Genomic DNA, 57,671 nt, shown 5'->3' on the forward strand with positions numbered 1-57,671 from the left:
GTGACGACCACCCAGCAGGGCAACCCGAACCAGCCGGGACAGATCATCTACACCTACTCGGCCACGGATCCGTCGGGCAACACCGTCGCCTCACCCGTCACCCGCACAGTGACAGTGAACGACAATACGCCGCCCACGCTGGCACTGCTGGGTCCCGCCACCCAATCGCTGGAGTGCGGCACGCCGTACACCGACCCCGGCGCTACGGCCAACGACGCCTGCTTCGGGGATGTCACCAGCCGCATCGTCCGCACCGGCTCCGTCAACAGCTCCTCGCCGGCCAGCTACCAGCTCACCTACAACGTGACGGATCCAGCCGGCCAGAGAGCGTCGGCGGTCCACCGCACGGTGAACGTGAGCGACACCCTGGCCCCGGCCATCACGGTGCTTGGTGCGCTCACCCAGTCGGTGCAGTGCGGCAGCGGCCCGTACGCCGACCCCGGCGCCACGGCCACCGACTCGTGCTACGGCAACCTGACGGCGGCCATCGTGGCCTCCGGCAGCGTGAACTCGGGCGCGGCCGGTAACTACACCATCAGCTACAGCGTGACTGACCCGTCGGGCAACTCGGCGACTTCCGCCGATGTGCGCACCGTGACGGTGGTGGATGACCAGGCTCCGAGCATCACCCTGCTCGGCCAAGCCAACTCGGGGCTGGAGTGCGGCACTCCGTTCACAGATCCGGGTGCCACGGCCAACGACGCGTGCGCCGGGGACCTGACGAGCCAGATCTCCAAGTCGGGCTCGGTGGACCACAAGGTCCCTGCGGCCTACACCCTGCAGTACACCGTGAAGGATCCGTCCAACCTCACCGCGACGGTGAACCGCATGGTGACGGTGAGCGACACGCTCCCGCCGACGCTGATACTCAATGGCTCGGCGACGCAGGCAGTGGAGTGCGGTGGTCCGTACACCGATCCGGGGGCCACGGCCACCGACGTGTGCGCGGGCAACCTGGACGCAGCGGTGCAGGTGGCCGGCGCGGTCAACCCAGCCGTGGTGGGCAACTACAACGTCTCCTACACGGTGTCCGACACGGCGGGTCTCACCGCTGGGCCAGTCAACCGCGCGGTGACCGTGAGCGACACGCTAGCTCCCACCATCGCCGTCAACGGCCCGGTGGACCAGACGTTCGAGTGCGGATCCACCTATGTCGATCCGGGCGCCACGGCCAGCGACCAGTGCGCCGGCAACCTGACGTCCGCCATCGTGGCCACTCGCACGAATGACCCGGCGAACCCGGGCACCTTCACCATCACCTACAGCGTGACGGATCCGTCCGGCAACAGCTTCACCTCGCCGGTGGTGCGCACGGTGCACGTGGACGACGACGACCCGCCGACCCTGATCCTCAATGGCCCGGCGCACCAGAGCCTGGAGTGCGGCACGCCGTACGTGGATCCGGGCGCCACGGCGAGCGACGCGTGCGACGGCGACTTGACGGACGATATCACCCGCAGCGGCTCGGTCGATTCGGGCATGCCGGCCGACTACACGCTCATCTACAACGTGGCGGACTCGTCTGGGAACAGCGCCCCGTCTGTCAGCCGCACGGTGCAGGTGGCGGACACGCTGGCCCCGAGCATCACTGTCAACGGCCCGCTCAATGACACGTACGAGTGCGGCACCACCTACGTGGATCCGGGCGCCACGGCGACCGACGCATGCGACCCGTCGGTGACGGTTGTCGCCACGCAGACGACCAACCCGAACCAGCCGACCAACTTCATCATCACCTACAGCGCGACGGACACCTCCGGTAACACGACGGTCTCGCCGGTCACTCGTACAGTGACGATGAACGACACCACGTCGCCGTCCATCGCGCTCAACGGCCCGGCCAACCAAACGGTGGAGTGCAGCCCGGACGCTTACCAGGATCCGGGCGCTACGGCGACGGACCTGTGCGTGGACCCGGTGCCGGTGACGGTCACCGGCTCGGTGAATATGCGCGTGACCGGCAACTACACGCTGAGCTACACGGCGCAGGACACGGTGGGTAACATCTCGCCCACGGTGACCCGCAGCGTGCAGGTCGTCGACTCGACGGGTCCGATCATCACTCTCAACGGTGAGGGCGCCGTCTACGTCGAGTGCAAGAGCGAGTATGTGGATCCGGGCGCCATGGCTGCGGACTTCTGCTCACCGACGACCAGCCTCACGTCGACGTCCAACGTGAACACGAATGTGCCGAATGAATACCTGGTGACCTACACCGCCGGGGACGAGAGCGGGAACACGAGCAAGGCCGAGCGTCACGTGAACGTGATGGACACGCTCAGGCCGGTGATCTCGGTGGTGGGGCCGCCCGAGGTGGAAATCGAGTGCGGCATGCAGCCGGACCTGGGCGTGAGGGCGCAGGACGTCTGCTACGGCGACCTGACCGCCAACATCGTGGCCACCCCGGCCACATTGCCAAATGAACCGGGCAACTACACGGTGACGTACTCGGTCACGGATCCAGCCGGCAACAGCACCATCGACGGCGCCTCGCGCACCTTCAGGGTGGTGGACACGACGGCGCCGGTCCTAGCTCTCGATGGCCCGAGCAAGGTGTTAATCGAGTGTGGTTCGGACTACTTGGACCGCGGGGCCCTGGCCAGCGACATCTGTGCTGGCGATCTGTCGAAGGCCATCGTGACGACAGGCACCGTCAACCCTCAGGTGCCTCGCGTCTACACGATCACCTATAGCGTGGCGGATCCGGCAAGGAACCCTGCGCCTCCAGTGTCCCGTACCGTCGAGGTGGTTGACCAACAGCCCCCCAAGATCTCGTGCCCCGACCCCATCGTGGTCGAAATCGTCGAGGGCGACGGAGCCACCGTCACACCCCAGCTCGCCCTGGCCACGGATGTGTGTGACCAGGAAGTAAGGGTCAGCGACCCCACGGAGGCGCACTTCCCACTGGGCACCACGACCGTGACGTACACGGCAATGGATGAATCAGGGAACACCGCGTCCTGCACCTCGAGCATCACCGTGCTGAACGGTGCTCCCCCGGACACGTTCATCGTCTCCGGTCCTCCCGAGGAGACCGAGTACACGGATGCTTCCTTCGACTTCAATGCCTCCAAGTCCGATGTGACCTACGAGTGCAGTCTGGACGGCGCCGACTTCCGAGAATGCTTGGAGAGCACCCTCTTCACCGAACTCGCAGAGGGCGAGCACACCCTGCAGGTGCGTGCGAGAGACAGCGCGGGCCGCGTGGACCCCACCCCCGCTTCTGCCTCCTGGATCGTCCGGCCTCCTTTAGTAGAGGAAGTGGACCGAGCCTTTCTCGGTGGCGGACGTGGCTGTTCCTCCACGGGGAGCAATCCGTCGTCGCTGGCCATGATGGGGCTGGGCGTGTTCGCGGCCCTGTGGGTGCGGAGGCGCTCGGGCGCGCGCCTGCTCGTCCTGGCCGCGCTGCTCCTCCATTCCCCGGCCCACGCGCAGTCCCTGGGCATCCCCACGTTCGAGCTGGAGCTCCTGAAGCTCAATCCCAGCGGCACGGGCTCCCTGGTGGTGGGCACCGGCGAACTGCTGCCGGAGGGGGCATACCGTTTCTCCCTCACCACCCACTATGAGAAGGATCCCCTCGTTCTCTTCCAGAACGGCGAGCGGCTGGGCATCGTGGTCCGCCACCGTGCCACGGCTCACCTGTCCGCGGCTTATGGCCTCTGGGGCCGAGTCGAGCTAGGAGCGCAGGTGCCTCTGCTCCTCCTCCAGCGGGGAGAGGACCTGACGGAGCATGGAGTCGGCAGGCCCGAAGGAGGTGTTGCCCCCGGTACGCCTCTGTTCACCTTGCGCCTGAAGCTCCTCGCCGAGAGAGAGGAGGATCCAGTGGACCTCGCGCTCGGGGTTCATGCTGGTCCTGCCCTGGGACGTGGCCTCGCGCTGGCCCGTGAGCTCCGTGCCACACCCACCGTCATGGTGGGCCGCCGCTTCGGCTTCCTTCACGCCGCCATCGATGCCGGCGTCCGGCTGCGCTCGCGCACCATCCTGAGCCCGGATGCGAACATCCAGGATGAGATCGGCCACGCGCTGAGCCTGGGCGCGGCCCTGTCCACCGTGGGCGAAGGTCTCCGCGGAGAGATGGCCGTCATCGCCTCGGTGCCCTTCGGTCGCGAGGGCTCCTCGGTCGAGACCCTGGCCGGCGCGCGACTGCCAATAGGAGAGTCGCTCGAGGCATACAGTCTGGCGGGCCTGGGCTATGGCAATGCCGCCGGCACTCCAGACATCCGCGTGCTGCTGGGCGTGGCCTACGGCCGTACGAGTCCCGCCTGTGTCATGGGTGGCAAGCACGAGCCTCAGTCCTGCCCGGATCTCGATGATGACGGAGATGGAGTGGCGAACCGGGACGACCGGTGCCCACTCGAAGCAGGCCCCATGGACAACCAGGGCTGTCCCCCGCAGGACATGGATACGGATGCGGACGGCATCGATGATGTGGCGGACGTGTGCCCGGCCGAGCCAGGACTCGCGGTCCTGAGAGGCTGTCCCGCGCGGGATGCTGACTTTGACGGAGTCATGGATGGGGAAGACGCATGCCCCTCCGAGAGCGGCACCCCCGAGATGCTGGGCTGCCCCGGCATGGACATGGACCAGGACACGGTGCAGGACTACGTGGACAACTGCCCGGATGTGCCAGGACCCGTGGACAACCAGGGCTGTCCGATCGACGAGAAACAGCTCGTCGCCATCCAGCGTGGCCGCATCGAGATCAAGGAGACGGTCCACTTCGACTACAACAAGGCCACCATCCAGCCCCGCTCCTATCCGCTCCTGAACCAGGTGGCCCAGGTCCTCGTCGAGCACCCGGAGATCCTCTCCGTGACCATCGAGGGCCATACGGACAACAGGGGCACGGACAGCTACAACCAGAGCCTGTCCCAGCGGCGCGCCGAGTCCGTGCGCGAATACCTCGCCAAGAGAGGCGTGGCGCGCGAGCGCATGGTCGCCAGGGGGTTTGGGGAGTCCCGTCCCGTCCAGCCCAACACCTCGGAGGAGGGCCGCGCGGCCAACCGCCGCGTCGACTTCATCACCCGCTACACACAGTAGCGGGCAGTGACGTCTCCGCTCAGGCGGCCACGAACTGCCGCTCCACGAGCCGGCGGTAGAGGCCGTCCTGGCCCATCAGCGTGGAGTGGCTGCCGCTCTGCACGACGCGGCCGCCCTCCAGCACCATCACCCGGTCCGCGTCCATCACCGTCGACAGGCGGTGGGCGATGATCAGCGTGGTGCGGCCCTTCATCAGCCGATCCAGCGCGTCCTTCACCAGGTGCTCGCTCTCGGCGTCCAGCGCGCTGGTGGCCTCGTCCAGGATGAGCAGGCGCGGATCCTTCAGCACCGCCCGGGCGATGGCCACCCGCTGCTTCTGCCCTCCCGACAGCTGCACGCCGCGCTCGCCCACCAGCGTCTTGTAGCCCTCCGGGAAGCGAGAGATGAAGTCGTGCGCGTTGGCCGCCCTCGCCGCCGCCTCCACCTCCGCGTCGCTGGCGCCCACCTTGCCGTAGCGGATGTTGTCCGCGATGGAGGAGGAGAACAGCAGCGGCTCCTGCGCCACCACGCCGATCTGCTGCCGCAGCCACTCCGGATCCAGCGTCTTCAGGTCCTTGCCGTCCAGCAGGATGCGCCCGCCCTGCGGGTCATACAGGCGCCCCAGCAGACCCGCGATGGTGGACTTGCCCGCACCCGAGGGGCCCACGATGGCCACCACCTCGCCCGGCTCGATGCTCAGGTCGATGCCCTGGAGCACCGCCACGTCCGAGCGCGCCGGATAGCTGAAGTGCACGTCCTGGAGCTGCACGCTGCCCTGGGTGCTCGCCAGCCGCTCGCCGCCCGAGATGGGGATGGCGGGCTTGCGGTCCAGCAGCTCGAAGACGCGCTCGGCGGCGCCCGAGGCGCGCATGAAGTCCGCCCACAGCTCCGTCAGCGCGCCCAGCGCGAACGCCACGAACATCGAGTAGACGAGGAACGACGTCAGCCCGCCCACGGTGAGCTTGTCGTCCAGCACCAGCCGGCCGCCGTACCAGAGCACCGCCGTCGCCGCCGCGAACCCGCCGAAGGAGGCCACCGCCATGAAGGTGGAGGACTGCCGGATGCGGCCTCGGGCCAGCGCCAGGGCCCGCTCCATCGCGCCGCGGTAGCGCTCCACTTCGCTCTTCTCCGCCGCGAAGGAGCGCACGGTCCGCACGCCGGACAGGCTCTCCTCGGCCACCTCGTTGGAGGCGGCCAGCGCGTCCTGCACCTCCTTGGACAGCTTGCGCACCCGCCGCCCGTAGGCCACCGCGCCCACCGCCACCGGCGGCACCACCGCCAGCATCACCAGCGTGAGCACCGGCGAGGTGTAGAAGAGCATCCCGATGCCGCCCAGCGCCTGCGCCGCGTTGCGCAGCACCATGGAGATGTTGGAGCTCACCGTGTTCTGCAGCACCGTCGTGTCCGAGGCGAGCCGGTTGGTGAGCTCTCCCGTCTTGCGCTCGTCGAAGAAGGCCACCTCCTGGGACATGAGGCTGGCGAACAGGTTCTGCCGCAGCCGCGTCACCACGCGCTCGCCCGCGGTACTGAACAGGTAGTAGCGCAGCGCGACCGCCAGCGACTGGATGGCCAGGATGCACGTCATCCCCAGCGCGGCGCGATCGATGAGCGCGCGATCCCTCGCGCCGAGCGCCTCGTCGATGATGAGGCGCATCGCCTGCGGGTAGAGCAGGCTCATGCCGCTGCCGATGGCGAGGAAGAAGGTGCCGGCCAGCAGGGTGCGCACCTCGGGGCGTGCCAGGCTGAGCAGTCGGCCCAGCGTCACCTTGGGCGGAACACGGGAATTGGGGGCTTTCTCCACGGCGCCCAGACTAACGCGGGTATGTCGGGTGCGCAGCGCTTCTGTCGGAGAGCCGGCTGCCGTCCGAGCGGTGGAGTGCTAAGCCTGCGAATCGCTTCATATGAAGAAGGTGGAGGTCCATGGAGAAGCACGTCTTCGGCATCACCTCGGTGGAAGTCCCCGTCATCGGCCAGGGCACCTGGCAGATGGAGAATGATGATCGCGCCGGTGCCATCCGGGCCTTGCAGGTGGGGCTCGAGCTGGGAATGACGCACGTGGACACGGCGGAGCTCTACGGCCGTGGCCGCGTCGAGGAGTCCATCGTCGCCGAGGTCATCGCCGGGCGGCGCGACGAGGTGTTCCTCGTCTCCAAGGTGATGCCCTCCCACGCCACCTATGAGGGGACGCTGAAGGCCTGTGAGAGCAGCCTGCGGCGCCTGAGGACCGACCGGCTGGACTGCTACCTGCTGCACTGGCCGGGCTCGCACCCGCTGGAGGACACCATCCGCGCCTTCGAGAAGCTGGTGAAGGACGGGAAGGTGCGCTCCTGGGGCGTGAGCAACTTCGGCGTGCCGGAGCTGGAGGAGGCGGTGCAGCTCGCCGGGCCGGGCCGCATCGCCTGCAACCAGGTGCTCTACCACCTGGAGGAGCGCACCATCGAGCGCAACGTCCTGCCCTGGTGCGAGCGCGCCAACATCGCCGTGGTGGGCTACAGCCCCTTCGGCAACGGCAGCTTCCCCACCCCCGAGAGTCCCGGAGGCCGCGTGCTGGCCTCCATCGCCAAGGCGCACGGCGTGTCTCCCTACCAGGTGGCGCTGCGCTTCCTCATCCGCCGCCCCTCGCTGTTCGCCATCCCCAAGGCCAGCCGGGAGGTGCACGCGCGAGACAACGCGGCGGCGGCCTCGCTCCACCTGTCCGCGGAGGAGCTGGCCCGCATCGACGCCGCCTTCCCCGTGGGGCCGGACACCGGCGATCTGGCGATCATCTGACGCGCGGCGGCCTGCCTCGAAGCGGCGCCGCCACGAGCCTCACGAGGGCTCGGTGGCCCGGCTCCGCCACTCCTGCGCGTCCTGCTGCGTGGCGTTCACTCGCACGGAGCCGTCCTCGGTCGAGCGCGAGAGCAGCCGCACCTCCTCCGGCTGCACGTACTCGAGCAGCTCGTAGGAGTGCGTCGCGATGAGGACCTGCACCGGCGGCGTGTCCTGGGTGCCGATGGTGAGCCGCCGCAGCACGCTGGCCACCTCTCCCAGCATGCGCGGGGGCAGTCCCCGCTCGGGCTCGTCCACGGTGAGCACGTCCGGCATCGGCGACTGATACGGCAGGAGCAGGAACGCCAGCAGGATCAGCACGCTGTCAGCCACCTGCCAGGGCGTGAACCACAGGCCCGGCTGCCAGCGATCCCGGAACCGCAGCTGCTGCGAGCGCGGCCCCGTCTGCTGCAGGCCCACGTCTCCCACGTGCGGCACCAGCCGGCAGAGCTGTCCCACCACCCCCTCGCGCTGCGCGGGCCCCAGCGAGGCGAAGACGCTCGCCAGGTTGTCTCCGTTGGGGCTCAGCGCCGTGGCGCGCCCCAGCGGGCTGTCTCCTCGCAGCGCGCTCAGCTCCAGCGTCAGCCCCTGCACCGAGTGGCCATGCATCGACCACGAGTCGAGCTCCGTGATGGGAAACCGCAGGCTCACGTGGTTGCCGTCCGCGAACTTCCACTGCAGCGAGATCGGCTGCGTCGTATCCAGCCGCCAGTAGTCCGAGTGCTCGCACGACATCCGGTACTGCATCCCCTCGAGCACCGACGTCTTCCCCGAGCCGCTGGGGCCCACCAGCACCGTGAGCGGCGTCAGCGACAGATCCACCTCCTTGAGGCATCGGAAGTTCTCGAAGCGGACGGCGCGGATCATGGAAGAACCCCCTCCAGGTGTCGGACACGGTGCAAGCTCGGGGAATAGCTTACAGGTACATTCGATATTTTACACTGGGTTGGAATTCTCGTCCAATAGGGAAATCCGCTGGTTCGGTGGGGTGGTGAAGACCCAGCTGTCCTGAATGCCAAGAATCCAGAACTCGACAGTTCTGTTGGGCGCGGAGTTCAATGGAGCGGGCTGTACTCACTCTGTTCCCCGAAGGAAGTCGCATTGGATCCCATCATCCCGGGCACAGTTTTCCAGGGGCGCTACGAAGTCCTCTCCAAGCTGGGAGAGGGAGGCTTCGGTCAGGTGTACCGGGCCAGGCAGCTGGTCACCCAGCATGAGGTGGCGATCAAGGTCCTGCGGGCCCTGCACACCACGAATGACACCCACATCGCGCGCTTCCACCGCGAGATGCAGCTGTGCGCCCAGCTCTACCACCCCAACATCGTCCGGCTGATCGACTCGGGGAAGGCGGATCCGGACGTGCTGTACACCGTCTTCGAGTACGTGCCGGGACGGACGCTGACGGATGTGCTGGCGGCCGAGGGGGCCCTGCCAACCTGGGACGCCGCCCACCTGATGCTCCAGGTGCTGGACGCGCTGGCGTGCGCGCACAACAAGGGCGTCATCCACCGCGACCTCAAGCCGCAGAACATCATGGTCACCACCACGGGCGTGCGGCGCAATGCCCTGGTGCTGGACTTCGGGCTGGGCACGCTGCCCACGGAGAACCAGGAGGAGCTGGCGAAGATTACCCAGACGCGCGAGGTGCTGGGCACGCCCACCTACGCCGCGCCGGAGCAGCTCCGGGGAGACCCGGTGTCGGCGCGCTCGGACCTCTACTCCTGGGGGCTCATCTTCCTGGAGTGTCTCACCGGGCAGCGCGCCGTGGACGGGGCCACGCTGCAGCAGGTGCTCTTCAAGCAGATGGGGCCCGAGCCTGTCGCCATCCCCGCCTGGCTGGAGAACCACCGGCTGGGCCGGCTCCTGCGCAAGGTGACCAACAAGAACCTCGAGCAGCGGGACGTCTCCGACGAGAGCGTGATGCGGGAGCTGGAGGCCTGCACCTCCGAGGGCTGGCCGGTGAACGAGGCCGGCCCCCGCTCGCCCGCGCCCGCGCAGTTCCCCGTGCCGGACACGCTGCCCTCCTCCCTCGAGGGCGAGCGCCGACAGCTCACCGCCGTCTGCTGCAGCCTGCGCCTCTTCACGGGCGAGGCCGCGATGGACGAGGAGGATCTCGACCGGCTGCTGCGCACGCTGCACTCGAGCTGCGCCGACGTCGCCCGGACGTATGACGCCCACGTGGGCAGCATCCTGGGCGAGTGGATGCTGTTCTACTTCGGCTACCCCCGAGCCCAGGAGGATGACGCCCGGCGCGCGGCCCGGGCGGCGCTGGAGATGAGCGCGCGCATGGAGCAGCGGGCCACGGAGCTGGCGCGCGAGCACAAGGGACGCCTGGACTTCAAGGCGGGCATCCACACCGGACTGGTGATCAGCCAGGAGGGGCGCTCCGGCGGCTACCGCGGCCTGCCTTCGCTGATGGGCACCACGCCCAACCACGCGGTGCGGCTGGAGTCGCGGGCCGAGCCGGGCTCCATCCTCGTGAGCGAGGAGACCTCGAAGCTGCTCCGGGGCCACTTCGCCCTCGAGTCCGTGGCCGCCAGCGGGGGCGGCGCCGCTCAGCCCACGTTCCGGCTGCTCCACGAGTACAAGGGGCCGGCCACGCCGCAGCCCCAGGAGGGCCGGCTGTACGGCCGTGACCAGGAGCTGGACTACCTCCAGCAGCGCTGGTGGCAGGTGACCGCGGGCACCGGGCAGAGCATCCTGCTCACCGGCGAGCCGGGCATCGGCAAGTCGCGGCTGGTGCAGGAGCTCATCCGCCACGCCCGGGGCACGCCGCACACGGTGCTCGAGTCGCGCTGCGTCCCGGAAGGTCGCAACAGCGCCCTGTACCCCATCGTCGACCTGCTGGAGCGGCTGCTGGGCGTCAGCCGTGACTGGAAGCCGGAGCAGATGATCTCCGCGCTCGAGGCGCTGCTGTCCCAGCACGGCTTCGAGCTCAAGGAGGTCATGCCGCTGTTCCTCGGGCTGCTCTCCGTGAAGGGCGGCGCGGACCGCTACCCGCCGCTGGATGTCGCTCCGGCGAGGGTCAAGGAGCTGACGCTCGATGCGCTGGTGGGCCTCTTCTTCGAGATGGCCCAGCAGCAGCCGCTGCTGCTGCTCGTGGAGGATCTGCACTGGTCGGACCCGACGACGCTGGAGCTGCTCTCCCACTTCGTGAAGGAGGTCTCCACCGCGCGCATCTGCCTGGTGCTCACCGCGCGCCAGGAGTTCACCGCGCCGTGGGCGACGTCGCACCACCTGCAGCTGAGCCGACTGGACCGCAAGCGCATCGAGGAGATGGTGGGCGGGCTCATCCAGAACCGGTCCGTGCCGCGCGAGGTGATGGACCAGCTGGTCAACCGCACCGACGGCGTGCCGCTCTTCGTGGAGGAGCTGACCCGCATCGTGGCGGAGGTGCTGCCGCAGCGCGGGGAGACGCCCTCCAGGTCGTGGACGCCGTCCCACATCGCCATCCCCACCACGCTGCGCGACTCGCTGATGTCGCGCCTGGATCGGCTCGGGCCCGCCAAGGAACTGGCGCAGCTCGCCTCGGCGCTGGGCCGTGAGTTCGGCTACGACGTGCTCAAGGCCATCTCCATGCGCGAGGAGCCCACGCTGCAGCAGGAGCTCAAGGCGCTGGTGGACGCGGACCTGGTGCACCGCCGGCGCGGCGTGCGCAACCCCACCTACGTCTTCAAGCACGCCCTCATCCGCGACACCGCCTACGAGTCCATGCTGCGGCCCGTGCGCCGCCAGGTGCATGCCGGCATCGCGGCCACGCTGGAGGCGCACTTCCCGGAGCTGGTGGAGACGCGGCCGGACCTGCTCGCGCTGCACCACTCCAGCGCGGGCCAGAAGCGCCAGGCCATCGCCTACGCGCAGAAGGCCGGTATGGCGGCGCTGATGCGCTCGGCCAACCAGGAGGCCATCGCCTACATCACCGAGGCGCTGACCTGGCTGGATGTGGCGGAGGACCCGCGCGAGCGCGCGCAGCTCGAGCTGGGGCTCAACGGCGTGCTCACCCCGGCGCTGATGGCCACCCGGGGCTGGTCCGACGCGCGCATCGGCGAGCTGGTGGAGCACTCCCAGGAACTCATCGACCTGCTGGGAGACAGCCCCCAGACGATCCCCACGATGTGGGGGCTCGCGCTCTTCCACCTCACCCGAGGCAACCAGCTGCGCGCCCAGCCCCTGGCCGAGCGTCTCATGGCCATCGCCCGGCAGGCGCAGAGCGCCGACCTGGAGATGATGGCGCGCAACCTGATGGGCAACAGCGCCTACACGCAGGGCCGGTTGCAGGAGGCGATCGGGTACTTCGAGCGGACGCTGTCCGAGTACGAGCCCGCGAAGCACCAGGCCCTGGCCAGCCTCTACGGGCAGGATGCCCGGAGCTGGGGCGAGGGCTTCATGGGCTGGCTGAAGTGCCTGACGGGCTACGCGGATCAGGCGGATGCCCACTCCAGGCGCTCCGTCGAGTGGGCGCAGGAGATGAAGCACACCAGCAGCATGGGGCTCACCTACCTCTATCGCCTCAACGTCCTGCAGTGGCGCGGCGAGCGTGACAAGCTCATCGCGGAGGCCAACGCCGGCGAGGAGCTGCTGAAGCGGCACGGCCTGCCGGTGCACGCCCTGTACTGCCTGGCGTTCCGCGGCTGGGCGACGCGGGAGGCGGAGCCGCTGCGCCAGGGGCTCGCCATCCTCCAGGGGGGCGGTCTGGACCTGGGGATGACGTACTACAAGAGCATGCTGGCGGAGGTGGAGCTGGAGGCAGGCAGGCCGGACGTCGCGCTCCAGATCGTCGAGGAGCTCGCCACCTGGGGCCGCTCCGTCGGCGAGCTCTACGCGCTGGCGGAGCTGATGCGCATCAAGGGCCTGTGCCTGCGCGCTCGCGGAGAGAAGGACGCGGCGGAGGCCATGCTGAAGGAGGCCATCGGCATCGCCCGGGAGCAGCACTCACGGCTGCTGGAGCTGCGCGCCGCGAGCTCGCTGTCCGAGCTGCTGCGGGAGCGCGGCCGGGCCCCCGAGGCCCGCGAGCTGCTCGCGCCCCTGGTGAAGAGCTTCACCGAGGGCTTCGAGACGGCGGACTACGTCCGGGCGAAGGCGTTGCTCGGAGAGCTCACCGCCTGAGCAGCAGGGGGCTCCAGGAGACGGGAGCCCCCACACGCCCCGGGGCCGGCCTGCTCAGCCGGTCAGGCCGTAGTAGCGGGCCGGGTTCTCCCAGAGGATCTTCCGCATCGCCTCCTCGGGGACGGATGCGCGCAGGGCCATCAGGTGGTCCACGATGTCGTCCCCGTGGTCCGCGTGGGGATAGTCCGTGCCGAACAGGAGGTTGTCTGGGCCCAGGTGCCGGATGACGTCGGCGATGCCGGGCTCCTCGGGCTCGACGCCGATGAAGCACTGACGGCGGAAGTACTCCGAGGGCTTCATGCGGACGTTCTCCGCCACCTCGCCGGGCAGGAACTTGTAGCTGTTGTCCAGGCGCCACAGCCAGAAGGGCAGCCAGCCGCAGCCGGCCTCGAAGAAGCCCACGCGCAGGCGCGGGTGGCGCTCCAGCACGCCCCCCTCGATGAGGGTGAGGATGGCCAGCATCTGCTCCAGCGGGTGTGACGAGGCGTTGTGCGCGAAGCGCGTGGTGAAGCGGTCCGCGCCCGCCGTGGGCAGCCGCGCGTGCGTGCCCTCGTGGAGCGAGACGGCGATGGAGAGCCGCTCGCACGTCGTCCAGAAGGGCTCGTAGGCGGGGTGGGACAGCGTCCGTCCGCACACCGGGTTGGGAGGGATGACGACGGCCTTCCACCCGAAGCTGGCGATGCGCTCCACCTCTCCGGGCAGCGCCTCGGGCTCGTGCAGGCACAGGGCGCCCACGCCTCTGAGGCGCTCGGGAGCGGCGCGGCAGAAGTCCCTCAGCCAGTCGTTGTAGGCGCGCGCGAAGGCCGTGGCCCGCGCTGGCTCCATGCCGTCGATGCGCAGCAGGAACAGGCCGAACGAGGGATAGAGGAAGGCGACATCCAGGCCCGTCTGCTCCATGGACTGGAGGTGGTGCCTGGGGGTGACGCCGGGAGAGTAGGCCCCGGTCCGCTGGGCCAGGCCCCAGGCCACCTCCACCAATGCGCGCTCCGTCACCCCGTTCCACGCCGGCTTCCCGTCGAGCATCAGCGTGGGCGTGGCGGGCAGCATCCCCTTGGGACCCAGCCGCGCCACGCGCTGCTCCACCGTCTCGTCCGGAACGATGACCTGCTCGTACGGCGCACCGTCCCGGTACTGAGGGGGCAGGTACTCGCGCCACATCTCGATGGGCTCGAGGACATGGCGATCCGCATCCAGGATCCGAAGACCTTCACGCATGGGAGCAGCTCCTAGAGGAGGAAGGGGACAGGGTTGAGCTGCGCCTCGGTCAGCGGGCTGGAGCGCCAGCCCAGCTTCACCGGTACGTCATAGAGACGCCCGGGCGCGAAGCGCGGCCAGAAGTGGCGCAGCCCGGGCACGGAGACCTTCACCACGTGCAGGCCCACGTCCGGCCTCGTCATGTCCAGCACCAGCGTCTCCATCCCCAGGCGCTCCACCCGCGCCACGCACCCGCGCACGTCGTCGCGGATGTCCACCATGGGGGGCTTGGGGTAGTCGGCGGCCGTCCGCGGGGGCAGCGTCTCGTCCGGGTGGAGGAAGGATGCATCCTCCAGCTTGAAGTCCTGCCACGGGGACTTGTGGTTCTCGCTCGGATCGAAGATCTGGTTGAACTCGGTGATGGCGCGCTGGAGCGCGATGTGCGCGTCCAGGTGGGCGCCGAAGCCGATGCAGTACTGGCCGGTGCGGCTCGACATTCCCAGGGCGACGAAGGCGGGGATCTCCACGTCGTTGGTGAGATCCAACGCCCAGATGCGCCAGTGGTGGGCGCGGTAGTGCTCCTGCAGCGCCTGGAAGTAGGGATCGTTGAAGCTGTGGATGTCCACCCCGGGCCGGCGCAGGCGGTTGTACCACCAGATGCCCGCCGCATCCCGCTCGGCCAGCTCCAGGAAGCCCTGGAGGATGGCCTCCTCCAGGCAGTTGCCCGCCGCCGCGCCGTTGGAGTCCGCCGGGCTGAAGTTCTCCGAGGGAGCGGCCGGGTAGCGGTTGTAACAATAGGAGGTGGGCATGTACCGGCGGCGCTCGTGGGTGAGGGACCACACCGGCGTCCACTCCACCTCCAGGCGCTCGTCGAAGGGCACCGGGACGGTCATCCGCTCGCGCAGGTTCTTCGCGTTGTTGGCCTCGCGGTCCCGGTACTGTGCATCACTGAACAACAGCAGGTCTCGTGGATGATATGCGTCCGCGCCCAGCTCCGAGAGGCGGGCGCGGATGCGAGGCTCATCTCCTTGATAGAGCGAGCTCCAGCGCTCGATGCCCTCGCCGAGCGCGCTGGCGCGAGACTGGGCCGGGGTGCGGCCCTTGCCCAGGCTGATGGAGTGGAACTCGGAGAAGTAGGGCGTCTTCGAGGAGACGGGGCAGAAGAAGGTGGTGCCGAAGACGGGCCGCAGCGCGTGGCTGCGCGACTCGAGCGGCGCCAGCGTGGCGAGCACGCCGGTGATGGGGCTGATCTGCGGCTGGAGGCGCGCGAAGGTCTGCTCCGGCGTGACGGTGCGGAAGCCATTGTCCTCGGTGAAGCCCCGGGGGCGGGCCTCCAGCACCACGGGCTTGTCCGCGCGCTTCTTCAAGAGGTCCGGGTCGCCGCAGGCGGGGCACTGGGGCCGCCGCACCACGGCGTGCTCGGTGAGCTGGAAGCGCGGCAGTTCCAGCGCGAGCAGGGTGTGGCCCAGCGAGCCCTGCTGGTCCGCCGCGACCCACCGCGCCAGCGCCAGCGCGGCCAGGTGGAGCCCGGTCTGGCGGCTCGCGGGCAGCTCCGCGCGAGGCAGGGTCAGGGGTGTCACGAGTGACTTGTTCTCACGCAGGAACGTCTCCACGGGGCGATTGGCCCGCAGGCGCTGCGAGAGACAGGCCCAGCAAGGCCCTTCGCCGGGACGGAACACCGGGCCCATCCACGGCATGGCCCCCGAGGGCTTCACGAGGAACCAGGGCTCACGCCGCTCCAGCGCCCGGCGGTTGAGCTCCTCCAGCTCCGGCGCGAGGTAGTCGTCGACGAGGACCACCTGGAGCGATGCATTGTCTTTGACGGTGAGGCCTGCCCCGCGCAGGGCCTCGACGAGCGGCGCCGGGTCCAGTCCGCCCTGGGTCCGCACCGCCACAGGAGAGGCCTCGAGCCGCGCGGCCGCTTGAGCAGGATTCACTCCGAGTGCCTGCCAGAACGTCGCAATCTCGGAGGGCAGCGCCGAAGAGGCCTCGATGATGTGTCCCCTCTTCTCCAGGTTCGCCAGGGCGTAGAGCACCTCGGGCGCGGAGACCTGTCCTTCGAGGTCGGTGATGACCTGCTGGACGGAGCGGCGACCATCGAGCTTGCTGGCCACCAGCACCTGGCTGCGGCCCGTCAGCATGAACTGCTCGCGCTCTCCCAGGAGGAAGGCCCGCTCCGCGTCGAGCGCCTCCAGGCGGAGGTGGGCCTTGAACTGCATGACTCGGTTGAAGGGATCACTCATGGCTCATTCCGAAGGCTACCGCCTGCAAGCTTTTGACTCAGTTGGGTCGCCGTCGACCCCTGTATGTTGCATATGCAATGACTATTCATTCCGCTCGGAGAGGATTGATGCGAGAGATTGAATCCTCCACGTAGAGTGAAATCGAATATTCGAGAAAGGAATTAAGCAAACAGAGAGACTGCATGATAAACTAAATGCGCAGCCGTGAGCAGTTCAACCCCTCGGCTGCGCAGAAAAGTGAGGAAACCATGATCACTACCAACAATGCCGCGAGCTCCATCCATCAGTTCGGAAAGATCTGGCCTCAGTGTATCGCGCGTGCCTGGCAGGACGCGGAGTTCCGTGAGGCGCTGAAGCGCGACCCCTCGGGGACGATCCGTGAGTCCTTCCAGTTCAGCTTCCCGGAAGGCGTCCAGGTGGAGGTGCTCGAGGGCAGCGAGACGGTGCAGGCCGCTCCGGCGAACACCCTGCGCATGGTCATCCCGCCCGCTCCGGCCATGGACCTGAATGAGGTGGCGCTCACGGACGTGGAGAAGGGCATGATGAACGCCTGTCCGTTCTCCCAGTTCTCGCACTTCTCCTTCACCAGCTGAGAGCGCGGTCCGGCATCCTCAGGATGTAGACGAGACCATCTGGCCTGGCGCTGTCCTCCCCTCAGCCCCCTCCCGCAGCGCCTCTCTCGCCTCGGTCCGTCGAAACTCCTGGCCCCCGCTTCGTCGCAGCCTCGAAGGCAGTCATGGCCATTCGCGAGACGCTGTCCCTTGCGCCTGGGCTTTCCCTGGCGCACACCGCCGACGGCCGGCGGGCGGTAACCGGGCGCCTCAGCCTGATACTTCCTCCTGTATCACCAGGTGTGACAGCGGTACTGGACGCCCTGGCGGCGGGCGGACAAACCCTGGACGAGCTGGCGGAGCTCGCGGGACATGGCGGATTGACTGACGCCGCCCACTTTCATTCCTTGTTGGCAGCCTTGCGCGCGCACGGCGCCGTGGCTCGCAGCCTCCACCTCGATGGAGTGCTCATCGCCCGGCTGTCACCGGAGGGCACTGTGTCCAACCGGGGCTCGCCCCGCGCGGATGCGCGCTACCAGCTCTCTCGCTTCGCCTTCAGTCGCAGGGTGGATGAGGGCTCCATGCTGGAGACGCCCCTGTCCCTGTCGAGGGTGTGGATGCCCACCTGGCACGGGCCGGCGCTGCTGGGTGCCCTGAGCACCTCCCGAAACTCCGTGGAATTCGCGAAAGTGATTCCAGGTATTCCTGGCGAGCTGACGTCTGTCTTCCTGCGCATGCTGCTGGAGGCCGGCGTCCTGGTGGAGGTGGGGGCGGAGGGCGCTCCCATTGAGCCCGAAGCGCTCGTTCCCTGGGAGTTTCATGATTTGCTGTTTCACGGCTGGACGCGCTGGGGCCGGCACGAGACAGGCTACGGCGGCGCCACGTTCCGATTTCGCGGAAAGCGGCCACAGCCGGGAAGGAAGCCGCCACCCTCCGGTGAGCCGCTCCGGCTGGAGCGGCCGGACCTGAGCGCCGTCGTGCAACGAGACGCTCCATTTACCGAGGTGCTGGAGCGCCGCCGGACGGTTCGCAATCAAGGTGAGCGTCCGGTGACGCGCGCCGCGCTGGGGGAGCTGCTCTACCGCGCCGTGGGCCTGAGACATGCGGACCTGGCGGACCGGGACCAGAAGGAGGCACGTCCCTATCCCTCCGGCGGCGCCATCTATGAGACCGAGGTGTATGTCCTTGTCCATCGGTGTGAGGGATTGGAACCCGGGCTGTACGCCTATCGGCTCGAGGAGCACGCCCTCTACCGCGTGCAGGCGCGGCCGGAGCAGCTGGAGCGGATGCTGAAGCTCGCCGCCGCGGGGATGATTCGCACCGTCTACCCGCAGGTGGTGGTGGTGCTGACCGCCTGCTTCGAGCGCATGACGTGGAAGTACGAGACCATGGCCTACGCGGCGATGCTCAAGCACGTGGGGGTGATCTTCCAGACGCTGTACCTGGTGGCCACCGCCATGGGGCTGGCGCCCTGCGCGCTGGGCAGCGGTGCCGCGGACCTGTTCGCTCGCGCCACGGGGATCGATCCGCTCGTGGAGGGCTCCGTGGGCGAGTTCGCGCTGGGGACGCGGGCCGACGCGGTCAGCCCTTGAGCCGGCTGCGCAGCACGGCCTCCACGCGGGCCACGTCCTCGGGCACGTCCACCGCGACTGTGCTCCAGTGAACCTGTCCGCAGCGGATGCGCAGGCCGTGCTCCAGCGCGCGGAGCTGCTCCAGCTTCTCGGCCTCCTCCAGCGGCGTGGGCGGCAGCGAGGCCAGCTTCAGCAGCGTCTCATGCCGGTAGCCATACAGGCCGATGTGGGCCCAGCGCCGCACACTGCCTTCATGGCCCGCCTCTCGGATGAAGGGCAGGGCGGCCCGGCTGAAGTAGAGCGCGTCCCCGTTCACCGCGAGCACCGCCTTCACCACATTGGGGTTGGGCACCTCCACCGCCTCCAGGGGGCGCACCAGGGTCCCCATGCCCACGTCGGGGTCCGTGAAGAGGTCCGCCAGCACCTTCAGGGCCGCGGGATCCAGCAGGGGCTCGTCGCCCTGGACGTTCACCCACACGTCCACGCCCGGGCGGCTGCGCGCTACCTCCGCCACGCGGTCGGTTCCCGTGGCGCACGAGGGGCTCGTCATCACCGCCGTGCCTCCGAAGAGGGCCACCGCGTCGCGGATGCGCTCGTCATCGGTGGCCACCAGCACCTCGTCGAAGGCCTCGGCCTCCTGGCAGCGGCGCCAGACGTGCTCCACCATGGGAGTGCCGGCGATGAGGGCGAGCGGCTTGCCAGGGAAGCGGGTGCTGGCATGGCGGGCGGGGATGACGGCGACGGTCCGGGGAGAGGCCATGGCCCGCCCGTCTATCAGATTCAGGACGTCCCGCCCGCGCTGTAGTGGCCCGGACACTGGCCACCGGACAGACCGTGCCTAGCTTCCCCAGGCCATGAAGAAGGTCCTCCACATCGTCGGCGCGCGCCCCAACTTCATGAAGGCCGCGCCCATCCACAAGGCCATCGCCGAGCGCGGCCGGCTCGCCCAGGTCCTCGTCCACACCGGCCAGCACTATGACGTGAAGATGAGTGACGTCTTCTTCACGGATCTCGGCATGGCGGCGCCGGACGTGTACCTGGGCATCGGCTCGGGCAGCCACGCCGAGCAGACCGCACGCACCATGATCGAGCTCGAGAAGGTCTTCCTGCGCGAGAAGCCGGACCTCGTCTCGGTGGTGGGCGACGTCAACAGCACCCTTGCCGGCGCCCTGGTGGCCTCGAAGATGGGCATCCGCATCTCCCACGTGGAGGCGGGCCTGCGCAGCTTCGATCCGCGCATGCCGGAGGAGATCAACCGCGTCGTCACCGACCGGCTGGCGGACCTGCTGCTCACGCCGTCGCAGGACGGCGACGCCAACCTCCTCAAGGAGGGCGTGGACCCGTCGCGCATCCACTTCGTGGGCAACGTGATGATCGACTCGCTGCTGGCCTCCAAGGCCCGGGCCGAGAAGCTGTCCACGCTGTCCGAGCTGGGGCTCACGCCCGGCGGCTACGCGGTGTGCACGCTGCACCGCGCCTCCAACGTGGATGACCCGAAGGTGCTCGGCGGGCTGCTGTCCGCGCTCGCCCACGTCTCCAACCGCGTGCCCGTCATCTTCCCGGTGCACCCGCGCACGCGGAAGATGCTGGCGGACCACGGGCTGAGCGGCATGCTCGAGCGCTCGCCGGGGCTGCGCCTGGTGGAGCCCATGGGCTACCTGGAGTTCCTCGCGCTCACCTCGCAGGCCCGGCTCATCCTCACCGACTCGGGCGGGCTGCAGGAGGAGTCCACCGCGCTGGGCGTGCCGTGCCTCACGCTGCGCGAGAACACCGAGCGTCCCATCACCGTGGAGCAGGGCACCAACCTCATCGTCGGCACCGACCCGGTGCGCATCAGCCAGGAGGCGGATCGCGCGCTCGACGGACAGGGCAAGAAGGGCCGCGTGCCCGCCCTGTGGGATGGCCGCACCGCCCAGCGCATCGCCGAGCTGTACGAGCGCGTGCTGGGTGAGGGCAGCGGGGACCTGCGCGCCTCCGCCTGAGCGGGCGCCAGGCCGCGCCCGCGTCACTCCGAGGGCTTGGGGAGCTTCCCGCCCTCGAAGGGCAGATAGACGGTGAAGGTGCTGCCCTGGCCGGGCTCGCTGCGGACCTCGATGCGCCCGCCGTGGCGGGTGATGATGTCACGGCTGATGGACAGCCCCAGCCCCGTGCCCTGGCCTCGGGGCTTGGTGGTGAAGAACGGCGTGAAGAGCCGGGCGAGCGTCTCCGGCGTCATCCCCTTGCCCGTGTCGGAGATCTCCACCACCGCCTCGTGCTCCCGCCGCCAGGTGCGGACGCGGATCTCTCCCTGCGTCTCGATGGCCTGGGCCGCGTTGACGAGCAGGTTGGTGAAGACCTGGGTGATCTGCGTGGGGTAGCAGGTGACGGGCGGCAGCGTCCCGAAGTCGCGCTTCACCTCGCACTTGTACTTCAGCTCGTTCCACACCATGCGCAGCGTGGACTCCAGCTCTCCGTTCAGGTCCACCTCTTGAGGGCGGTCCTCGTCCTCTCGCGCGAACGAGCGCAGGCTCTGGACGATCTCCTTGATGCGCCGCGTGCCCGTGAGGGACTCGTGGAGGACCTCGGGCAGCTCCGCGAGCAGGTACTCCACGTCCGCGCGCTCCCACAGCGCCCGCAGGCGCGAGAGCTGGTCCGCCGACAGCACCCGGTCCTCGGCGCCAGCCCCCTCGAGCAGCTCGCGCTGCAGCTCCAGCAGGGGGCGCAGCTCGGCGAGCTGCTGCTCGAGCAGCCGGAGGTTGCTCGTCACATAGCTCACGGGGTTGTTGATCTCGTGGGCGATGCCCGCCGCGAGCTGCCCCAGCGAGGCCAGCTTCTCGGCTCGGACGAGCTGGACCTGGCGCTCCTCCACCAGCTTGCGCTCGGAGATGTTTCGCACGATGCAGACGGCCTCGTCCGGGCCGCCGCGGACCACCCGCGCCTCGTACCGCCGCACCTGCTTGTCCATGGCCTCCAGGTCGTACTCGTAGACGGCCAGGGTCCCTTCGCGGATGACGCGCTGGACCTTCTCGAGCGTCAGCTCGATGAAGGACCGGGGCAGCGGCAGGTCCTGGATCTTCTTGCCCAGGAAGGCCTCCGGCGGCAGCGCCGTCGGCTCCGGCGTTCCTTCGTTCCAGTCGACGAGGGTGCCGTCGAGGCGGATGCGGAAGAGCAGGTCCGGGATGGTGCGGATAAGCGCGCTCAGCCGCGCCTCGCTGTTCTTCCGGGCGGTGATGTCCACGTCGGTGCCCATGATGCGCACCGGCTTGCCCTGCTCGTCGCGCGCCACGATTCGGGCCCGGCTCAGGATCCAGGCCCACTCGCCACTCTTGTGCCGCGCCCGATAGGCGAACTCGAAGTAGGGAGAGATGCCCTCCAGGTGCGCGAGGACGTGCTGGCGGACCTCGGGCAGATCCTCCGGATGGCACAGCCGCTGCCACTGCGAGACCCTGGGCTTCAGCTCCTCCTCGGAGTACCCCAGCAGCGCCCGCCAGCGGCGGCTGAAGCGCAGCTCCCCGGTGGGGAGCTTCCAGTCCCACAGGGCATCCTCCACGCTCGTGAGCGCCTGCTTCAGCTCCTCCAGCTTCGCCTGCTCGAGGCGGTGCGCCTCGTCCCGGGCCCGGCGTTGCTGCTCGCGACGCCAGGAGAGCAGGAGGTTGGCCCCCGCCGTCAGCGCGGCCGGGAGGAGGGGAAATCGCTCGGCATCCGGAGCACCCTGGAGGTGGGTGAGGCCCAGCAGGCCCAGGGGCTCACCCTGGCTGACGAGCGGCAGGAGCCAGAGGCTGTCGGGCGCCGGCGCGCCTGGAACGGGTGGAGCGTCGAGGAGGGCCGCGAGCCCGCTGGAGGAGACGGGCTGTCCCCTCGAGATGGCGTCGTCCAGGAGGGAGCGCAGGCTGGGGTGTGAGGACAGCTCGCCCAGGCGCTCCCTCCAGGTCGGCGGGCTGCTGACGAGGAGCGGGAAGCGGAGGCCCGTCTCCCGTGCCGGCCGCACCTCCGCGAGAAAGCCGTGCGCGCCGCCTGTGTGCTCGAGGAGCAGCCCGAGAAACCTGTCGAGCAGGGGCAGCGTGGCGCCGCCTCGAATGAGCTCCGACTGAATCTCGAGGAGTGCGTGCAACACGCCAGGGCTTTCCCGATGCGGACGTCGGGTTCGCTGGCAGGATAACAGAGCGCTGGATCCGGCCTGAATGCTAAATGGATCATGTCTCGCACGGGGAGGTGCTGATCCTTCGGGAAGCTCCGCCAGGGGGCCAGGCCGTCCCTCCGTTGGTTGGAGGGGAGGTGGGCGCATGTACCAGCGCGGACCGTGCTCCTCATGCTAGGAGACATGCGGCTGGCATGAGCGAGACGAGAGCCGACAGTCCCCCAGCGCCTCCTTCCTCCCGCGAGGCGTCCGAGGGCTACATCGACATCGAGTATGTCGTGGAGCCCAACTACGCGGGGTGGCGCCTGGAGCGCTATCTCGGCGAGAAGATCCGCCGGCTGCCGCGCAACCGCATCCTGGGCATCATCCAGCGCGGCCTCATCTGCGAGCACCGGCTCAAGCCGTCCACGCTCGTCTACCCGGGCCTCACCTTCGTCATCCGCCGCCGCGTCACCGACGAGCCGGACTTCCCCACGGAGGTGCCCGTCGTGTTCCAGGATGACTGGCTCCTGGTGCTCGACAAGCCCGCGGGCCTGCCCATCCACCCCACCGCGCGCTACCAGAATGGCACCCTGGTCTCGCTGCTGCGAGAGCGCTTCGGGGAGCGCTTCGCGGAGCCCGCCCACCGGCTGGATCGCGAGACCAGTGGCCTGGTCGTCTGCGGGCGAAGCACCGAGTCCTGTCGCGTGCTGGGCCGCCTCTTCCTCTCGCGCGACGTCCACAAGGAGTACCTCGCCATCTGCGAGGGCCAACCTGCCGAGGACACCTTCGTCGTGGACGCGCCCATCGCCGAGGGCACCGAGCTGATCCGGATCGCCGTCCGCATCGATGCCGTGGAGGGCAAGCAGAGCCGCACCCGCTTCCAGGTGGTCCAGCGCTTCACCCGTGACGGCGAGCCGTTCGCCCTGCTGCGCTGCTACCCGGAGACGGGGCGCCAGCATCAGATTCGCATCCACCTGCAGGCGGCGGGCTTCCCCCTGGTGGGGGACAAGATGTACGGCCCGGACCCCGGCTACTTCGACCGCTTCAGCAAGCACTGCCTGGAGCCCGAGGCCTGGGTGCGTCTGCGCCTGCCCCGCCACGCCCTTCACGCCGCGCACATCTCCTTTACCCACCCTGGGTCACGGCAGACCGTCCGCTTCGATGCTCCGCTGCCGGCGGATCTCGTCGACTTCATCGACGGAAGGCCCGTGGCGATGGGGCCGGGCACCGCCGTCAGCGCGGCGTGATTTCGACTAGACTCGGCCACCTCGGGATGGAAGGGCGCGTCCCCGGAAGGCTGCCGCATGAGTACTCGCTTCAGGACTGGGATGGTGGTGCTGGCCGCGCTGGTGGCCGTCGGGGCAGGGCTGGGAGTGACGCTGATGAAGCGGGGGGACTCCCCGTCGGGCTCCCGGGCCTCGGCCTCCGAGGAGGAGAAGCGCCCCTGGCTGGTCGGCCTGTCGCTCCACATGACGACGGACGACTACGGCGTCTACATGAGCAGGGCCTTCCAGGAGACGCTCGAGGCCGCCAGGGTCGACTCCGTCATCACCGACGCCCGGCACGATGGCCAGAGGCAGCGGGAGGACATCGAGCGGCACATCGCCCGGCGCGTCGATGCGCTGGTGATCGTCCCCACCGATGACCAGCTCATCACCCAGGAGACCAACAAGGCGGCGGACCTGCGCATCCCCATCGTCGCCGTCACCGCGATGCCCGGCTCGCGCGTCACCACCACCATCCTGGGGCGCGACCGCGACAATGGCTTCGATGCCGGGACGATCCTGGCGCGCAAGCTCGGCGGCCAGGGGAAGATCATGGTGCTCAACACGCCGACGGACCTCACCCGGCTCACCTTGCGTCATGAGGGCTTCCAGGACGCCATCCGGGGCACCGGGCTTCAGATCGTCGCCACCAGGCGGGATGTCTCCAAGGAGGGGTGCATGGCGGCGGTGGAGGAGGTACTGCGCGAGCACCCCGACCTGAAGGGCATCTACGCCCCCTTCGGCACCGCGCTCATCGGGGCCGCCTCGGCCGTCCGCGCCCGCGACCGCAAGGACATCGTCATCACCGGCATCGATGCGGACTTCGAGGTGCTGAGGCTCATCCAGGAGGGATGGGTGGAGGCCACGCTCGCGCAGTACCCGAGCGAGCACGGCCGCCTGGCCGCCCAGGCCGCCCTGCGCATCCTCCGGGGCGAGCCGCCCCTGCCCTCCGTGGATGCGCCGTTCAAGGTCGTCACGCGCGAGAACGCCGCGGCCATGGCTCGGGAGCTCTGGGAGCGCGAGCTTCCCTGAGGCCCCGCTCGCGCCATGAGGATCTCGCGCAAGACCGCCCTGCTGTCCTCGCTCGCCCTGCTGCTCGTCCTGGGCGGGGTGGCGCTCTATTCGTTCCTCCGCCTGCGCGAGGCCATGAACCGGCTGGATGTCATCGTCCGCGAGGTGCTCGTGGCCAGCGAGGCGAGCGATGAGGCCGATCAGCTGCTGCGGCACGTCACCGACTCCATCGTGGCGCGGGATGACGCGAGCCGGGCCCGGGTGAACCGCACCCTGTCGACCATCCATGGGCTGCTCGAGACCTTCGGCAAGGATGCCCAGGCCCAGGAGGCCAACCGACGCCTGGAGCCCCTGCGGCGCATGGCGCTCACCTGCAACGAGCACAGCGAGCGCATCTTCCGGCTCGCCCGGGATGGCCGCATCCCCGAGGCCGTCGTCGAGAAGGCCGCGCTGGAGCGGACCGCCCGGTTCATGAAGGAGGACATCAACCACCTGGTCGCCGGAGAGCTCATCCACTATCGCGGCATCCGCGCCGAGCTCAGCCAGCAGGCGGCGCGGATGGCGCTGCTCATCGTCGGGGCCACCGGCGCCATCCTGCTGGCGAGCATCCTGCTCGTGGGCTTCGCCTACACGGACGAGCTGCGCAAGCGCGAGCAGCTCAACGCCGAGCTGGAGGAGCGCGTCCGCGCGCGCAGCCGGGAGCTGGAGCTGACCCAGCGTCAGCTCGTGGAGGCGGCCCACCTGGCGGGCCGGGCCGAGGTGGCCGCCAGCGTGCTGCACAACGTGGGCAACGTCCTCAACAGCCTGAACATCAACACCCACCAGAGCGCGGAGGACTTGAGGCGCCTGGCGCTCGGCAGGGTGTCCCGCACCGGCGAGCTCCTGGCCCAGCACCGCGAGGAGCCCCAGTGGCTGCGAGAGGATCCGCGCGGGAAGATGGTCCCCGACTTCCTCCAGCGCCTGGGGCAGGAGCTGGAGAAGGAGCGCGATCGCCTCGTCGCCCAGCAGCTGGAGACGCTCGAGCACGTCGAGCACATCAAGCAGATCATCGCCATGCAGAACGCCTACGCCGGCCGGCAGCGGCTGGTGGAGCAGCTGCCCCTCACCGAGCTCGTCGAGCTGGCGCTGCGCATCAACCAGGCCGCGCTGAAGAAGTACGCCGTGGAGGTGGTGAGGCGCTTCGACACGCTGCCCGAGGTGCTGGTGGAGAAGCACAAGGTGCTGCAGATCCTCGTGAACCTCATCTCCAACGCCCAGCGGGCGCTGGTGGAGGGGCGCGAGACGGAGCGGCGGCTCGTCCTGCACCTGGGCCGGGGCAAGCCGGACCACTGGCGCATCGAGGTGGAGGACAACGGGATGGGCATCACCCCGGAGAACCTCGAGAAGCTCTTCCACTTCGGCTTCACGACGCGCAAGGACGGGCACGGCATCGGGCTGCACTCGTGCGCCCTGGCCGCGCAGGAGATGGGCGGCACGCTCGTGGCTCGCTCCGCGGGCGCGGGGCAGGGGGCGAGCTTCATCCTCGAGGTGCCGCTGGAGCACCCCTCCGGCTGACTAGGCGCTCAAGGGCCGCGTGGGCACCACCGGGCCCGTGGCCACCGCGGACTCGGCGACCGCCGCCTCGGACGTGTGCTGCTCCCTGGCGCTCTGGGCCGTCGCCTCCGGGCTCAGCTCGCCGGCCAGGTACTTCCCCGAGAAGCACGCCGTGCAGAAGGTGCCGCGCTCCGGGTCGCCCAGCGCCTTGCCAAGGCCCTCCAGCGACAGGTAGCCCAGCGTGTCCGCCGTCACGTAGCGGGCGATCTCGTCCGTCGTGTGGCTGGAGGCGATGAGCTCCTGCCGGCTCGGCGTGTCGATGCCGTAGTAGCAGGGCCAGCTCGTCGGCGGAGACGAGATGCGCAGGTGCACCTCCACCGCGCCGGCCGCCTTCAGCATCTTGACGATCTTCCGGCTCGTCGTGCCCCGGACGATGGAGTCATCCACCACCACCACCCGCTTGCCCTTGAGCACCTGCCGCACCGCCGACAGCTTCAGCTTCACCCCGAAGTGACGGATGGACTGCTGCGGCTCGATGAACGTGCGCCCCACGTAGTGGCTGCGGATGAGCCCCACGTCATACGGGATGCCGCTCACCTGCGAGAAGCCGATGGCCGCCGGCACGCCCGAGTCCGGCACGGCGATGACCAGGTCCGCCGCCGGCGCGGGCTGCTCGCGCGCAAGCTGGCGCCCCAGCTCCTTGCGCGACTCGTACACGCTGGTGCCGAACAGCACCGAGTCCGGCTTGGCGAAGTACACGTGCTCGAAGATGCAGCGGCCCAGCCGCGTCGGCGCGAAGGGCTGCAGCGTCCGCATGCCCTGCGCGTCGATGACCACCATCTCGCCGGCCTCGAGCTCGCGGATGTACTCCGCTTCAATCAAGTCCAGCGCCGTCGTCTCGCTGGCCAGCACGTAGCTGTTGCGCAGCCGCCCCAGCACCAGCGGCCGGAAGCCGTAGGGGTCCCTCACCGCCACCAGCTGCTGCTGGGTGAGGAAGAGCAGGCTGTAGGCCCCCTTCACCTTGCCCAGCGCCTCGATGACCTTCTTCTCGAAGGTGGGCTGCCGCGAGCGGGCGATGAGGTGGATGACGACCTCGGTGTCCGAGTCCGACTGGAAGATGGCCCCGTCCGCCTCGAGCGAGGAGCGCAGCTCGCGGGCGTTCACCAGGTTGCCGTTGTGCGCGACGGCCAGCTGCCCGCCGGCATACTCCACCGACAGCGGCTGTGCGTTCTTCAGCTGGCTGACGCCCGCCGTGGAGTAGCGCACGTGGCCAATCGCGGAGCTGCCCGGCAGCTTCTCCAGCACGGGCTCGGTGAAGATGTCCGCCACCAGCCCCATGGACCGGAAGGCCCGCAGGTGGTTGCCGTCCGTGGCGACGATGCCCGCGGACTCCTGCCCGCGGTGCTGCAGGGCGTGCAGCCCCAGGTAGGTCAGGTTGGAAGCCTCAGGATGGCCTGTGATTCCGAAGATGCCGCACATGGTGGCGCCTTATCCCCTTTTGCTTCGCTTAGAGGAACAGGAACCCGTGCTCCTCTGCCTGGTATTCCACCCGCCGCCAGGGTCGGGACGTGTGGGCAGGGGCTCGGCTCCCAAGGGCAGGCGGGCAGGAGAGGGCCCGCGAGTCCACTCCATGACAGCAATACCCCCGGCCCCGAGCATGAACAGCTAGGCTGGTCCTCTTATGGCGACGCGACGCCGCTCCCTGCGCTCCCTGCTCCCCTTCGCGCTCCTGACGGCGGGCGCGGCGTATGCCCTGGCCTCGTGGAACTGGTGCGGCCGCTGGGAGGAGAGCGCCCCGGTGCTGCGCGGCCAGGTGAAGGCCGAGGGCCCGCTGCGGGCCGGCGCCGCGAAGGTGGCGATGGTGCCTCCCTTCCCCATCGTCGTCGCCGGCTACCCGCCGCCGCGCCCCGAGGCCTCCCAGGCCAACCCGCCGCTCCATGCCCGCGCCATCGTCCTTCAGGCGGGAGAGGCGCGCGTGGGGCTCGTCTCCCTGGAGCTGCTGCTCGTCACGGCGCCCATGGTGGAGCAGATCCGCGCGGCGGCCTCGGACCTGGGGCTCCACGGTGTGCTCGTGTTCGCCTCGCACACGCACTCGTCCTTCGGCGGGTATGACGCGCGCGTGGTGTCCCAGCTCGTGGGCACCGGCCGCTACCGCGAGGACTCCGTGGGCGTCATCGTCTCCGCGGCCAGCCAGGCGCTCCACCAGGCCGCCGCCGCGCTCGGGGAGGTCTCCCTGGAGGTGGGCGAGGCCTCCGACGCCGGCTTCGTCTACTCGCGCACCGGCGGCGAGGCCCCCGACGGTGCGCTCACCCGCGCCGTCTTCCGAGGCGCCGCGGGCCCCGTCGCCGAGCTGCTCTTCTTCTCCGCGCACCCCACGCTGGTGCCCCGGCAGCGCGAGTACGTGGACCCCGACTACCCCGGCCGCCTCAGCGAGCTGCGCGAGGCCCAGGGCGGCGTGGTGCTCGTGCTCCAGGGCGCGGTGGGCAATGCCTCCGTGGCCTTCAATGAAGGGCAGGGCGTGGAGCGCGCCGCCGGCTTCGCGCAGGCGCTGTCGGGGCTCGTGGACAAGGCCGCGCCGACGGCCACGCCTGGACCGACACGGCTGGCGCTGGCTCGCGCGGAGGTGGCGCTGCCCCGGCCGGATGCCTCGCGGCTGGTGCCCTCGCTCACTCGCGCCGCGGGTGACAACTTCCTGTGCTACTCCGCCGCGCGCACGGCGGAGGTGAGCGCGCTCGCGCTTGGGCCCCTGGAGCTGCTCACCGTCCCAGGCGAGCCCACCATGGGCGCGGGGCTGGTGCTGGCCCGGCGCTCCGGCGCCACGCGCGTGCTCGGGCTCGCCTCCGATTATCTGGGGTACGTGGAGACGCCGGAGCTGGTGGCCCAGGCCGCGGGGGAGTCCAAGCGCCAGTACTACGGGCCCGCGCTGCTGGAGCGCCTGAGTGGCGCGGCCCAGGTCGCCTCCGCGGCCGCCGGGTTCACCCCTCAGCCGTGAGTCGTACCTGCGTCTTTCACGGACTGACCTCGTAAAAGAGCAGCCACACCGCAACCCGAACACTGTCGCCACCGCGCTGCGGAGAGGCGTCCCCATCCCACCTGTTCGAGGAAGCATCGAGGTGCTGCAATAGAGGGAAAGAACGGAAAGCAGTCGCCGATGCATCGACGCCTTCAGGGGGGGCATCCATGCGCATGAGCGTTCCAGGTCATTCGGGGATCGAGGTCACGGGGAGGGTCATCCCCGCTGCGCTCGAGGCTTTTGGAGAGTTCACCATCCTGGCCGGGCAGATGTTGATGGCCAACGGGGTCGGCCGGCCCGACAAGAGTGGCTTCATCCGAGTGGATACCGAGGCCTGGTATCCGCTCGATGGCTATTTGAAGACGTACAAGGAGATCGAGCAGCAGCTGGGCACGCGCATGGTGCGCAAGCTGGGCGTGGCCAAGGCGCGCTATGCGCTGTTCCCGCCCACGCTGGTGGACATAACCACGGCCATGCAGGCCATGGACGTGAGCTTCCACATGAACCACCGCCAGCACGGGCGCCTCATGTTCGACGCGGTGACGGGCGTCATGCTGGAGGGCATCGGGCACTACCACTGCCACCAGACCTCGGGACAGCGGCGCATCGTCATGCGCTGCGACAGCGCGTACCCCTGCGCCTTCGACGAGGGCATCCTCGAGGCGACGGCCCGGCGCTTCGTGCCGACCGCGATGCTGGAGCACGACACCCCCAGCACCTGTCGGAACAAGGGCTCCACGGCGTGCACCTACGCCATCACCTGGTAGTCGCCCGGCGCCCGGAGGGCCTGCTCAGAGGTCGTCGAACTCCGAGTCCTTCTTGCGCTTCTTGAAGAGCAGCGCCGTGCGGCCTAGCAGCTGGACCAGCTCCGAGCCGGTGCCCTCCGCCATCTTCGCGGCGGCCTCCTGGCGCGTCTCGGGGCCCTCGTTGATCTTCACCTTGATGAGCTCGTGGTCCTCGAGCGCCTGGTTCAGGGCGCCCAGGATGCCCTCGGTGACGCCGGACTGTCCGACGATGACCACGGGCTCCTTGTGATGGCCCAGCGCGCGCAGGGCGCGGCGTTGCTTCCCGGTAAGCGGCACGTCTCCTCCTCGAAAAGTGGCGGGGGCGCCTCCCGGCGGCCCCGTGGAGGGCGCACCCTACTTCTTCTGGGCCGCCATGCGGATCTCTCGCTGCGCGTCGATGTGGTCTGGCTGAATCTCCACCGTCCGCTTGAAGTGCTTGAGCGACCCCGAGGCGTCCCCCAGCGTCTTGGCGATGACACCCAGGAAGTAGTGCCCGGCGGCGCAGCGCTCGTTCTTCTTGAGGGCGGCCATGATGTCCCGGAACGCCTCGGCCTGGGCGGCCTTCTTGTCCGGGGCGGCACAGAAGCGGGCGTAGGCGCGCCAGACGTGGAACTCGGCCTCCTCGGCGTTGAGCTGGATGGCCTCGTCGAAGATCGTCACGGCCTCGGCGTACTTGCGCGCCTTCATGAAGACGATGCCCCGCTTGAAGCGCTCCTCCGCCTGGAGGATGGCCACCACGTCCACCTCTTCCTTGCCGGTGTCTCCCGACTTGAGCAGCTCGATGTAGTCCTTGCGGGTCTTCTCGTCCGTGAGCGTCCGGTAGGCGTCGCCGATGTAGCCGAAGATCTCGGCCTTCAGCCGCTCCAGCTCCGGCGGCGCGCCGGGCGGCAGCGTGTCCGGGTGGTACAGCCTGGCCAGCTTGAAGTAGGCGATCTTCACCGCGCCGGCCTCCGTCTGCTCCGTGAGGCCCAGCCGCTCGAAGTGGTTCTGCCCCTTGAGCGTCGCGGCGGTCTGCCGGAGCGCTGGCATTTCCTCCGCGCCAGGGCCCGTGGCGGGTGCGGCGGACGCGGGGGCGCTCGAGGCCGGGGCCGCGGGCTTGGGGGCGGCGGCAGCAGGAACCGCGGCCGCGGCGGATGCCGAGGGATTCACCGTCGGAACGGCGGTCCGAGAGGCCGCGGCAGGGGGCGCGGCCGGATTGGGGGCGGCGGGACGGGCGGCAGCGGCGGCAGGGGCCGGGTTGGGAGCGGCGGGCCTGGGGGCGGCGGCGGCGGGTGCCGGGGGATTCACCGTCGGAATGGCGGTCCGGGAAGCCGCGGCGGGGGGCGCGGCCGGGTTGGGAGCGGCGGGCCTGGGCGCGGCGGCGGCGGGTGCCGAGGGATTCACCGTCGGAATGGCGGTCCGGGAGGCCGCGGCGGGGGGCGCGGCCGGGTTGGGGGCGGCGGGCCTGGGCGCGGCGGCGGGAGGCGGCTGAGGCGCTGCCGCCTTCGGCTCGGGGGCGCGCTGGGCGACGGCGGCGAAGGAGACGGCCTCGAGCTCCTTCAGGAGGAACGCGAGCCGCAGGATGTAGTCAGTGTCCTGCGGGAAGTCCGCGAGCAGCTGCGAGAGGGAGCGCACGCCGTCGATGACGGTGAGCACGCGCACCTCGTGCGGCGTGAGGCGCAGGTCGCTCGTGGCGACGATGCCCTCGGACTTCATGATGGGCAGGTTCAGCACGGGCTGCAGGCGCCGCCGCAGGTCCACCGAGGGGATGCGGCGGATCTGATCGCTCAGCACCGCCCACTTGTTGCCCAGCGGCATCGCCTTCGCCGCCGGGAGATCCCGAGCCTCGTAGGTGAAGGTGCCGGACTCGGCGCGCAGGCCCTTGAGGAGGATGGAGAGCGCGCGCTGGGAGAGGTGGTTGAAGGCGGTGGACGGCTGCAGCAGCCCCAGGCCGAACAGGGCCGCGAGGATCTCCCCGCCGAAGCGCGGGCGAGCGGCCTCGGCCTGCTGGAACTGCTCGGCGGTGAGCAGCCGCGCCTGGGTCAGCAGCGCGCCCAGTCCATCCTCGGGGTGCGACGAGTCGATGAACTCGGGGCTGCCCTTGCGGAAGTGGAGCTGGATGGCGCGGTCCGCCAGCGTCAGGGTGAGCAGGCCCGTGAGGGTGCCCGCGGCGATGCGGCCATAGAGGGCGACGGGAGAGTGCTGCTCGAGCGAGCCCTGCGCGGGAGGCGCCAGGGGCGCGCTCACCGAGGCGAAGGTGCCCGAGGGCGACACCACCGGCGGAGGCTTCGGCGCGTCGCTCCCGGGCGCGGCCACGGAGGCGAAGGTGCCAGAGGGGTTGGCGCCTGGAGGAGCTCTTGGGGCGCTCGCCGCGGGTGCGGCTCCGGGAGCCGACGGCACGGCCGGAACGGTCCCGGACGCCGGAGCAACGGGACGGGCCCCGGCCGCCGCGGGCGCGACGGCGCGGAAGGAGCCCGAAGGGTTGACGGGCATGGCGCCGGGGGGGCCCGCGGCGGGGCGAGCTCCGGGACCGGCCACGGGCGCGCCGGGAGGAGCCACTGCTCCCGGGCCCGGCCTGGGCACTCCGGCCGGGGCGCCGGCACCCGCCATGGGGGCCTGGCCTCGCGGCATCGCGCCGGGAGCCGCCGCCACGGCGGCCTGGACTCCTGGGCCCGGTCTGGGCGCGGCGGCCTGGGCGACGGCACCGGGGCCTGGCCTGGGCGCGGCGGCCTGGGCGATGGCACCCGGGCCCGCCATGGGGCTGGCGCCGGGGGCGTGCGGAGCCGGGGCACCAGGTGGGACAGGAGCGCCGGGACCCATCATCTCCGGGGGCAGCTCCGCCCGAGCCACCTGAACCGTCTCGCCCGGGGCAATCACGTCTCCCCACAGCTCGCGAGGGAAGGCATCGCGCAGGTGTGGGAAGCGGCCCGGGAAGGCGAAGTGGAGCCCGTCCTCGGACACCTGGACCCGACCCTGGATGACGCCGTTATCGAGGAGCAGCTCGATGGTCGTCAGGGTCAGCGGGCCCCAGATGGTGCCCTTGTCGTTGCGGACGAAGTACTGCCGGACCTCACCCTCCGCCATGCGCCGTCTCGCTCCTTATAGGGGTGGAACCCTACCGCCCCCGCCCGGCCGAACCAAGCAAGCCGAAGGGTACTCCGGCTCAGGGCCGGCCGCCCTCCAGCGTCGCCAGTCCGAGCAGGGCCAGGCACGAGGCCTCCGCCTGGAGCGTAGTCGGCGGGTCGAAGCAGCGCACCTCGCTGTCGAACACCTTGCAGATGCCCTTGGGCGTCGAGGCGCAGAGCACCCGGCCGTACGAGGAGGCGCACCCATAGCCGCAGACGGCCTGGCCCTCGCTGGTCTTGCACTGGGGGGGAGGGAGCGAGCGGCCGAAGGCGCAGATGGCCTCGGGCTTGGGATCGAAGCAGGTGACGCGGCCGCTCTCCGTCTTGCACACACCGAAGGGGGTGGCGGCGCACTTCACGCCCTCCGAGCCGGCCGCGCACTTGTAGCCGCACGCGAAGTCCATGCCCTGGGTGCGGCACTCCATCTTGGGCGTCTCGCGGCCGTAGATGGCGAACACCGAGGCGGGAGGATCGAAACACTCCACTTCGTCCCCTCGGCCCCGACACACCCCGGCCGGAGAGCGTGCGCACTTCATCTTCCCGAAGTACGTGGTGCAGGAGTAGCCGCACGCCACCTCTCCCTCGGCGGCCTTGCACTCGGGCTCCGGCAGCGAGCCGCCATAGGCCCGGATGACGTAGGCGGGGGGTCGAAGCACACCACCTGCCCATCCTTCACCTGACAGATGCCCTGGGGCGTCTGGGCGCAGCGCACGCGCAGTCCATCCGACTTGCACGCGTAGCCGCAGGCGATCTGCCCGTCGATGGAGCGACAGCCGGGCTCGGAGGGGTTCTGCGACGGCGCCTGCGCGAGCAGCACGAGCACCAGGGGAAGGAGGGGGGCGGACACGGGAGGGGACCTCGGAGGGAAGCGTTGTCGGGATTGACGCTCAGGTTGGCCCGGTGCGCAAGCAAGCCGCCGGTGGGCGTGTTAGGGGGAGCGCCGCCCGCCCGGAGGAGGGTCCTGCCTTGGACGTTACCGGCCTCGAACTCGCCCTGTTGTGCCTGGCTGCCTTGTGTGCCGGCTGCGTGGACGCCATCGCGGGAGGAGGGGGGCTCATCACCCTGCCCATGCTGCTGGCCACCGGGCTGCCCCCGCACGTAGCGCTGGGCACCAACAAGGGCCAGTCCGTCTTCGGGGCCTGCGCGGCGCTGGTGCGCTTCACTCGCGCGGGGCTGGTGAGCGGGAAGCTGGCGGCGGTGAGCTTCCCGCTGGGGCTGCTCGGCGCGTTCGCCGGAGCGCGGTTGGTGCTGTGGGTGAAGCCGGAGGTGCTCAAGCCGCTGGTGCTCGTGCTGCTCGTCGCCGTGGCCGCCTTCCTGGCCTTCCGCAGGGGGCCTCCGCCGGGAGAGCGGCCCGAGCCACCCCTGGCGAAGCTGCGACTGCTCGGGGGCGCGGCGGCGTTCCTCATCGGCGCCTATGACGGCTTCTTCGGCCCGGGCACTGGCACCTTCCTCATCGTGGCCTTCTCCTCCCTGCTGGGCCACGGGCTGATGCGCGCGTCCGCGGACGCCAAGGTGGTCAACTTCGCCTCCAACATCGCCTCGGTGGTGCTCTTCGCCTGGAAGGGCGTGGTGCTGTGGCACGTGGCCCTGCCCATGGCCGTGGCCCAGTTCACCGGCGCGTGGATCGGCGCCCACCTCACCGTGAAGGGCGGGGACAAGCTGGTGCGCAAGGTGGTGCTCGTCGTGGTGACGGCGCTCGTGCTGAAGCTGGGGCGCGACGTGCTGATGGGGTGAGCGGCCCGCCTCAGCCGATGTGCACCAGCAGCGCGTGCCCGCGCTGCGCCACCTGGCTGACGAACTTCCGCAGCTCCGCGAAGTAGCTGATCAGCTCCTCCAGGGGATCCACGTCGTCGGCCGGCTCCTCCTCCCAGAGCCCCGGGTAGATGTCCTGCTCCTGCAGCTTCGCCGGATCGAAGCGGCGCCGCAGCGTGTCCTGCGAGAGGCCATGGAGCGCCTCGGAGAGCTTCTTCACCTCGGCGGGCTTGAAGACGCGCGCGGTGCCTTCATCCGAGGGGATGTCACCCACGTCCTCGCCGCCGCGCACGAGGAAGTCCAGCGGCGCGGCGCCCTCCCAGGCCGTCCCCGTCAGCAGGTACTGGAGCCCGTGCCACGTCTCTCCGATGTCGAGCTCGAGGAACCTCGCGCCCTCCGGGTCCCCGAAGTCCTCCTCGTCATCCAGGAAGTCCTGCAGTCGCTCCGGCGCCTTCAGTAGCGTCTGGCGCTGGGACTCCGTCGCGCTGCGCAGCGTGCAGAGCATCTCCATCGTTGGCTCCTGGCTCCCGTGAGACTGCCGGCCACCGCCGCATCCTCCAATCCGCTCCCGGCAGGTCAAGCCTTTTTCAGCGCGGCGAGCGGCGGGAGTCCTCCAGCACGCGGGTCAACGTGGCGAGCAGGGTGCTCAGGTCCACCGGCTTGACCAGGTGGGCGTCGAACCTCGCCTCGCGTGAGCGGGCGTGGTCGTGCTCCTGTCCATAGCCCGTCAGTGCGATGAGGCCGAGCGGCTGGCCCGAGCGCTGCGCCCGGAGCTGGCGCCCCAGCTCGTAGCCGTCCATCACCGGCAGGCCGAGATCGCAGATGGCGACCTCCGGGAGGAACGACTTCGCCTCGCGCAGCGCCTCCGCGGGATCGAAGGTGGCGCGAGCCTCATAGCCCAGCAGGCCCAGCGCCTCGGTGAGCGCCTCGGCGGCCTCCCGGTTGTCGTCGACGACCAGGAGCCGGGCGCGGTACTTGCTGGCCTCGAGCGGCGGGCGCTCCTCGGGCTGCGCGGGGGGCTGCGCGGCCTCCTGGAGCGGGAGCCGGACCGTGAACTCGCTGCCCTTGCCCATGCCCGCGCTGGCCGCTTCGACCCGGCCCCCGTGCAGCTCCACCAGGTTCTTCACCAGCGCCAGTCCGATGCCGAGCCCTCCCTGCTGGCGCTCGGCGGTCTGCGGGCCCTGGACGAACAGCTCGAACACCCGGGCGAGCAGCGAGCGCTCGATGCCGCGCCCGTTGTCCCGGATGCGCACGACGATGCCGTCGGGCTCGCGCTCCGCCACCAGCTCGATGTTTCCACCGCTGTCCGTGTAGCGCGCGGCGTTCGAGAGGAGGTTGGAGAAGACCTGCGCCAGCCGGTGGCGATCGCCGCTCAGTCGCAGCCCCACCCGAGGCACCTCCACGCGCAGCGTGTGCCGCTTCTCCTCGAGCAGGGGGCTGACCATCTCGATGGAGCGTGTGACGACGGTCGACAGCTCCAGCGGCTCGCGGTCGAGCTGGATCTTCCCTCGGGTGATGCGCGCCACGTCGAGCAGGTCATTCACCAGCCGCTGGAGCTGGTCCATCTGCCGCTCGATGACCTGGCGCTCGCGCCGGAAGACGACGTCGCCGGCGCGCAGCCGCATGAGCTCCAGGGCCGTGCGGATGGGGGCGAGGGGGTTGCGCAGCTCGTGGCTGAGCATCGCCAGGAACTCGTCCTTGCGGCGGTCGGCCTCGAGCGCCATCTGGTGCAGCTGCGCGTTCTCGATGGCGACCGCGGCCCGCTCGGCGATGGCCGTCACCAGCGTCAGGTCCTCCTGGGTGTAGGACCGGCCGAAGTCGTCCCGGGCCGCGAGCGCCAGGACGCCGATCACCCGCTCACCGCGCAGCAGCGGGACGGTGAGCGCGCTGCGCATGCCGACCTGCTGGATGAAGTCCACGTACGGATGGCCCGGCGGCAGGCGCCGCGCGACGGTGCTTGGGTAGTCCTCGAAGAGGTACCCCTGGCCCGTCCGGAACGTCTGGGCCAGCGGGTGGTCCGCGTCCTGGGGGAAGCGCGCCGCGCGGAACTCCGCCATCGTCCTCGCGGTCTGCTCGTCCCGGGCGGCTTCCGCCACCCGCTCGAGCCTGCCCTCGGGAGAGACGAGCGAGACCGAGGACATGTCCGCGAGCGTGGGCACGAGGAGCCTGACCAGCTGGTCGAGCGTCCGGGCGAAGTCCAGCGACGAGGACAGGATGCGGGAGGTCTCCGCGAGCAGGTGGAGGCGATCGGCCTGGCGTCGGGCCTCTTCCGCGGCGGCCTTCGCCTCGCGCAGGGCCTGCTCGCGCTCGGCGCTCTGGCGGACGCGCTCGGCGAACTGTCCCATCTGGCGCCCGAGCGCCTCGAAGACTTCCCGGGGCTCCTCCTCCTCGGTGAAGGTGGAGGTGCGGAAGAACTCCATGACGCCGATGAACTGCCCGCCAATCTCGATGGGGAAGGCGCCCCCCGAGCACAGGCCGGCCTGCTCCGCCGCCTGCCGCCGGCGGAACATGACCTCGATGCTCAGCTCCGGCACGAACACGGGCCGTCGGCTCCGCCACACGCTCCCGGGCAGCCCCTCGCCGAGGTGGAACGAGAGCTCGGCGCTGCGACGGGTGAAGGCATCCGCGCCGCCCGGCGAGGTGCTGTGGAAGGCCTGGAGCCGCAGGGAGGCGCTGTCGGGAGAGAGGCTCCACAGCTGCCCCACCTGGCAGCTCATCCCCGCGCAGATGGTGCGCAGGCACTCCGGGAGGGCCGCGTCCAGCGTCGTGGCATCGGCCAGCAGCCGGGCGATCTCGAGCTGCAGCGCGTGCTGTCGCGCGAGCTGTCGCCACTGCGACACATCCGAGACGAGGGAGAGGCAGAACGTCCGCCCATCTGGCAGCTCGACGAGGTGGGCCCAGAGCTGGACGTCGATGAGGCCCCGGTTCCGGGTCTGCCGGCGCGTGTCCACCCCGCGAATGTCGCCGCGCGCGAAGATTCTCTGGAGGTTGGCGACGAACTCCTCGCGGCGGTCGACGGGGATGGCCGGAAGGAACTGGCCGAGCACCTCTTCCGAGCTCCAGCCGAAGATGCGCTCCGCGGCGGGGTTCCAGAACTTCACGTGGCCCTGGGCGTCCAGCAGCATGATGGCCAGCGGACAGGCCCGGGCGATGGCGTCGAAGGTCTCCCGGGACAGGGGTAGCGCGGCCGCGACGGCCTCGACGATGGGTTGAACGGTCAAAGGAGAAGGAGCAGTCACGTGACGTCGCTGGAGGTGTATGTATCGCCTCCAGGCGGGACGTCGAGCCCCTCGGAGCCCGAACGTTCGGATTCGAGCGCTGGCGGGGGCGAGCGCCTACAGGACTACATGCTCCTTGTGCTCGCCGAAGACATCCCGCATGGCGTCGGAGATCTCCCCCAGCGTCGCGGAGGCCTTCACCGCGTCCAGGATGAGCGGGATGAGGTTCTCGTCGGCCGTGGCCGCGGCCTTGCGCAGGGCATCCACGGTGCGGGTCGCGGCGGCGTTGTCGCGCTCGGCCCGCAGCTTCTTCAGGCGCTCGGCCTGCACCCGCTCCACGTTCTCGTCCACGCGGAGCAGCCCTTGCGGCGGCGGCTCCTTGACCTGGAACTGGTTCACACCCACCACCACCGAGCGCTTCTCCTCCAGCTCGCGCTGGGCCTGGTAGGCGGCCTCCTGGATCTCGCTCTGCGGGTAGCCCTTGGCGATGGCCTGCACCATGCCGCCCATGTCGTCGATGCGGCGGATGTAGTCCTGGGCCTTCGCCTCCAGCTCGTCCGTCATGGCCTCCACGGCGTACGAGCCGCCCATGGGATCGATGATGTCCGCCACGCCGGACTCGTAGGCGATCACCTGCTGGGTGCGCAGCGCCAGCCGGGCGGCCTCCTCGGAGGGGAGCGCCAGCGCCTCGTCGCGGCTGTTGGTGTGCAGCGACTGCGCCCCGCCCATCACCGCCGCCAGCGCCTGGAGCGCCACGCGCACCACGTTGTTGTCCACCTGCTGGGCCGTCAGGGTGCTGCCGGCCGTCTGCGCGTGGAAGCGCAGCATCATCGAGCGCGGATCCTTCGCCTTGAAGCGCTCCTTCATGATGCGCGCCCACAGCCGCCGCGCCGCGCGGAACTTCGCCACTTCCTCCAGGAAGTTGTTGTGGACGTTGAAGAAGAAGGACAGGCGGCCGGCGAACTCATCCACCTGCAGGCCGGCCTCGAGCGCCGCCTCCACGTAGGCGATGCCGTCGGCCAGCGTGAAGCCGATCTCCTGGGCCGCCGTCGAGCCGGCCTCGCGGATGTGGTAGCCGCTGATGGAGATGGGGTTCCACTTGGGGATGCGCCTGGCGCAGAAGGCGAACAGGTTGGTGATGAGGCGCAGCGAGGGCTCGGGCGGGTAGATGTAGGTGCCGCGAGCCATGTACTCCTTGAGGATGTCGTTCTGCACCGTGCCGGAGAGCTGCTCCAGCGCCACGCCGTTCTTCTCGCCCACCGCCGCGTAGAGGCACAGGAGGATGGGGGCGGTGGCGTTGATGGTCATGGACGTGGACACGTCCGCCAGCGGCAGGCCCTTGAGCAGCACCTCCATGTCGCGGATGGAGGAGATGGAGACGCCCACCTTGCCCACCTCGCCCCGGGCGCGCGAGTGGTCCGCGTCCCGGCCCATCTGCGTGGGCAAGTCGAACGCCACGGACAGGCCCGTCTGCCCGGACTGCAGCAGGTAGTGGTAGCGCTGGTTGGCGTCCTCGGCGGTGCCGAAGCCGGCGTACTGGCGCATCGTCCAGAAGCGGCCGCGGTACATGGTGGGCTGCACGCCGCGGGTGAAGGGGTACTCGCCCGGGAAGCCGAGCTGACCGGTGTACTCGCCCTTCACGTCGTCCGGGGTGTAGACGGGCTTCATCTCCAGGCCGCTGGAGGTGGTGAAGGAGGGGTGGCGCTCGCCGCCCTTGGCCTTGGCCTTCTCGTAGATCTGCTTCTGCCAGCGGGCCTTCTCGTCCTTGATGTCGGCCATCACTCCACCACCACGAGCCTGGCGTTGTTCTCCACGGTGGAGCCCTCCTTGGCGAGCAGCTCCACCACCTTGCCGGCCTTGGGGCTCTTCAGCTCGTTCTCCATCTTCATGGCCTCCACCACCACCAGGCCCTGGCCCTCCTTCACCTCGTCCCCGAGCTTGACGAGCACCTTCACCACCTTGCCCGGCATGGGCGCGCTGATGACCTGCTTGCCCTCCGCGCTGAAGCCCGCCGAGCCCGCGCGCAGCCGCAGCCGGCGCTCGTCCGCCACGTCCACCCGGGTGACCTGGCCGCGCACCAGCACGCCCACCTCGTCGCCGTTCTCCTCGAACTCGACGGGGTAGGAGGTGCCGTCCACCAGCATGGACACCGCCCCATGGTCCAGCGTCAGCGCGTCCACCGTGTACGTCTTGTCCTGGAGCGTGAGCCGGTACTGGGTGCCACCCAGGTGCTCGATGTCCACCGGCACCGCTTCCTTCTGGCCCTGCAGCTTCGCGAAGTAACGCATGGAGTGTCTCGAGAGAGGAGGGGAGTGCTACCGCCGACGGGTGCGCAGGGCCAGCCGCCACGGGGACATGCCGCCCGTCCCCGTCGCCGCGCCGGCCTTGCCGGGCAGCGTCTTGGCGCGCTTCTGGTCCCGCTGGTGCGCGAACACCGCGCTGGCCAGCAGCGCCACCTCTTGCAGCTTCGGATCGTCCTGGCCCAGCAGCGCGTTGTGCTCGCGCGTCAGGAAGCTGGTGTCGTAGTCGCCGCCCACGAACTCCGGGTGCTCCACGATGGCCTTCAGGTAGCGCGTGTTGGTGGTGATGCCCTTGACCACGTACTCGCTCAGCGCCCGCCGGGCCCGCGCGATGGCCTCCGTGCGCGTCGGCGCCCACACGGACAGCTTGGAGATCATCGGGTCATAGAAGTTGGGCACCGTGTAGCCCGCGTACACGCCCGAGTCGTCCCGGACGTTGGGCCCGCCCGGCACGCGCAGGTACTGGATCTTCCCGGGGCTGGGCATGAAGTTGCGCGCCGGGTCCTCCGCGTAGATGCGGACCTCGATGGCGTGCCCGTGCGGCGTCGGCGCCTCCTGGAGGGGCAGCTTCTCGCCCTCGGCGACCTTGATCTGCAGCGCCACCAGGTCCAGCCCCGTCACCCACTCCGTGACGGGGTGCTCCACCTGGAGGCGCGTGTTCATCTCCAGGAAGTAGAAGTTGCGGTGCACGTCCACCAGGAACTCCACCGTCCCGGCGCCCACGTAGTTCACCGCCTTGGCGGCCTGCACCGCCACCGCGCCCATCTTCGCCCGCAGCTCCGGGGTGAGGATGGGGCTGGGCGTCTCCTCCACCACCTTCTGGTGGCGGCGCTGCGCCGAGCACTCGCGCTCGTTCAGGTGCACCGCATTGCCGTGCTGGTCCGCGAAGACCTGGATCTCCACGTGGTGGGGCTTCTCGAGGTACTTCTCGATGTAGACGGCGTCGTTGCCGAACGCGTTGAGGGCCTCGCCCTTGGCCCCGCGCCACGCGGAGGAGAAGTCCTTCAGGCCCTCCACCCGGCGCATGCCCTTGCCGCCACCGCCGCCGGCGGCCTTGAGCATGATGGGGAAGCCGATCTTCTCCGCGTACACCCGCGCCTCTTCCTCGGTGGCGATGGGCTCGGCCGTGCCGGGCACCACCGGCACCCCGGCCTTGATCATGTTCTGCCGCGCCCGCGTCTTCTCGCCCATGGCGTCCATGGCCGAGGCCGGCGGGCCGATGAAGGTGATGCCCGCCTTCTCGCACGCGCGCACGAAGGAGGCGTTCTCCGAGAGGAAGCCGTAGCCGGGGTGGATGGCGTCCGCGCCAGACTTCTTCGCCGCCTCGAGGATGCGCTCCTGCACCAGGTAGCTCTCGCGCGAGGGAGGCGGGCCGACGAAGTAGGCCTGGTCGGCCATGCGCACGTGCAGCGCGGAGCGGTCCGCCTCGGAGTAGACGGCCACCGTGGCGATGCCGAGCTCCTTGCAGGTGCGCATCACCCGGATGGCGATCTCTCCGCGATTGGCAATGAGGATCTTGCGAATCTTGGGCATGAGCGCCCTTTAGCACACGAGAGCGCCGGCTCGGTGAACGCCGTGCAGACTCACGGAGGGTGACTCCCCGCTCCGGAGCGGAGATAGTCTGCCCGCTTTGTCCTACCCTGGACTTCCGAGGAGCCTCATGTCCCTGCGTCGCTGGAGCCGCGCGCTGTCGCTGGCTGCCCTCGTGGTGGCGGGTTGCAAGTCCAACAGTCCGTCGTCCGCCTCCGCCCAGGACTCGGGCGCTCCCACCGCCGCCGCGGCTCCTGCGCCCGCGCCCAGCCCCGCGCCTGCGGCTCCCCCAGCGCCAGCCCCCGCACCCGTTCCTGCCTCCGGGCCCGCGGTGTCGTTCCTGCGGCCCACGGACCCCGAGCGCTGTGAGTGGGTGCGGCAGCCGCTGCCCTCGGGCGAGTCGACGGCCGTCTTCTCCTTCAACGGGGCGTGCGACCGGTCCATGGTGTCCTGGAGCCCGGATGGCAAGGAGGGGCTGGTGTTCACCTGGCCCTCGGGAGAGGGCGAGGTGCCCAGGGCCTGGCGGGTGGACCTGACGGCGCGCACCGGCAAGGCGCTGGACCTGAAGCCGCTGCCCGGAGGGAAGGATGCGGGCGGGCAGGACCAGCCGGCCATCGACCGGATCGTCTTCGACAAGCAGGGCCGGCCGGTGGCGCTCATCTCGGATGAGTACGTCTCGCGCGTCCCCGAGAAGGGGGCGGGTGGCAGGCAGTTCCTCACCTTCGAAGGCAAGCGCTACCCGGTCGGCGAGGGGGCCGAAGGCAGCCCTGGGCTGGCCCACGCGTACCGGTTCGAGGAGGGCGGCTGGAAGCGCATCGAGACGACGAGCACCACCTACGGGGCGGACCTCGCGTCGGGTGTCCTGGCACTCCAGGTGAACAAGGAGCTGCAGCCGCTCGCGAAGGCCTCGCCGGAGCACCACAACCCCGGCGAGGAGGCTCCGGCGCCCGCCGCGAAGAAGCTGGACCAGGCCTTCCCCGGGCTGGACGAGTCCGGACAGTGGATGACCCTCGCCACGCCCGGCGGCAAGCTCTACTACCGAGGCACACTGGGCGGAGAGTTCCTCTACCCGGGAGCCCCCATCGCGTGGGAGCAGGACGGGAAGTGGGTGGAGTTGGAGGGCCTGCTCGCCAGGCCGGATGACTACCTGGACATCGTGCTCCAGGAGGGGTGGCTGCTCGTCACCAACTTCGGGGGCACGCGCTCCGCCCAGGTCTGGGACACCCGGACGAAGGAATTGCTCGTGTCCGCGGAGGGGGCCAGTGCTCCCGCCTTCTGGCCGAAGACCGCGGGCCCGTGATGACACGTTCCATGGATAGGAGGATTTCTCTCGTGCGAAAAGCTCTTGGCCTCTGGGTCGCCGCGCTCCTGCTGGTGGGGTGCGAGGACAACAAGCTGATTACCCCTCCACCCACCGAGGCTCCCAAGCCGACGGCTCCCACGGAGGCCGCCCCGACCGAGGCCAGTCCCCCCCCCGCCGCGCCGAAGGTGCATGGCGCCACGGGTGTGGGGGACACCGAGCCCGCTCCGGAGCGAGGCCCGCCGAAGCCTGGCCAGGTGGCACCCACCGCGAGCGAGTGGGGCCGGAAGAGTGACGCGGATGGCGGGACGGCCACGGATGCGGGAGCGCCTGTTCCCCGGGGAGGCCCTCGGCCGGGCGCCGCCAAGGGGCCGGGTCAGCCCTGAGGGGGCCCGGCGGACCGGTAGCGAACTGGTATGACAAGCAGACCAGTTCGGCCAGAGCGCGGCCCAGGCGAGCGGAGTCCCACCGCGAATGGGCCATCCCATCTGAGGTAGCATGGGTGGCGATGATCGATCTGCGCAGCGACACCTTCACCGTGCCGTCGCCCGAGATGCGGGCCCAGATGGCCAACGCCGAAGTGGGCGACGACTATTACGGTGAGGACAAGAGCGTCAACCGGCTGGAGCACTACTGCCGCGAGCTGTTCGGCAAGGAGGCCGCGGTCTTCACCACCAGCGGGATGCTGGCGAACCAGCTCGCCATCATCTCCCAGGTGTCCCGCGGCAACGAGGTGGTGACGGAGTACAACTACCACGTCAACCTCTACGAGAGCGCCCAGCACGCCTCGTTCTGCCACGTGGTGCTCAACGGCCGGGAGACGGTGGACGGCGTCCTCCGGGTGCCGGATGTCCTCCGGGCCATCGAGTCCAAGCCGCGCGAGAGCACCTACTCCCAGGTGGAGCTGGTGACGCTGGAGAACACCATCAGCTTCCGTCAGGGACAGGTGTTCCCGCTGGAGGAGATCCAGAAGCTGCGGCGCTTCACCTCCGAGCGGGGCATCCGCCTGCACCTGGACGGCGCGCGCCTGTTCCATGCGCACCTGGCCACGGGCATCCCGCTGGCGGCGTGGGCGGCCGAGGTGGACACCATTGGCGTCTGCTTCTCGAAGGGCCTGGGGGCGCCGTTCGGCTCGATGCTGATGGGCTCCAAGGACGTCATCGAGCGGGCTCGCCGCTACCGCGTGTGGTACGGCAGCGGCTTCCACCAAGTAGGAGTCTGCGCGGAGGCCGCGTACTTCGCGCTGACGCGGCAGATGGACCGGCTCAACGAGGACCATCGCCTCACCCGGCTGCTGGCCGAGAAGCTGGCGGACGTGCCGGGCCTGGGCGTCAAGCCGGAGACGGTGCGGACGAACATGATCTTCATCGACCTGGCGGGGGCGCGGATGACCGCCGAGGCGTTCGAGGCGCGCTGCAAGGACCTCGGGCTGCTGGTGCTGACGTTCCCGCCCAACCGGATCCGGCTGGTCGTCTCCCGGCTCGTCAACGAGGCGGATGTGCTCAACGCCGCGCGCATCCTCCGGCAGCTGGGCGCGGACCTCGCCTGATCGACTGAAGGTTTCGTCCGCTCCTCAGCTCCCACTCGCGGAAGCCGCTTCATGAGCCCGTCCCAGATCTCCCTGCCGAGGACGTTCGTCCATCACCTCCAGAGCCAGGCGGAGCGGCGTCCCACGCGTCGGGCCTTCCTCTATCTGGAGCGTGGCGAGACGGAGGGGCCGGAGCTCACCTATGCCCAGCTGGACCAGCGGGCCCGGGCCGTGGCGGCCAGCCTGCAGGGGCGGCTCGCTCCGGGGGACCGGGCGCTGCTGCTGTGTCCGCAGGGGCTGGACTTCCTCTGCGCCTTCCTGGGCTGCCTGTACGCCGGGGTGATCGCCGTTCCGGCCTATCCGCCGCGCGCGAACCACAACCTGCTGCGGATCCGCGCGATCGCGAAGGACTGCCAGCCCCGAGCCATCCTGGCCACGCGCAAGGTGCTGACCACCAGCGGCGCCGTGCTGAAGGAGCTGCCCGAGCTGGCGGCGACCGAGATGATCCCGGTGGATGCCATCGAGCCAGGGGCCGCCGACGCGTGGCGCAGGCCGGAGCTGGGCCCCGACACGCTGGCGTTCCTGCAGTACACCTCCGGCTCGACGGGGCTGCCCCGGGGCGTGATGGTCAGCCACGAGAACCTGCTCCACAACGAGGAGCTGATCCGGCGGGGCTACGAGCACACGGACGAGACGGTCATCGTCAGCTGGCTGCCGCTGTTCCATGACATGGGGCTCATCGGCTGCGCGCTCCACGGGGTGTACCTGGGCGGCTCCTGCATCCTCATGTCGCCGGTGGACTTCATCCAGAAGCCGGTGCGCTGGCTGAGCGCGGTGTCCCGCTACCGGGCGACCTCGAGCGGAGGGCCGAACTTCGCCTATGACCAGTGCGTGCGCCGCGTCACCCCCGAGCAATGCCAGGGGCTGGACCTGAGCGGCTGGAAGGCGGCGTTCAGCGGCGCCGAGCCCATCCGCTCGCTCACGCTGCGGCGCTTCGCGGAGATGTTCCGTCCCCAGGGCTTCCTGCCGGATGCGTACTACCCCTGCTATGGCCTGGCCGAGTCGACGCTGTTCGTCACGGGCGCCGTCATCGGGCAGGCGCCCGTCGTGCGAGAGCTCGATGCCGAGGCGCTCCGGGCGCACCAGCCCCGCCCGGCGGCGGCGGGCACGCTGGAGCGGGTGTCCCTGGTGGGCTGTGGCCATCCCCGTGGGGATCTGCGGGTGGAGATCGTCGAGCCGGACACGCGGCGGCGGTGCGCGGCGGGCCAGGTGGGGGAGATCTGGGTCTCCGGGCCCAGCGTGGCGCGGGGCTACTGGGAGCGCCCGGAGGCCACCCAGGAGACCTTCGGCGCGGAGCTGGCGGACGGAGACCCCGCGAGGTTCCTGCGGACGGGGGACCTGGGCTTCTTCGAGCAAGGCAGCCTGTTCATCACCGGGCGGCTCAAGGACCTGGTCATCCTCCGAGGCCGGAACCACTACCCGCAGGACCTGGAGTGGACCGTGGAGCAGAGCCATGCCGCGCTCCGCCCCGGGTGTGGCGCGGCGTTCTCGGTCGAGGTGGAGGGTGAGGAGCGGCTGGTGGTGGTGCAGGAGGTGGAGCAGCCCGCCCGGACGGATGTCGAGGCGGTGGCTCGGGCCGTCCGACGTGCCGTCTCCCGGCTCCACGAGGTGACGCCCTACGCCGTGGTGCTCATCAAGCCGGGTGGCCTGCCGAAGACGTCGAGCGGCAAGGTCCAGCGCCGCGCCTGCAAGGCGTCGTACCTGAAGGGTGAACTGGAGCTCGTCGGGGAGAGCCTGCTCCGGGAGGCGGAGTCGCTCGACTACGAGGTGGCGCCGCTGTCCCGGGCGCTGCTGCTGGAGCAGCCCGAGGAGGCCCGCCGCTCCTTCCTGATGGAGCGCCTGCGGCAGCACGTGGCGCGAGCCCTGCGCGTCGTGCCCGAGGAGGTGCCTCCGGACCAGCCGCTCACCGCGCTGGGCGTGGACTCGCTCTCGATCGTGGAGCTTCGGAACCAGCTGGAGGCGGTGCTGTCGCTGCGGCTCTCGCACTCGTTCTTCCTGCAGGAGGTGACGCTGGAGTCCCTGGCGGACCGACTGCTCGCGTCCCTGGGCGAGGCGTCGTCCTCCGTCTCCGCGCCCGCGCGAGAGGGGGCTCGGGAGGTGTTCCCGTGCTCCTACGGGCAGCGGGCCCTGCTGTTCGAGCAGCAGTGGGCGCCCAGGAGCACGGCGTACAACGTGTCCGTGGCGGCGCGCATCCGCTCGCAGGTGGAGGTGAAGGCGTTCCAGCGCGCGATCGCGCAGCTCATGCGGCGCCACCCCGCGCTGAGGACTACCTACGAAGTCGTGGGGGGCGAGTGGGTCCAGAAGGTCCACGCCGAGCCGCCGCTCCCCTTCGAGCACCGGGAGGTCGCCGACTGGACTCCGGAGGCTCGGATGGCCTGGCTGGAGGAGCAGGCGCACTCGCCGTTCGAGCTGGCGCACGGGCCCGTGTTCCGGGTGGCGCTGCTGACGGCTCGGAGGGATGAGCACCTGCTGCTGCTGTCCGCGCACCACGTGGCCGTCGACATGTGGTCCCTGACGATCCTGCTGGACGAGCTGGGCCAGCTCTATCCCGCGGAGCGGGCGCGAGGAGAGAGTCCGCTCGAGCCGCTCACCGCGGGCTACGAGGACTTCGTCCGGTGGCAGCAGCGGTGGCTCGCGGAGCCGGCCGGTGAGCAGTCGTGGGCCTATTGGAAGGAGCGGCTGTCGGGCCACACGCCGGTGCTGGCGCTGCCCGCGGACCGGGTGCGCCCTCGGGTCTGGTCCGCCCAGGGCGGCAAGCACGCCTTCACGCTCCCGGAGGCGCTCACCGAGTCGCTCCGAGCGCTCTGCCGGGCGCAGGGCACGACGCTCCACACGACCTTGCTGGCGGCCTACGTGGCGCTGCTCCACCGCTACACGGGGCAGGAGGACCTGGTCGTGGGCTCGCCCGCGTCGGGGCGCAGCCGGGCGGAGTTCGAGGACGTGGTCGGGTACTTCGTCAACCCGGTGCCCATCCGTACGCGCTGCGACGGGAGCGCGAGCTGGCTGTCGCTGCTCGCGGGGACGCGGCAGGCGATGCTGGAGGCCCTGGATCATCAGGACTATCCGCACCCGCTCCTGGTGCAGCGGCTGGGGCTGGCGAGAGAGGCTGGTCGAGCGCCGCTCTTCCAGACCCTGTTCGCGCTGCTGAAGCCGCCTCGCGGCGCGGCGGAGACGCTGGGTGCCTTCCTCGTGGCGGAGGAGGGAGGGCGGATGGACCTGGGAGGGCTCGAGCTCGAGTCGCTCCGCCTGGGCCAGCGCGCCGCGCAGTTCGATCTGTGCCTCACCCTGGTCGAGCAGGGCCGCCGGCTTTTGGGCTCGTTCGAGTTCAGCACCGACCTGTTCGAGCGGGAGACGATCACCGCCATGGCCGGGCACTTCCAGCGACTGCTGGAGTCGCTCGTGGCGAACCCGGCGGCGCCGGTGTCCCGGCTGGAGCTGCTCACGGACGAGCAGAAGGCCGCGCTGGTGCGCCAGGGGCTGCGCTCCGTGGACTGGCCACGAGAGCTGCGCGTGCACGAGCTGCTGGAGCGCCAGGCGAGCCAGAAGCCCCAGGCGGTCGCGCTGGTCAGCGGTACGCAGCGGCTCACCTATGGAGAGTTCGAGGCCCGAGCGAACCAACTGGCGCACACCCTCCTGAGGCGAGGACTGCGCCGGGGCGGGCTCGTGGGCATCCTGCTGGAGCGGGGAGTCGATGCCCTGGTGGCGATGCTGGGGGTCATGAAGGCGGGAGGCGCCTTCCTGCCGCTGGATGGCTCGGTGCCGCGCGAGCGCCTCGCGGCCATGCTGGACACTCCGCGCCTCACGACCCTGGTGACCCGGCAACGGTGGAGGGACTCGCTGCCCTCCAGCCGGGCCAGCATCCTCGATCTCGACGCGGAGGTTTCCGTCCTCGCGCAGGCGCCGAGGGAGGCGCCGAGGGTGCCGGTCTCCCCGGAGGACCCGGCCTACGTCATCTTCACCTCGGGAACCACGGGCACACCGCGAGGCGTGCTGGTGTCCCATGGCTCCGTCATCAACGCGGCCTACGTCTGGAGGGACTACTACCGGCTGGAGCAGCTCGAGGCGGTGAGCCTCCAGCTGAGCAGCTTCGCCTTCGACATCTTCGTGGGCGATCTGATGAAGGTCCTCATCAGCGGAGGCCGGCTGGTGATCTGCCCGGAGGAGACGCGGCTCAACCTTCCGGAGCTCGCCGCGCTGATTGACCGGGAGCGCATCACCTTCCTGGATGCGGCGCCCTCGCTGGTGCTCCCGCTGATGGAGGAGAGCCATCGCCAGAAGTGGCCGCTCGGGACGCTGAAGGTCGTCATCCTGGGAGGAGAGGCCATCGACCTGGAGCGGTTCCGGGCGCTGAAGGAGCGCCTGGGGGCGCAGGCGCGGGTCGTCGCGGCCTATGGCATCACCGAGACCACCGTGGATTCGAGCTGCTACGAGCTCGATGCCTCCGTGCCCACGGGAACCTCCGGCTACGTGCCGCTGGGGCGGCCGCTGCCCAACACCCGCCTCTACATCCTGGACGAGCAGCTCTCCCCCCAGCCGGAGCGCGTCATCGGCGAGCTCTACATCGCCGGGCCGGGCGTGGCGCTGGGCTACCTCGATCAGCCGGCCCTCACCGCGCAGCGCTTCCTGCCGGACCCGTTCTTCCCCGGCGAGCGGATGTACCGCACCGGCGATCTCGCCCGCTGGCTCGGCGGCGCCGTCGTGGAGTTCCGCGGTCGGCGCGACCATCAGGTGAAGATCCGGGGCTTCCGGATCGAGCCCGGGGACATCGAGTCCAACCTGCTGCAGCACCCCCACGTGGCCGGGGCGGTGGTCATCCCCTGGGAGGATGCCCAGCGGGAGCGACGCCTGGCCGCCTACGTCGTCGCGCGGGAGGGCACCACGCTCCAGCTCGAGGAGGTGCGCGCCTTCCTGAAGCAGCGCCTGCCCGAGTACATGGTGCCTTTCACGATGCAGCAGCTCCAGGCGCTTCCGCTCACCTCCAACGGCAAGGTGGATCGACGGGCTCTGCCGCCGCCGGATCCCTCGCAGGCCGTGGGGAAGCCCGCCTATGTTGCTCCCACCACGCCCCTGGAGCAGCGCATCGCCTCCATCTGGTCGGAGCTGCTGGGCGTGGAGCGGATTGGCGTGCAGGACAACTTCTTCGAGCTGGGCGGGCACTCGCTGCTGGCGACACAGCTCGCGTCGCGGCTCCACGAGGCCCTCGCGGTGGAGATCCCCCTGAGCATGCTGTTCGAGTCCCGCACGGTCGCGGAGCTGGCTCGCGCCATGGCGCGGCTCCAGCGCGAGGCGGTGGGCCAGGCGCCCGAGCCCGTCCTCGAACGTGCCGCCGGAGACTCCGAGGCTCTGCTGGAGCGGCTGGACGAGCTCTCCGAGGCCGAGCTGGATGCCCTGCTCGCCCGTGAGGGGCTGAAGTGATGTCCGGCTCCGTGTCCACGAGCGCCCAGGGCGTTCCCAGCGGCATCCGGACGTTCCTCATCGCCTGGCTGGGGCAGGTGATCTCCGCGACGGGGGCGCGGATGACGAACTTCGTGCTGAGCCTCCACGTGTATCAGCGCACGGGCTCCGTCACGCAGTTCGCGCTCACGTCGCTGTTCACGGTGCTGCCCACGGTGCTGCTCTCCCCCGTGGCGGGCGTCTACATCGATCGAGGAGACCGGCGCCGCGCGCTGCTGCTCAGTGAGTGCGGCTCCGGGGTGTGCACGCTGGTGTTGCTGGGCGCGCTGCGGTTCGGGGAGCTCTCGATCTGGCACATCAACCTCGCCGTGGCGGCCATCTCCACCTTCAGCGTCTTCCAGGTGCCGGCGTTCGCCTCCGCCACGACGCTGCTGGTCCCGCGAGAGCACCTGGGCCGCGCCACGGGCCTGGTGCAGATGGGGGAGGCCATCGCGGAGCTGCTCTCCCCGGCCCTGGCCGGCGTGCTGGTGGTCTCGCTCGAGCTGCGAGGGATCCTCCTGATCGACGTGGTGAGCTACGCCGTCGCGCTGCTGCTCCTGCTGTCCGTGCGCATCCCCCGGCCCGCAGCCTCCCAGGAGGCGCAAGCGGCGAGCAGCTCGTTGCTGGGCGAGGCCACCTACGGCATGAGCTACATCCGCGAGCGCCAGGGTTTGCGCGGGCTGATGGTCATCCTGTGGGTGAGCAGCTTCGGGGTTCAGGTCGTCTGGACGCTCCTGACGCCCTTGCTGCTGAGCTTCACGACGGAGGCGGTGCTCGGCACCATCCTCTCCGTCAGCGGAGTGGGGATGCTGGCGGGCAGCGTGCTCATGAGCGTGTGGGGCGGGCCCTCCCGGCTGGTGTACGGGGTGCTGGGCTTCCTGCTGCTGCAGGGGGTGGTGCTGTTCTCCGGAGGCCTGCGGCCCTCCGTCCCGCTCGTGGCGAGCGCGGCCTTCGTCTTCTGCTTCTGCATGCCGTTCATCAACGGCTGCAACGTGGCCATCTGGCAGCGGAAGGTGGAGCCCTCCGTGCAGGGCCGTGTCTTCGCGGTGCGGCGCATGGTGATGACCACCGCCGGCCCGGTGGCCTACCTGCTCGCGGGGCCGCTCGCGGATCGCGTGTTCGAGCCGCTCCTGGCACCGGGCGGCGCGCTGGCGGCGAGCGTCGGCCAGGTGATTGGCACGGGGACCGGGAGAGGCATCGGCCTGATGTTCCTCCTGCTCGGGGTGGGCACGGTGCTGACGGCGGTGCTCGGGTATCTGAACTCCGGGCTGCGTCAGGTGGAGGCCACGCTGCCGGATGCAGTCCCGGAGGATCTCCACGCCCAGCTCTCCCAGCGCTGAAGGCCCGCGCCGGGCTCTCGCTCGCGGCTACTCGCCCGTGGCCTGCCGGATGGCCTTCTGGAGGTGCTGGAACGTGCCCTGGGAGCTCTCGATCATGCGCTTGCTCAGCTGCACGCCGCCGCAGCGGTACTCATAGGCGCGCTTCTGCTCGGCGCTGTGGAAGTAGGTGAGCATCAGGTTGGGGCCCACCTCGTAGTGGACCTCCAGCCCCGTGATGCTGAACCCCTGCTTCAGCTTGGCGATGATGACCGCGTTGTTGCTGGGGGCGTGGGTACTCTGGATGCGGTGGAAGCCCAGCGCCCGGGTGTAGGCGATCAGCCGCTGGATGAAGGCGCTGTAGAGCCCCTTCCTTCGGTAATCTGGATGGATGACGCTCAAGTCCATCAGATAAGCGTCCTCCTGCTGCTGGCGGCCGATGAACATGGCGGCCACCCGGTCTCCGTCCATCGCGCAGAAGTAGTCCACCCAGGGCATGGCCCTGGCGGAGGCAATCACCTGCTTGCGCGCGGCGCGCTCCTGCTCGCTGAGCAGCCCGGCACCCGCGAAGAACAGCTCCTCCGGGAAGTGGGGCTGTAGCTCCCGGAGGTACACTTCCCACCACGCCTCGCGCTCGAGGAGCTTCAGGGTATAGCGGTCCAGCAGCTTCTCGCTCAGGTGCGCGTCGCGGATCGGGCGTGCCCACGCCCAGCTCTCATCCATCATCGTCATGGCTCGGGGGAAAGCGCTCGCACGGAGCGCTTGCGGCGGTGAAGGGTGGGGAGAGTCACCACCTGAAATCCATGCGTGTTCCTATGGTATTTCGAGAGCCCTGTCACGTCTCAGCACGTGGGGGGCCGCCCTCGGCGAGAGGGGCGCGCCCGGTCGAAGGTTGATTGAGGAAAAAAATGAGCCGCGATGATCAGTCTCCTGGTGCCCTCTCGGTGGAGGAGAAGCGCGCGCTGCTGCGCAAGGCACTGAGTGAGCGCTCCGAGAAGGCCCGGACTGCACCGCTCTCGTTCGGACAGCAGCGGCTGTGGCTGCTGGACACGCTGGAGCCTGGAGGAAGCGCGTACAACATCCCCGCGGCGCTGCGGCTGGTGGGCGCGCTGGACGTGAGCGCGCTGGAGCGCAGCCTGCGCGAGGTGCTGCGGCGGCACGAGGTGCTGCGCTCGCGCATCGTCACGGTGGAGGAGCAGCCTCAGCAGCAGGTGGTGCCGAGCGGCCCGTTCTCCCTGACGGTGACGGACCTGGGCGGGATGGAGCCCGAGGCGCGCGCGGCCGAGGTGCGGCGTCGCGCGGAGGCCGAGGCCCGGCGGCCCTTCGAGCTGGGACAGGCGCCGATGCTGAGGGCGGAGGTGCTGCGGCTGGGGCCTTCCGAGCACGTGCTGCTGCTCACGCTGCACCACATCGCCGCGGATGCCTGGTCGACGGACGTGCTGCTGCGCGAGCTGGGCGTGCTCTATCCGGCGTTCAAGGCCGGGCTGTCCTCGCCGCTGCCGGACCTGCCCATTCAATACGCGGACTTCACCCGGTGGCAGCGTGAGCGCCTCCGTGGCGAGCGGCTGGAGCGCCTCGTGGCGCACTGGCGCGAGCGGGTCGGGGCACAGCCGACGCTGCTCCAGCTCCCCACCGACAGGCCCCGGTCCGCGCGTCCAGGCTTCGAGGGCGCGCTGCACACGTTCCGGGTGCCCGCCCCGCTGGCCGAGGCGCTGCGGAGCCTGAGCAGGCAGCAGAACGTCACGCTGTTCATGACGCTGCTGTCCGCGTTCAACGTGCTCCTGCACCGCTATACCGATGCCGAGCGGGTGCTGGTGGGCTCGCCCATCGCCGGGCGCACCCGGCTGGAGACCGAGCAGCTCATCGGCTTCTTCGTCAACATGCTGGCGCTGTCGACGGATGTGTCCGGCAACCCGAGCTTCCTGGAGCTGCTGGCGCGGGTGCGGAGCGTCACGGTGGACGCGTACGAGCACCAGGAGCTGCCGTTCGAGCAGCTCGTCGAGGCAGTGCAGCCCGAGCGCCGGGAGGGCGGCAACCCGCTGTTCGAGGTGGTGTTCCACATGGACACCCCGCCGCTCGCGGGCCGCAGGCTGGGCGATCTGGAGATCAGCCTCCTGGAGTTCGAGCGGGGCAGCGCCAAGTTCGACGTGACGCTGTCGATGATGGACACGGGCTCGGAGCTGGTGGGGACGATCGAGTACCGGACCGGGCTGTTCGACGCGGCGACCATCTCCCGCATGGCCGGCCACTACGTGACGGTGCTGGAGGCCGTGGCGGCGCGGCCGGAGCTGCGCATCGAGTCCATCCCGCTGCTGAGCGCGGCCGAGCGTCGGCAGCTGCTGGACGGTTGGAACGACACCGCCACCGACGTCCCGCTGGAGCCCTGCGTCGTCTCGATGTTCGAGGCGCAGGCCGCCCAGGTGCCGCAAGCGCTCGCGGTGACCGATGGCGCGCGGTCGCTCACCTATGAGGCGCTGAACCGGCAGGCCAACCAGCTCGCGCACCACCTCCGCGCGCTGGGCGTGGGCCCGGATGTTCCGGTGGGGCTCCACCTGGAGCGCTCGATCGAGCAGCTCGTCGGGTTGCTGGCCATCCTCAAGGCGGGTGGGGCCTATGTGCCGCTCGATCCTTCGCACCCGAAGGGGAGACTGGCGCACATCCTCTCGGAGACGGGGATGCCGGTGGTGCTGTCCCGCCGTTCCCTGGCGGAGCAGCTGCCCGAGCTGCCGGTCCAGGTGTTGTGCATCGATGCGATGCCGGCGGAGCTCGGCTCCCGGCCAGAGCACAATCTGGAGGCGCGGGCCGGTGCGGACAACCTGGCCTACATCCTCTACACCTCCGGCTCCACCGGGCGGCCCAAGGGCGTGATGATTCCGCACCGAGGGCTGACCAACTACCTGCGCTGGGGGCTGGGCTACTACGGCGCGGAGGGGCAGGGCGCTCCGGTCCAGTCTCCGCTGAGCTTCGACCTGACGGTGACCAGCCTGCTCACGCCGCTGCTTTCCGGCAAGCGCGTGGTGCTGTGTGATGAGGAGGCCAGTGGCACGGGGCTCAGCGCGTGGCTGCGCGCGAACGCGGACTTCAGCCTGGTGAAGCTGACGCCCGCCCACCTGACCCTGCTCGAGCACGAGCTGAAGCCCGAGGACGTGGTGGGCGCCGCTCGGGTGATGGTGATCGGCGGCGAGGCGCTGTCGGCCGAGCAGCTCGAGTTCTGGAGGCATCATGCCCCCCACACGCGGCTGATCAACGAGTACGGCCCGACCGAGACGGTGGTGGGCTGCTGCATCCACGAGGTGCCCGCGCAGGGGACGCTGGAGGGGCAGGTCCCCATCGGGCGCCCCATCGCGAACACCCAGCTCTATGTCCTGGGCCGCGCGATGGAGCCAGTGCCAACGGGCGTCCCGGGCGAGCTCTATATCGGTGGCGCGGGCGTGGCGCGGGGGTATCTGGCGCGTCCAGACCTGAGCGCGGAGCGGTTCGTTCCGGATCCGTTCTCCCGGACGCCCGGCGCGCGGCTGTACCGCACCGGAGATCTCGTGCGCTACCAGCACGACGGCACGCTGGTGTACCTGGGCCGCATCGATCGTCAGGTGAAGATTCGAGGCTTCCGCATCGAGCTCGAGGAGATCGAGACGGTGCTGGCGGGAGCACCGGCCGTGCGCGAGTGCGCCGTCATCACCACGGAGCGTCTGGAGAGTGGCATGGCGCTGGTCGCCTTCGCGGCGATGCCGCAGCCCTCCCCGAGCACCGAGCGGCAGCTGCTGGAGCACCTCAAGGCCCACCTGCCGCCGTACATGGTGCCGTCCTACCTCCAGGTGCTCGAGGCGCTTCCGCTGACCGAGAACGGCAAGGTCGATCGGCGCGCTCTGGCCGTGCTCGCGCGCGACGCCCGGCCGACGGAGGCGGAGGGTGCCGCTCCACCCCAGACTCCGACGGAGGAGCTGCTGGCCGGCATCTGGGCGCAGGCGCTGGGGCACGGCCGGATCGGCCGGAACCAGAGCTTCTTCGAGATCGGCGGGCACTCGCTGCGCGCGGTGCAGGTGCTCTCTCACGTCCGGAAGCTGTTCCAGGTGGAGCTGCCTCTCCGCGTGCTGTTCGAGACGCCGACCCTGGCCGGGCTGGCCCGGCGGATCGACGCGGAGAAGCGGGCCCAGGCCGAGGCTCCTCCGCCGCCGGTGGTGCTCGCTCGGCGGGACGAGCGGCTCCCACTCTCCTTCGCGCAGCAGCGGCTGTGGTTCCTGGATCAGCTCGAGCCTGGCAGCGCGACTTACAACATCCCGGCGGCGCTCCACCTCCGAGGTGCCCTGGAGGCGGCCGTGCTCGAGCGGGCGTTCGCCGAGATCCTCCGACGGCACGAGGCCCTGCGCACCACGTTCGACCACCAGGATGGCGAGCCGTTCCAGCGCGTCCATGCCGAGCTGCCGTTCCAGCTGCACCGCGTGGACCTGACCGGGCTCTCTCAGGCGGAGCGGATGGAGGAGGCGGTCCGCCAGGGCACGGCCGATGCCTCGCGCCCGTTCGATCTGCGCGCGGGCCCGCTGCTGCGCGCCACGCTGTTCCGACTCGATGAGCGGGAGCACTTCCTGCTGGTGAACATGCACCACATCGTGTCCGACGGCTGGTCCATCGGCGTGCTCATGCAGGAGGTGTCCGCGCTGTACAACGGGCTCGCTCACGGCCAGCCGCCGAAGCTGGAGCCCCTGCCGTTCCAGTACGCGGACTTCGCCTCCTGGCAGCGTACCTGGATGCAGGGCCAGCTCCTGGAGCGGCAGCTGTCCTGGTGGCGCTCGCGCCTGGATGGCGAGCTGCCCGTGCTGAACCTGCCGACGGACCGCCCCCGTCCCAGCGTCCAGACGTACCGGGGCGAGACGCTGGCGATGACGCTCGACGCGGCGCTCGTGGAGCAGCTGCGGAGACTGAGCCAGCGCTCGGGCGCGACGCTGTTCATGACGCTGCTGTCCGCCTTCAAGGTGCTGCTGTACCGCTACAGCGGCCAGGAGGACATCGTGGTCGGCGTGCCGGTGGCCGGCCGGACGCAGGCGGAGTTCGAGAAGCTCATCGGCTTCTTCGTCAACACGCTGCCGATCCGCTCGGACCTGTCGGGCGCTCCCACCTTCCAGGCGCTGCTGGAGCGCATCCGGGGCACGACGCTGGAGGCCTACGCGCACCAGGACGTGCCCTTCGAGAAGCTGGTGGAGGTGTTCCAGCCGGAGCGCAGCCTCAGCCACTCGCCGCTGTTCCAGGTGGTGTTCACGATGGACAACGCCACCTCCGCCACCCTGGAGCTCCAGGGGCTGGAGTGGCGTGCGCTGCCGCTGGAGAACCACACGGCGAAGTTCGACCTGACGATGGCGGTGGCCGAGTCCCCCCACTCGCTGTCGCTCAGCCTGGAGTTCAACTCCGACCTGTTCGACGCCGGGACGATGCAGCGCCTGCTGGGGCACTACCGCACCGTGCTCGAGGCGGTCGCCACGGATGCGACGCAGAGCATCACTCGACTGCCGCTGCTCACGCCCGAGGAGCGGCACCAGCTGGTGATGGAGTGGAACCAGACCGAGCACCCACTGCCGGAGCGCTGCGCGCACGAGCTCATCTCCGAGCAGGCCCGTAGGACGCCCGAGGCCATCGCGGCGGTGAGCGGCTCGCAGAGCATCACCTATGCGCGGCTGGAGGAGCAGGCCGGGAAGCTCGCCGTGGCGCTGCTCCAGGTGGGCGTCGCTCCGGATGCGATGGTGCTGCTGCTGTCGGACCGCGGCATCGAGCTGCTCAGCGCCGTGCTGGGCATCTTCCAGGCCGGCGGCGCGTACATCGCGCTCAACCCGACGCACCCGGTGAGCCGGCACCTGGAGTTCCTCCAGCAGAGCCGCAGCCGCGTCATCGTGGCATCGCGCGCGTACGCGGTGATGGCCCAGGAGATCGCTCGGGCGGCGGG

The 57,671-nt window shown here is 70.0% G+C and carries 34 protein-coding genes (1 of these 34 running past the window's edge); 18 read left to right on the top strand and 16 right to left on the bottom strand.

All coding sequences use genetic code 11. The annotated features are described in order from the left end of the window. A partial coding sequence (locus KY572_RS09045) for an immunoglobulin-like domain-containing protein (RefSeq protein ID WP_224242136.1) occupies positions 1-5,040 on the top strand: 5,040 nt, incomplete at its 5' end. 19 nt (positions 5,041-5,059) lie between these two features. On the opposite strand, the gene KY572_RS09050 is transcribed toward KY572_RS09045, so the two are convergent. Then, positions 5,060-6,829: an ABC transporter ATP-binding protein gene (locus KY572_RS09050; protein WP_407659930.1), complete on the bottom strand. Its 1,770-nt coding sequence runs from the start codon at positions 6,827-6,829 to the stop codon at positions 5,060-5,062. 110 nt (positions 6,830-6,939) lie between these two features. Here KY572_RS09050 and KY572_RS09055 point away from each other — a divergent pair, with 110 nt between their 5' ends. Beyond that, positions 6,940-7,788 carry an aldo/keto reductase gene (locus KY572_RS09055; protein WP_224242138.1) on the top strand — a complete coding sequence of 283 codons (849 nt, stop codon included), beginning with the start codon at positions 6,940-6,942 and terminating at the stop codon, positions 7,786-7,788. 39 nt (positions 7,789-7,827) lie between these two features. Here the strand turns inward: KY572_RS09055 and KY572_RS09060 are convergent, their stop codons facing one another. Beyond that, positions 7,828-8,694, bottom strand: coding sequence for an AAA family ATPase (locus KY572_RS09060; protein ID WP_224242139.1), 867 nt, complete (start codon positions 8,692-8,694; stop codon positions 7,828-7,830). Between the two features lie 234 nt (positions 8,695-8,928). Between KY572_RS09060 and KY572_RS09065 the strand changes: the two genes are divergently transcribed. Then, the gene (locus KY572_RS09065; protein WP_224242140.1) at positions 8,929-12,933 is read left to right on the top strand and encodes a TOMM system kinase/cyclase fusion protein; all 4,005 of its coding nucleotides are present in this window, start codon (positions 8,929-8,931) and stop codon (positions 12,931-12,933) included. A gap of 54 nt (positions 12,934-12,987) precedes the next feature. On the opposite strand, the gene KY572_RS09070 is transcribed toward KY572_RS09065, so the two are convergent. Further along, on the bottom strand, positions 12,988-14,148 hold the full coding sequence (locus KY572_RS09070) for an amidohydrolase family protein (protein ID WP_224242141.1): 1,161 nt from the start codon (positions 14,146-14,148) through the stop codon (positions 12,988-12,990). 11 nt (positions 14,149-14,159) lie between these two features. Continuing rightward, a complete protein-coding gene (locus KY572_RS09075; RefSeq protein ID WP_224242142.1) occupies positions 14,160-16,370 on the bottom strand; it encodes a TOMM precursor leader peptide-binding protein in 2,211 nt (736 codons plus the stop codon). A 248-nt stretch (positions 16,371-16,618) separates the two neighbouring features. Here KY572_RS09075 and KY572_RS09080 point away from each other — a divergent pair, with 248 nt between their 5' ends. After that, a complete protein-coding gene (locus tag KY572_RS09080) occupies positions 16,619-16,963 on the top strand; it encodes a hypothetical protein (protein WP_224242143.1) in 345 nt (114 codons plus the stop codon). A 260-nt stretch (positions 16,964-17,223) separates the two neighbouring features. Then, complete coding sequence (locus KY572_RS09085) at positions 17,224-18,513, top strand: SagB family peptide dehydrogenase (RefSeq protein ID WP_224242144.1); 1,290 nt, start codon at positions 17,224-17,226, stop codon at positions 18,511-18,513. Here KY572_RS09085 and kdsB read toward each other — a convergent pair. Beyond that, complete coding sequence (gene kdsB, locus KY572_RS09090) at positions 18,503-19,252, bottom strand: 3-deoxy-manno-octulosonate cytidylyltransferase (protein WP_224242145.1); 750 nt, start codon at positions 19,250-19,252, stop codon at positions 18,503-18,505. The genes KY572_RS09085 and kdsB overlap by 11 nt on opposite strands. A gap of 94 nt (positions 19,253-19,346) precedes the next feature. On the opposite strand from kdsB, the gene wecB reads away from it, so the two are divergent. Further along, positions 19,347-20,474: a non-hydrolyzing UDP-N-acetylglucosamine 2-epimerase gene (gene wecB / locus KY572_RS09095; protein WP_224242146.1), complete on the top strand. Its 1,128-nt coding sequence runs from the start codon at positions 19,347-19,349 to the stop codon at positions 20,472-20,474. Between the two features lie 23 nt (positions 20,475-20,497). Here wecB and KY572_RS09100 read toward each other — a convergent pair whose 3' ends face one another. Next, positions 20,498-22,585 (bottom strand): PAS domain-containing sensor histidine kinase, encoded by a 2,088-nt coding sequence (locus KY572_RS09100; protein WP_224242147.1) that lies wholly within the window; start codon positions 22,583-22,585, stop codon positions 20,498-20,500. Between the two features lie 218 nt (positions 22,586-22,803). Here KY572_RS09100 and KY572_RS09105 point away from each other — a divergent pair, with 218 nt between their 5' ends. From KY572_RS09105 to KY572_RS09115, 3 genes are read left to right on the top strand one after another with little or no spacing between them, the layout of a single operon-like run. Beyond that, on the top strand, positions 22,804-23,838 hold the full coding sequence (locus KY572_RS09105; RefSeq protein ID WP_224242148.1) for an RluA family pseudouridine synthase: 1,035 nt from the start codon (positions 22,804-22,806) through the stop codon (positions 23,836-23,838). Between the two features lie 57 nt (positions 23,839-23,895). Beyond that, entirely contained in the window at positions 23,896-24,888 is a 993-nt protein-coding gene (locus KY572_RS09110) for a sugar ABC transporter substrate-binding protein (RefSeq protein WP_224242149.1), read from the top strand. Between the two features lie 15 nt (positions 24,889-24,903). Beyond that, positions 24,904-26,421 (top strand): sensor histidine kinase, encoded by a 1,518-nt coding sequence (locus KY572_RS09115; RefSeq protein ID WP_224242150.1) that lies wholly within the window; start codon positions 24,904-24,906, stop codon positions 26,419-26,421. Here KY572_RS09115 and purF read toward each other — a convergent pair whose 3' ends face one another. Next, the gene (gene purF, locus KY572_RS09120) at positions 26,422-27,879 is read right to left on the bottom strand and encodes an amidophosphoribosyltransferase (protein ID WP_224242151.1); all 1,458 of its coding nucleotides are present in this window, start codon (positions 27,877-27,879) and stop codon (positions 26,422-26,424) included. 202 nt (positions 27,880-28,081) lie between these two features. On the opposite strand from purF, the gene KY572_RS09125 reads away from it, so the two are divergent. Further along, entirely contained in the window at positions 28,082-29,392 is a 1,311-nt protein-coding gene (locus tag KY572_RS09125; RefSeq protein ID WP_224242152.1) for a hypothetical protein, read from the top strand. Positions 29,393-29,586: 194 nt separating this feature from the next. Continuing rightward, positions 29,587-30,180, top strand: a complete 594-nt coding sequence (locus KY572_RS09130; RefSeq protein WP_224242153.1) for a hypothetical protein — start codon at positions 29,587-29,589, stop codon at positions 30,178-30,180. 24 nt (positions 30,181-30,204) lie between these two features. Here KY572_RS09130 and yhbY read toward each other — a convergent pair whose 3' ends face one another. The 3 genes from yhbY to KY572_RS09145 all read right to left on the bottom strand — a co-directional run bounded on the left by yhbY (position 30,205) and on the right by KY572_RS09145 (position 33,958). Next, positions 30,205-30,495, bottom strand: coding sequence for a ribosome assembly RNA-binding protein YhbY (gene yhbY / locus KY572_RS09135; RefSeq protein ID WP_224242154.1), 291 nt, complete (start codon positions 30,493-30,495; stop codon positions 30,205-30,207). A gap of 57 nt (positions 30,496-30,552) precedes the next feature. Next, positions 30,553-33,261: a DnaJ domain-containing protein gene (locus KY572_RS09140; RefSeq protein ID WP_224242155.1), complete on the bottom strand. Its 2,709-nt coding sequence runs from the start codon at positions 33,259-33,261 to the stop codon at positions 30,553-30,555. A gap of 79 nt (positions 33,262-33,340) precedes the next feature. Next, positions 33,341-33,958 (bottom strand): hypothetical protein, encoded by a 618-nt coding sequence (locus KY572_RS09145; RefSeq protein WP_224242156.1) that lies wholly within the window; start codon positions 33,956-33,958, stop codon positions 33,341-33,343. A 310-nt stretch (positions 33,959-34,268) separates the two neighbouring features. Here KY572_RS09145 and KY572_RS09150 point away from each other — a divergent pair, with 310 nt between their 5' ends. Next, on the top strand, positions 34,269-35,036 hold the full coding sequence (locus KY572_RS09150; protein WP_224242157.1) for a TSUP family transporter: 768 nt from the start codon (positions 34,269-34,271) through the stop codon (positions 35,034-35,036). A 10-nt stretch (positions 35,037-35,046) separates the two neighbouring features. Here KY572_RS09150 and KY572_RS09155 read toward each other — a convergent pair whose 3' ends face one another. From KY572_RS09155 to accC, 5 genes are all read right to left on the bottom strand, one after another. After that, positions 35,047-35,565: a YfbM family protein gene (locus KY572_RS09155; protein WP_224242158.1), complete on the bottom strand. Its 519-nt coding sequence runs from the start codon at positions 35,563-35,565 to the stop codon at positions 35,047-35,049. Positions 35,566-35,641: 76 nt separating this feature from the next. Next, on the bottom strand, positions 35,642-38,275 hold the full coding sequence (locus tag KY572_RS09160) for a GAF domain-containing protein (protein WP_224242159.1): 2,634 nt from the start codon (positions 38,273-38,275) through the stop codon (positions 35,642-35,644). Between the two features lie 114 nt (positions 38,276-38,389). Continuing rightward, on the bottom strand, positions 38,390-40,051 hold the full coding sequence (locus KY572_RS09165) for an acyl-CoA mutase large subunit family protein (RefSeq protein ID WP_224242160.1): 1,662 nt from the start codon (positions 40,049-40,051) through the stop codon (positions 38,390-38,392). Then, entirely contained in the window at positions 40,051-40,560 is a 510-nt protein-coding gene (locus tag KY572_RS47095; RefSeq protein ID WP_317987829.1) for a DUF2118 domain-containing protein, read from the bottom strand. The genes KY572_RS09165 and KY572_RS47095 overlap by 1 nt, the downstream gene beginning before the upstream one ends. 27 nt (positions 40,561-40,587) lie before the next feature. Continuing rightward, positions 40,588-42,105 carry an acetyl-CoA carboxylase biotin carboxylase subunit gene (gene accC, locus KY572_RS09175; RefSeq protein WP_224242161.1) on the bottom strand — a complete coding sequence of 506 codons (1,518 nt, stop codon included), beginning with the start codon at positions 42,103-42,105 and terminating at the stop codon, positions 40,588-40,590. A gap of 127 nt (positions 42,106-42,232) precedes the next feature. Between accC and KY572_RS09180 the strand changes: the two genes are divergently transcribed. The 5 genes from KY572_RS09180 (at position 42,233) to KY572_RS09200 (ending at position 51,763) form a co-directional block, all read left to right on the top strand. Beyond that, a complete protein-coding gene (locus tag KY572_RS09180) occupies positions 42,233-43,402 on the top strand; it encodes a hypothetical protein (protein ID WP_224242162.1) in 1,170 nt (389 codons plus the stop codon). 32 nt (positions 43,403-43,434) lie between these two features. Then, a complete protein-coding gene (locus tag KY572_RS09185) occupies positions 43,435-43,788 on the top strand; it encodes a hypothetical protein (RefSeq protein WP_224242163.1) in 354 nt (117 codons plus the stop codon). Between the two features lie 122 nt (positions 43,789-43,910). Then, on the top strand, positions 43,911-44,951 hold the full coding sequence (locus KY572_RS09190; protein ID WP_224242536.1) for a threonine aldolase family protein: 1,041 nt from the start codon (positions 43,911-43,913) through the stop codon (positions 44,949-44,951). 51 nt (positions 44,952-45,002) lie between these two features. Continuing rightward, positions 45,003-50,405 carry a non-ribosomal peptide synthetase gene (locus KY572_RS09195; protein WP_224242164.1) on the top strand — a complete coding sequence of 1,801 codons (5,403 nt, stop codon included), beginning with the start codon at positions 45,003-45,005 and terminating at the stop codon, positions 50,403-50,405. Then, the gene (locus KY572_RS09200; protein WP_224242165.1) at positions 50,405-51,763 is read left to right on the top strand and encodes an MFS transporter; all 1,359 of its coding nucleotides are present in this window, start codon (positions 50,405-50,407) and stop codon (positions 51,761-51,763) included. The genes KY572_RS09195 and KY572_RS09200 overlap by 1 nt, the downstream gene beginning before the upstream one ends. Positions 51,764-51,790: 27 nt before the next feature. Here KY572_RS09200 and KY572_RS09205 read toward each other — a convergent pair whose 3' ends face one another. After that, on the bottom strand, positions 51,791-52,471 hold the full coding sequence (locus KY572_RS09205) for a GNAT family N-acetyltransferase (RefSeq protein WP_224242166.1): 681 nt from the start codon (positions 52,469-52,471) through the stop codon (positions 51,791-51,793). Between the two features lie 176 nt (positions 52,472-52,647). Here KY572_RS09205 and KY572_RS09210 point away from each other — a divergent pair, with 176 nt between their 5' ends. Further along, a protein-coding gene (locus KY572_RS09210; protein WP_224242167.1) for a non-ribosomal peptide synthetase crosses the window boundary here: on the top strand, positions 52,648-57,671 show its 5' portion. The gene runs 15,103 nt beyond the window's last position; only the first 5,024 of its 20,127 coding nucleotides appear in the window; the start codon lies at positions 52,648-52,650; its stop codon lies off the right edge, out of view.

Source organism: Hyalangium gracile (genome assembly GCF_020103725.1).
GTDB lineage: Bacteria > Myxococcota > Myxococcia > Myxococcales > Myxococcaceae > Hyalangium > Hyalangium gracile.

What these genes read in the sequence shown, in the direction of transcription:
- KY572_RS09055 (WP_224242138.1), top strand. Translation starts at nt 6,940, where the DNA reads ATGGAGAAGCACGTCTTCGGCATCACCTCGGTGGAAGTCCCCGTCATC.
- KY572_RS09060 (WP_224242139.1), bottom strand. Translation starts at nt 8,694, where the DNA reads ATGATCCGCGCCGTCCGCTTCGAGAACTTCCGATGCCTCAAGGAGGTG.
- KY572_RS09070 (WP_224242141.1), bottom strand. Translation starts at nt 14,148, where the DNA reads ATGCGTGAAGGTCTTCGGATCCTGGATGCGGATCGCCATGTCCTCGAG.
- KY572_RS09075 (WP_224242142.1), bottom strand. Translation starts at nt 16,370, where the DNA reads ATGAGTGATCCCTTCAACCGAGTCATGCAGTTCAAGGCCCACCTCCGC.
- KY572_RS09080 (WP_224242143.1), top strand. Translation starts at nt 16,619, where the DNA reads ATGATCACTACCAACAATGCCGCGAGCTCCATCCATCAGTTCGGAAAG.
- kdsB (WP_224242145.1), bottom strand. Translation starts at nt 19,252, where the DNA reads ATGGCCTCTCCCCGGACCGTCGCCGTCATCCCCGCCCGCCATGCCAGC.
- wecB (WP_224242146.1), top strand. Translation starts at nt 19,347, where the DNA reads ATGAAGAAGGTCCTCCACATCGTCGGCGCGCGCCCCAACTTCATGAAG.
- KY572_RS09105 (WP_224242148.1), top strand. Translation starts at nt 22,804, where the DNA reads ATGAGCGAGACGAGAGCCGACAGTCCCCCAGCGCCTCCTTCCTCCCGC.
- KY572_RS09110 (WP_224242149.1), top strand. Translation starts at nt 23,896, where the DNA reads ATGAGTACTCGCTTCAGGACTGGGATGGTGGTGCTGGCCGCGCTGGTG.
- KY572_RS09115 (WP_224242150.1), top strand. Translation starts at nt 24,904, where the DNA reads ATGAGGATCTCGCGCAAGACCGCCCTGCTGTCCTCGCTCGCCCTGCTG.
- purF (WP_224242151.1), bottom strand. Translation starts at nt 27,879, where the DNA reads ATGTGCGGCATCTTCGGAATCACAGGCCATCCTGAGGCTTCCAACCTG.
- KY572_RS09125 (WP_224242152.1), top strand. Translation starts at nt 28,082, where the DNA reads ATGGCGACGCGACGCCGCTCCCTGCGCTCCCTGCTCCCCTTCGCGCTC.
- KY572_RS09130 (WP_224242153.1), top strand. Translation starts at nt 29,587, where the DNA reads ATGAGCGTTCCAGGTCATTCGGGGATCGAGGTCACGGGGAGGGTCATC.
- KY572_RS09140 (WP_224242155.1), bottom strand. Translation starts at nt 33,261, where the DNA reads ATGGCGGAGGGTGAGGTCCGGCAGTACTTCGTCCGCAACGACAAGGGC.
- KY572_RS09155 (WP_224242158.1), bottom strand. Translation starts at nt 35,565, where the DNA reads ATGGAGATGCTCTGCACGCTGCGCAGCGCGACGGAGTCCCAGCGCCAG.
- KY572_RS09165 (WP_224242160.1), bottom strand. Translation starts at nt 40,051, where the DNA reads ATGGCCGACATCAAGGACGAGAAGGCCCGCTGGCAGAAGCAGATCTAC.
- KY572_RS47095 (WP_317987829.1), bottom strand. Translation starts at nt 40,560, where the DNA reads ATGCGTTACTTCGCGAAGCTGCAGGGCCAGAAGGAAGCGGTGCCGGTG.
- accC (WP_224242161.1), bottom strand. Translation starts at nt 42,105, where the DNA reads ATGCCCAAGATTCGCAAGATCCTCATTGCCAATCGCGGAGAGATCGCC.
- KY572_RS09180 (WP_224242162.1), top strand. Translation starts at nt 42,233, where the DNA reads ATGTCCCTGCGTCGCTGGAGCCGCGCGCTGTCGCTGGCTGCCCTCGTG.
- KY572_RS09190 (WP_224242536.1), top strand. Translation starts at nt 43,911, where the DNA reads ATGATCGATCTGCGCAGCGACACCTTCACCGTGCCGTCGCCCGAGATG.
- KY572_RS09195 (WP_224242164.1), top strand. Translation starts at nt 45,003, where the DNA reads ATGAGCCCGTCCCAGATCTCCCTGCCGAGGACGTTCGTCCATCACCTC.
- KY572_RS09200 (WP_224242165.1), top strand. Translation starts at nt 50,405, where the DNA reads ATGTCCGGCTCCGTGTCCACGAGCGCCCAGGGCGTTCCCAGCGGCATC.
- KY572_RS09205 (WP_224242166.1), bottom strand. Translation starts at nt 52,471, where the DNA reads ATGACGATGATGGATGAGAGCTGGGCGTGGGCACGCCCGATCCGCGAC.